Annotated in this window: 53 protein-coding genes and 1 pseudogene (1 of these 54 running past the window's edge); 25 read left to right on the top strand and 29 right to left on the bottom strand. The window is 72.8% G+C overall.

All coding sequences use genetic code 11. The features are described 5' to 3' along the window. Positions 1 to 555: 555 nt before the first annotated feature. The gene (locus tag ABT288_RS10940; RefSeq protein ID WP_351605036.1) at positions 556 to 1365 is read right to left on the bottom strand and encodes an NAD-dependent epimerase/dehydratase family protein; all 810 of its coding nucleotides are present in this window, start codon (positions 1363 to 1365) and stop codon (positions 556 to 558) included. A gap of 213 nt (positions 1366 to 1578) precedes the next feature. Here ABT288_RS10940 and ABT288_RS10945 point away from each other — a divergent pair, with 213 nt between their 5' ends. Both ABT288_RS10945 and ABT288_RS10950 read left to right on the top strand, forming a co-directional pair. After that, positions 1579 to 2520 (top strand): 5-dehydro-4-deoxyglucarate dehydratase, encoded by a 942-nt coding sequence (locus ABT288_RS10945; RefSeq protein WP_351605038.1) that lies wholly within the window; start codon positions 1579 to 1581, stop codon positions 2518 to 2520. Positions 2521 to 2587: 67 nt separating this feature from the next. Then, a complete protein-coding gene (locus ABT288_RS10950; RefSeq protein ID WP_351605041.1) occupies positions 2588 to 3751 on the top strand; it encodes a hypothetical protein in 1164 nt (387 codons plus the stop codon). Here ABT288_RS10950 and ABT288_RS10955 read toward each other — a convergent pair. Continuing rightward, positions 3688 to 4920 (bottom strand): MFS transporter, encoded by a 1233-nt coding sequence (locus tag ABT288_RS10955; RefSeq protein WP_351605044.1) that lies wholly within the window; start codon positions 4918 to 4920, stop codon positions 3688 to 3690. The genes ABT288_RS10950 and ABT288_RS10955 overlap by 64 nt on opposite strands. Before the next feature lie 750 nt (positions 4921 to 5670). On the opposite strand from ABT288_RS10955, the gene ABT288_RS10960 reads away from it, so the two are divergent. The 11 genes and pseudogenes from ABT288_RS10960 to ABT288_RS11010 form a co-directional block, all read left to right on the top strand. Continuing rightward, positions 5671 to 6117 (top strand): DUF6010 family protein, encoded by a 447-nt coding sequence (locus ABT288_RS10960; protein ID WP_351605046.1) that lies wholly within the window; start codon positions 5671 to 5673, stop codon positions 6115 to 6117. Positions 6118 to 6121: 4 nt separating this feature from the next. After that, on the top strand, positions 6122 to 6703 hold the full coding sequence (locus ABT288_RS10965) for a TIGR03086 family metal-binding protein (RefSeq protein ID WP_351605049.1): 582 nt from the start codon (positions 6122 to 6124) through the stop codon (positions 6701 to 6703). A 323-nt stretch (positions 6704 to 7026) separates the two neighbouring features. Beyond that, positions 7027 to 7191 (top strand): hypothetical protein, encoded by a 165-nt coding sequence (locus ABT288_RS10970; RefSeq protein ID WP_351605050.1) that lies wholly within the window; start codon positions 7027 to 7029, stop codon positions 7189 to 7191. A gap of 113 nt (positions 7192 to 7304) precedes the next feature. After that, a complete protein-coding gene (locus ABT288_RS10975; protein WP_351605053.1) occupies positions 7305 to 10499 on the top strand; it encodes a lantibiotic dehydratase in 3195 nt (1064 codons plus the stop codon). Further along, a complete protein-coding gene (locus ABT288_RS10980; RefSeq protein ID WP_351605056.1) occupies positions 10496 to 11839 on the top strand; it encodes a lanthionine synthetase C family protein in 1344 nt (447 codons plus the stop codon). The genes ABT288_RS10975 and ABT288_RS10980 overlap by 4 nt, the downstream gene beginning before the upstream one ends. A 74-nt stretch (positions 11840 to 11913) precedes the next feature. Further along, positions 11914 to 13818: an ATP-binding cassette domain-containing protein gene (locus ABT288_RS10985; RefSeq protein ID WP_351605059.1), complete on the top strand. Its 1905-nt coding sequence runs from the start codon at positions 11914 to 11916 to the stop codon at positions 13816 to 13818. A 62-nt stretch (positions 13819 to 13880) separates the two neighbouring features. Then, complete coding sequence (locus ABT288_RS10990) at positions 13881 to 14642, top strand: MBL fold metallo-hydrolase (RefSeq protein WP_351605061.1); 762 nt, start codon at positions 13881 to 13883, stop codon at positions 14640 to 14642. A 120-nt stretch (positions 14643 to 14762) separates the two neighbouring features. Further along, entirely contained in the window at positions 14763 to 15482 is a 720-nt protein-coding gene (locus ABT288_RS10995; RefSeq protein ID WP_351605063.1) for a GntR family transcriptional regulator, read from the top strand. Further along, the gene (locus tag ABT288_RS11000) at positions 15479 to 16390 is read left to right on the top strand and encodes a dihydrodipicolinate synthase family protein (protein ID WP_351605066.1); all 912 of its coding nucleotides are present in this window, start codon (positions 15479 to 15481) and stop codon (positions 16388 to 16390) included. The genes ABT288_RS10995 and ABT288_RS11000 overlap by 4 nt, the downstream gene beginning before the upstream one ends. Further along, positions 16378 to 18111 carry an L-arabinonate dehydratase gene (araD, locus tag ABT288_RS11005; protein ID WP_351605069.1) on the top strand — a complete coding sequence of 578 codons (1734 nt, stop codon included), beginning with the start codon at positions 16378 to 16380 and terminating at the stop codon, positions 18109 to 18111. The genes ABT288_RS11000 and araD overlap by 13 nt, the downstream gene beginning before the upstream one ends. Before the next feature lie 97 nt (positions 18112 to 18208). Further along, positions 18209 to 18583 (top strand): annotated as a pseudogene (locus ABT288_RS11010) (hypothetical protein); the annotation flags it as partial. 106 nt (positions 18584 to 18689) lie between these two features. On the opposite strand, the gene ABT288_RS11015 reads toward ABT288_RS11010, so the two are convergent. Together ABT288_RS11015 and ABT288_RS11020 are read right to left on the bottom strand one after the other, a co-directional pair. Then, a complete protein-coding gene (locus ABT288_RS11015) occupies positions 18690 to 19172 on the bottom strand; it encodes a hypothetical protein (RefSeq protein ID WP_351605071.1) in 483 nt (160 codons plus the stop codon). Between the two features lie 103 nt (positions 19173 to 19275). Beyond that, complete coding sequence (locus ABT288_RS11020; protein WP_351605074.1) at positions 19276 to 19767, bottom strand: hypothetical protein; 492 nt, start codon at positions 19765 to 19767, stop codon at positions 19276 to 19278. Positions 19768 to 19875: 108 nt separating this feature from the next. Between ABT288_RS11020 and ABT288_RS11025 the strand changes: the two genes are divergently transcribed. Further along, positions 19876 to 20673, top strand: coding sequence for an HAD family acid phosphatase (locus ABT288_RS11025; protein ID WP_351605077.1), 798 nt, complete (start codon positions 19876 to 19878; stop codon positions 20671 to 20673). Between the two features lie 114 nt (positions 20674 to 20787). On the opposite strand, the gene ABT288_RS11030 is transcribed toward ABT288_RS11025, so the two are convergent. Both ABT288_RS11030 and ABT288_RS11035 read right to left on the bottom strand, forming a co-directional pair. After that, positions 20788 to 21639, bottom strand: coding sequence for a hypothetical protein (locus ABT288_RS11030; protein ID WP_351605079.1), 852 nt, complete (start codon positions 21637 to 21639; stop codon positions 20788 to 20790). Then, positions 21636 to 22205 carry a SigE family RNA polymerase sigma factor gene (locus ABT288_RS11035; protein WP_351605081.1) on the bottom strand — a complete coding sequence of 190 codons (570 nt, stop codon included), beginning with the start codon at positions 22203 to 22205 and terminating at the stop codon, positions 21636 to 21638. Before ABT288_RS11035 ends, ABT288_RS11030 begins: the two co-directional genes overlap by 4 nt. A 168-nt stretch (positions 22206 to 22373) precedes the next feature. Between ABT288_RS11035 and ABT288_RS11040 the strand changes: the two genes are divergently transcribed. Then, positions 22374 to 23771 (top strand): NCS2 family permease, encoded by a 1398-nt coding sequence (locus tag ABT288_RS11040; RefSeq protein ID WP_351605083.1) that lies wholly within the window; start codon positions 22374 to 22376, stop codon positions 23769 to 23771. 13 nt (positions 23772 to 23784) lie between these two features. Here the strand turns inward: ABT288_RS11040 and ABT288_RS11045 are convergent, their stop codons facing one another. The 6 genes from ABT288_RS11045 to ABT288_RS11070 form a co-directional block, all read right to left on the bottom strand. Beyond that, positions 23785 to 25239: a peptidoglycan D,D-transpeptidase FtsI family protein gene (locus ABT288_RS11045; protein WP_351605084.1), complete on the bottom strand. Its 1455-nt coding sequence runs from the start codon at positions 25237 to 25239 to the stop codon at positions 23785 to 23787. A gap of 54 nt (positions 25240 to 25293) precedes the next feature. Then, the gene (locus ABT288_RS11050) at positions 25294 to 25953 is read right to left on the bottom strand and encodes a response regulator transcription factor (RefSeq protein WP_351605086.1); all 660 of its coding nucleotides are present in this window, start codon (positions 25951 to 25953) and stop codon (positions 25294 to 25296) included. Continuing rightward, the gene (locus ABT288_RS11055; protein ID WP_351605089.1) at positions 25950 to 27239 is read right to left on the bottom strand and encodes a sensor histidine kinase; all 1290 of its coding nucleotides are present in this window, start codon (positions 27237 to 27239) and stop codon (positions 25950 to 25952) included. The genes ABT288_RS11050 and ABT288_RS11055 overlap by 4 nt, the downstream gene beginning before the upstream one ends. Beyond that, positions 27236 to 28180: a hypothetical protein gene (locus ABT288_RS11060; RefSeq protein WP_351605092.1), complete on the bottom strand. Its 945-nt coding sequence runs from the start codon at positions 28178 to 28180 to the stop codon at positions 27236 to 27238. The genes ABT288_RS11055 and ABT288_RS11060 overlap by 4 nt, the downstream gene beginning before the upstream one ends. Before the next feature lie 78 nt (positions 28181 to 28258). Continuing rightward, on the bottom strand, positions 28259 to 28729 hold the full coding sequence (locus ABT288_RS11065; protein ID WP_351605095.1) for a GNAT family N-acetyltransferase: 471 nt from the start codon (positions 28727 to 28729) through the stop codon (positions 28259 to 28261). A 51-nt stretch (positions 28730 to 28780) separates the two neighbouring features. Beyond that, a complete protein-coding gene (locus tag ABT288_RS11070) occupies positions 28781 to 29551 on the bottom strand; it encodes an IclR family transcriptional regulator (protein WP_351605098.1) in 771 nt (256 codons plus the stop codon). A 131-nt stretch (positions 29552 to 29682) separates the two neighbouring features. Here ABT288_RS11070 and ABT288_RS11075 point away from each other — a divergent pair, with 131 nt between their 5' ends. The 4 genes from ABT288_RS11075 (at position 29683) to ABT288_RS11090 (ending at position 33938) form a co-directional block, all read left to right on the top strand. Beyond that, positions 29683 to 31212: an aldehyde dehydrogenase (NADP(+)) gene (locus tag ABT288_RS11075; protein ID WP_351605100.1), complete on the top strand. Its 1530-nt coding sequence runs from the start codon at positions 29683 to 29685 to the stop codon at positions 31210 to 31212. A 41-nt stretch (positions 31213 to 31253) separates the two neighbouring features. Next, positions 31254 to 31862 (top strand): DUF1349 domain-containing protein, encoded by a 609-nt coding sequence (locus ABT288_RS11080; RefSeq protein ID WP_351605103.1) that lies wholly within the window; start codon positions 31254 to 31256, stop codon positions 31860 to 31862. 181 nt (positions 31863 to 32043) lie between these two features. Continuing rightward, positions 32044 to 32772 (top strand): DsbA family oxidoreductase, encoded by a 729-nt coding sequence (locus tag ABT288_RS11085; protein ID WP_351605106.1) that lies wholly within the window; start codon positions 32044 to 32046, stop codon positions 32770 to 32772. 59 nt (positions 32773 to 32831) lie between these two features. Next, complete coding sequence (locus ABT288_RS11090; protein WP_351605109.1) at positions 32832 to 33938, top strand: aminotransferase class V-fold PLP-dependent enzyme; 1107 nt, start codon at positions 32832 to 32834, stop codon at positions 33936 to 33938. 159 nt (positions 33939 to 34097) lie between these two features. On the opposite strand, the gene thpD is transcribed toward ABT288_RS11090, so the two are convergent. From thpD to ABT288_RS11120, 6 genes are all read right to left on the bottom strand, one after another. Next, positions 34098 to 34991, bottom strand: coding sequence for an ectoine hydroxylase (thpD, locus tag ABT288_RS11095; RefSeq protein WP_351605112.1), 894 nt, complete (start codon positions 34989 to 34991; stop codon positions 34098 to 34100). 6 nt (positions 34992 to 34997) lie between these two features. Continuing rightward, the gene (locus tag ABT288_RS11100; protein WP_351605114.1) at positions 34998 to 35402 is read right to left on the bottom strand and encodes an ectoine synthase; all 405 of its coding nucleotides are present in this window, start codon (positions 35400 to 35402) and stop codon (positions 34998 to 35000) included. 31 nt (positions 35403 to 35433) lie between these two features. Further along, positions 35434 to 36705, bottom strand: a complete 1272-nt coding sequence (gene ectB / locus ABT288_RS11105; protein ID WP_351605117.1) for a diaminobutyrate--2-oxoglutarate transaminase — start codon at positions 36703 to 36705, stop codon at positions 35434 to 35436. 13 nt (positions 36706 to 36718) lie between these two features. Beyond that, the gene (gene ectA / locus ABT288_RS11110) at positions 36719 to 37237 is read right to left on the bottom strand and encodes a diaminobutyrate acetyltransferase (protein ID WP_351605119.1); all 519 of its coding nucleotides are present in this window, start codon (positions 37235 to 37237) and stop codon (positions 36719 to 36721) included. A 262-nt stretch (positions 37238 to 37499) separates the two neighbouring features. Further along, positions 37500 to 38036 carry a DinB family protein gene (locus tag ABT288_RS11115; RefSeq protein ID WP_351605121.1) on the bottom strand — a complete coding sequence of 179 codons (537 nt, stop codon included), beginning with the start codon at positions 38034 to 38036 and terminating at the stop codon, positions 37500 to 37502. Between the two features lie 96 nt (positions 38037 to 38132). After that, positions 38133 to 39176 (bottom strand): pyridoxal-phosphate-dependent aminotransferase family protein, encoded by a 1044-nt coding sequence (locus ABT288_RS11120; protein WP_351605124.1) that lies wholly within the window; start codon positions 39174 to 39176, stop codon positions 38133 to 38135. Positions 39177 to 39327: 151 nt separating this feature from the next. Between ABT288_RS11120 and ABT288_RS11125 the strand changes: the two genes are divergently transcribed. The 5 genes from ABT288_RS11125 (at position 39328) to ABT288_RS11145 (ending at position 43969) form a co-directional block, all read left to right on the top strand. Next, a complete protein-coding gene (locus tag ABT288_RS11125) occupies positions 39328 to 40176 on the top strand; it encodes a transporter substrate-binding domain-containing protein (RefSeq protein ID WP_351605127.1) in 849 nt (282 codons plus the stop codon). Further along, positions 40173 to 41006 carry an amino acid ABC transporter permease gene (locus tag ABT288_RS11130; RefSeq protein ID WP_351605129.1) on the top strand — a complete coding sequence of 278 codons (834 nt, stop codon included), beginning with the start codon at positions 40173 to 40175 and terminating at the stop codon, positions 41004 to 41006. The genes ABT288_RS11125 and ABT288_RS11130 overlap by 4 nt, the downstream gene beginning before the upstream one ends. Beyond that, a complete protein-coding gene (locus tag ABT288_RS11135; RefSeq protein WP_351605132.1) occupies positions 41003 to 41797 on the top strand; it encodes an amino acid ABC transporter ATP-binding protein in 795 nt (264 codons plus the stop codon). The genes ABT288_RS11130 and ABT288_RS11135 overlap by 4 nt, the downstream gene beginning before the upstream one ends. An 18-nt stretch (positions 41798 to 41815) precedes the next feature. Next, positions 41816 to 42907 (top strand): amidohydrolase family protein, encoded by a 1092-nt coding sequence (locus ABT288_RS11140; protein ID WP_351605135.1) that lies wholly within the window; start codon positions 41816 to 41818, stop codon positions 42905 to 42907. 159 nt (positions 42908 to 43066) lie between these two features. After that, positions 43067 to 43969, top strand: a complete 903-nt coding sequence (locus ABT288_RS11145; protein WP_351605138.1) for an SCO1860 family LAETG-anchored protein — start codon at positions 43067 to 43069, stop codon at positions 43967 to 43969. A 73-nt stretch (positions 43970 to 44042) separates the two neighbouring features. Here the strand turns inward: ABT288_RS11145 and cobC are convergent, their stop codons facing one another. The 6 genes from cobC to cobM are packed head-to-tail and all read right to left on the bottom strand — an operon-like array spanning position 44043 to position 50381. Continuing rightward, positions 44043 to 45098 carry an Rv2231c family histidinol phosphate aminotransferase CobC gene (cobC, locus tag ABT288_RS11150; protein ID WP_351605141.1) on the bottom strand — a complete coding sequence of 352 codons (1056 nt, stop codon included), beginning with the start codon at positions 45096 to 45098 and terminating at the stop codon, positions 44043 to 44045. Then, positions 45088 to 46014, bottom strand: coding sequence for a sirohydrochlorin chelatase (locus ABT288_RS11155; RefSeq protein ID WP_351605143.1), 927 nt, complete (start codon positions 46012 to 46014; stop codon positions 45088 to 45090). Before ABT288_RS11155 ends, cobC begins: the two co-directional genes overlap by 11 nt. Next, positions 46011 to 46598 (bottom strand): precorrin-8X methylmutase, encoded by a 588-nt coding sequence (locus ABT288_RS11160; protein ID WP_351605198.1) that lies wholly within the window; start codon positions 46596 to 46598, stop codon positions 46011 to 46013. The genes ABT288_RS11155 and ABT288_RS11160 overlap by 4 nt, the downstream gene beginning before the upstream one ends. 5 nt (positions 46599 to 46603) lie before the next feature. Beyond that, a complete protein-coding gene (gene cobJ, locus ABT288_RS11165; protein WP_351605146.1) occupies positions 46604 to 48307 on the bottom strand; it encodes a precorrin-3B C(17)-methyltransferase in 1704 nt (567 codons plus the stop codon). Next, complete coding sequence (gene cbiE / locus ABT288_RS11170; protein WP_351605150.1) at positions 48304 to 49566, bottom strand: precorrin-6y C5,15-methyltransferase (decarboxylating) subunit CbiE; 1263 nt, start codon at positions 49564 to 49566, stop codon at positions 48304 to 48306. Before cbiE ends, cobJ begins: the two co-directional genes overlap by 4 nt. Continuing rightward, positions 49563 to 50381, bottom strand: coding sequence for a precorrin-4 C(11)-methyltransferase (cobM, locus tag ABT288_RS11175; RefSeq protein ID WP_351605152.1), 819 nt, complete (start codon positions 50379 to 50381; stop codon positions 49563 to 49565). Before cobM ends, cbiE begins: the two co-directional genes overlap by 4 nt. 118 nt (positions 50382 to 50499) lie before the next feature. On the opposite strand from cobM, the gene ABT288_RS11180 reads away from it, so the two are divergent. Then, positions 50500 to 51234 (top strand): ZIP family metal transporter, encoded by a 735-nt coding sequence (locus ABT288_RS11180; RefSeq protein WP_351605155.1) that lies wholly within the window; start codon positions 50500 to 50502, stop codon positions 51232 to 51234. 71 nt (positions 51235 to 51305) lie between these two features. Here the strand turns inward: ABT288_RS11180 and cobI are convergent, their stop codons facing one another. The 5 genes in view from cobI to cobN are tightly spaced (each overlapping or abutting the next) and all read right to left on the bottom strand, a layout consistent with a single transcriptional unit that may run on beyond the window. Beyond that, on the bottom strand, positions 51306 to 52055 hold the full coding sequence (gene cobI, locus ABT288_RS11185; protein WP_351605158.1) for a precorrin-2 C(20)-methyltransferase: 750 nt from the start codon (positions 52053 to 52055) through the stop codon (positions 51306 to 51308). After that, a complete protein-coding gene (locus ABT288_RS11190; protein WP_351605161.1) occupies positions 52052 to 53404 on the bottom strand; it encodes a cobyrinic acid a,c-diamide synthase CobB in 1353 nt (450 codons plus the stop codon). Before ABT288_RS11190 ends, cobI begins: the two co-directional genes overlap by 4 nt. Then, on the bottom strand, positions 53398 to 54006 hold the full coding sequence (gene cobO, locus ABT288_RS11195) for a cob(I)yrinic acid a,c-diamide adenosyltransferase (protein ID WP_351605164.1): 609 nt from the start codon (positions 54004 to 54006) through the stop codon (positions 53398 to 53400). The genes ABT288_RS11190 and cobO overlap by 7 nt, the downstream gene beginning before the upstream one ends. Continuing rightward, the gene (locus tag ABT288_RS11200; RefSeq protein WP_351605167.1) at positions 54006 to 56000 is read right to left on the bottom strand and encodes a putative cobaltochelatase; all 1995 of its coding nucleotides are present in this window, start codon (positions 55998 to 56000) and stop codon (positions 54006 to 54008) included. Before ABT288_RS11200 ends, cobO begins: the two co-directional genes overlap by 1 nt. Next, on the bottom strand, positions 55997 to 56478 hold the 3' end of the coding sequence (cobN, locus tag ABT288_RS11205; protein ID WP_351605170.1) for a cobaltochelatase subunit CobN. Its footprint extends 3172 nt past the window's final position; the window shows 482 of its 3654 coding nt (coding positions 3173-3654); its start codon lies off the right edge, out of view; it ends in the stop codon at positions 55997 to 55999. The genes ABT288_RS11200 and cobN overlap by 4 nt, the downstream gene beginning before the upstream one ends.

A 56478-nucleotide genomic window follows, 5' to 3' on the forward strand; every position in this document is an offset into this window, starting at 1 on the left:
CCTCCGTCGGGTTTGCGGGCCGGTGGGGGTTTGCCGTGTGTCCGGGTTCGGTGGCCTTTGCCGGGCGGGGTCATGGCGGGTGTGGCCGGGAGGGGGCGCCGGGGCTGTGGGCCGTGTGGGTGCTGCTCGTGGGGTCCGGCCGATCGGTGTCGTTGCCGGGGGCCTGCCGGGCGTCGGGGTGTGGTGGGTGTGGCCGTCGCGTCGGCCGTCCTCCGTCGGGGTTTGCGGGCCGGTGGGGGTTTGCCGTGTGTCCGGGTTCGGTGGCCTTCGCCGGGCGGGGTCATGGCGGGTGTGGCCGGGAGGGGGGCGCCGGGGCTGGGCGCCGTGCGGGTGGTGCCCGTGGGGTCCGGCCGACGGTGTTCGCGCCGGGAGGCGACTGCTGGGCGGCCCGGCCCGGCTCGGCCCGGCCCGGCTCGGCGCAGGGGCGAGGGGAGGTTCGTGGTTGTCCCGGGTGCACCGGTGGCCGCCGTGGGGACAGGCCCCGGTGCGGCGGCGGGACAGGGCCGTCACCCCGGTGCCGGCCGGCCTGGCGGCACGGCGTCCCGTCCGGCAGGCTCAGTACGGCCAGATCGGAGGGTCGTTCACGAAGTGCCCGCCCAGGTGGCTGTGCGCCGGGTTGCCCGGGTCCAGCTCGCCCTGCTCGGCGATCAGCTTCTCGGCGTACGGCTCGGAGTCGTCCTGCGGCTCGTAGCCGAGCGCCCGCGCGGTGGTCAGGTCCCACCACAGCCGGGTGTTGGCGGAGGAGCCGTAGACGACGGTGTGGCCGACCTCCTCGGCGGTCAGGGCCGCGTGGAAGAGGCGGGCGCCGTCGGCCGGGCTCATCCACACCGAGAGCATGCGCACGCTGGTCGGCTCCGGGAAGCAGGAGCCGATGCGCACGGAGACGGTCTCCATGCCGTGCTTGTCCCAGTACAGCTGGGCGAGGTCCTCGCCGAAGGACTTGGACAGGCCGTAGAAGGTGTCCGGGCGGCGCGGGGTGCCGACCGGGATCAGCGGCTCACCCGGGCGCGGGGCCGGGGTGAAGCCGACGGCGTGGTTGGAGGAGGCGAAGACGATCCGGGGCACGCCCTCCTGGCGGGCTGCCTCGTAGAGGTTGTAGGTGCCCTCGATGTTGGACTTGAGGATCTTCCCGAAGGGGGCCTCCAGGGAGATGCCCGCGAGGTGCAGGACCGCGTCCACGCCCCGTACGGCCTCGCGCAGGGCCCCCGTGTCGGTGAGGTCGGCGGTGATCGCGTCCGGCGCGTCCTCGACGGGGCGCACGTCGAACAGGCGCAGCGTGTAGCCGTACGGCGGCAGCAGGGACCGCATCAGGGTGCCGAGCCCGCCGGCGGCGCCGGTGAGCAGAACGGTGCGGGGAGCGGGCATCGGCACTTCTCCTTGTGGCCGTTATTCACATACGTGGACACGCTAGAGAGCTTCGCCGCGCACCGTCAAGTGTGGCGTGAAGTCGGCGAATTCGCTCCGGGTGTTGCGAGTTTGCCTGCTTGACCTGCCATAAGGAGGCCCCGTAGCGTGGTCGCGTTCAGAAATATGGACGTGGATCAGAAACATGCACCGGTGTGTCCCAAGGGAGAGCCCGTGACGCCAGCCCCTCTCACCGAACGGCTCGACGAACCGAGCGGGCCCCTCTTCTTCCCCGTCACGGCCTACGGCCCCGACGGCTCGCTCGACCTCGACGTGTTCCGCACCCACGTCCGCCGCGGTGTCGCCGCCGGTGCCGCCGCCGTGTTCGCCTGCTGCGGCACCGGGGAGTTCCACGCGCTGCTGCCGGAGGAGTTCGAGGCCTGCGTCCGGGTGGCGGTGGAGGCGGCCGAGGGACGCGTCCCGGTGGTCGCGGGCGCCGGCTACGGCACCGCGCTCGCCGTCCGCTACGCCCGTCTCGCCGAGCAGGCCGGCGCCGACGGCCTCCTCGCCATGCCGCCGTACCTCGTGCTCGCCGGTCAGGAGGGCCTGCTGCGGCACTACCGGGAGGTCGCCGCGGCCACCGGCCTGCCGGTGATCGTCTACCAGCGCGACAACGCCGTCTTCGCCCCGCGGACGGTGGTCGAACTCGCCCGCACCGACGGGATCATCGGCCTCAAGGACGGCCTCGGCGACCTCGACCTGATGCAGCGGATCATCAGCGCCGTACGCACCGAAGTCCCCGGCGGCTTCCTGTACTTCAACGGCCTGCCCACCGCCGAGCAGACCCAGCTCGCCTATCACGCCCTCGGCGTCACCCTGTACTCCTCGGCCGTCTTCTGCTTCGCCCCCGAGATCGCCCTCGCCTACCACCGGGCCCTGACCGCGGGCGACACCGCGACCCTGCGGCGCCTCCTGGACGGCTTCTACCGCCCGTTCGTGGAACTGCGCGCCCAGGGCCGCGGTTACGCCGTCTCGCTCGTCAAGGCGGGCGTACGGCTGCGCGGCCTGGACGTCGGCGAGGTCCGGCCCCCGCTGCACGAGCCGGCGGAGGACCACGTCAAACAGCTCGCCCAGCTGATCGAGCGGGGCTACGCGCTGCTGGAGGAGGACGCGTGAGCGAGCGTCGGCACGGCTCGGACGGGGGACGCGTGAGCGAGCGTCCGTGCGGCTCGGAGGAGGGCGTGTGAAGGCGTCGGCGTTCGTCTACCCCTGGGATGTCAACGGGGATCCCGTGGCCCCCGCCCGCATCGCCGGGCTCGGCGTGGAGCAGGTGACCCTGGCCGCCGCCTACCATTCCACCCGCGCCCTGACCCCCCGCCACCCCCGCCACCGCATCGTCACCGCCGAGTACGCGGCCGTCCTCTATCCGCCGGGCGAGCGCTGGGCGGGCCGGGGTCTGAGGCCCTACCCCGCCGGCCGCTGGGCCCCCGGCGACGCCTACGGCGAGGCGGCAGCGGCCCTGACCGCGGCGGGCCTGGAGGTGCACACCTGGGCCGTCCTCGCGCACAACTCCCGCCTGGGCGCCGAACACCCGGACACCTCGGTCGTCAACGCCTACGGCGACCACTACCCGTGGGCGCCCTGCATCGCCCAGCCCGCCACGCGCGCCTACCTGGTCGACCTGGCCGCCGAGGCCGCCGTACGCCCCGGCGCGCGGGGCACCGAACTGGAGTCCGTCGGCTGGTACGGGCTCCAGCACCTGCACGCCCACGACAAGACCGGCGGTGTGGGTCTCGGCGAGGCCGGGCAGTACCTGATGTCCCTGTGCTTCTGCCCGTCCTGCCGCGCCGGGTACGCCGGACGGGGCCTGGACCCCGAGGAGTTGACGGCTTCCGTGCGGGCCGCGCTGGAGCCGCTGTGGCGGGGCGCGGCGGACGACGAGGGCTGGCCGACGGTCGCCCAGCTGCTCGGCGAGGAGAAGGCGGCCGGCACGCGCGCGTGGCGCGACGAGGTCGCCGGCACGCTCCAGGAGGAGGCCGTCGCCGCCGTACGCGCCGCCGCACCGGCCGGCTTCCAGGTCCTGCTGCACGCCGACCCGGTCTCGTACCACTGCGGTGCCAACGCGGGCGTCGACCCCGCCCGCGTCCTCGCCGTCGCCGACGGCGTGGTGGTGCCCTGCACCGGCGGTACGGCCCTGCTGGCGCCCTTCGCCGCAGCGGCCCGGGAGGGGACGGTGCTGGCCGCCAACCTCACCGTCGTCTCCGGGATGGGCGGCAGCCCCGGCACACTCGCGGTGGACGCGGCACGCGCGCGTGCGCAGGGCGCGACGGAACTGCGGCTCTATCACGCCGGGTTGGCGTCGGACTCGGACCTCGCCTCGGTGCGCGAGGCGCTGTCGGCGCGCTGAGCCAGGGAGGCCGCCGTCCCGAGCAGTGCGAGGCCGTACAGCGGCAACAGCAGCGCGGGGGAGGCCAGTTCGACCAGGGCCGCGCCGACGGCCAGTCCGACGGCGTTGGGTGTGAAGACCAGGGTGCCCGCGGTGGCCGTCGCCCGGCCGAGCAGCGGGCCGGGCGTCTCCCGCTGGACGGCGGTGAACGCGGCGACGAGCACGCAGGGCAGGCCGAGACCGGCCGCTGCCGAGGACGCGAGGGCCACTGGGTCGGTGGGCACGGCACGGGCGGCCACCGCGAGTGCCGTCAGCGCGATCCCCGCCGCCGCGAACCGGCGCGCGCCGAGCCGCCGTAGCGCGGCGCCCGAGACGAGCCCGGCCGCCACCGAACCGGCGCCCTGGACGGCGTACAGCACGCCCGTGTACGCGGGGGAGCGACCGAGACGGTCGACGACGGCGTACAGCGTCGTGCCGCACAGGGAGGTGAGGAGCATCGTCGCACCGCCCGCCCGGACCAGCGGGCGCAGCTCCGGGTGACCCCACAGGTGCCGGATGCCCTCCGCGGTCTCCTCGCGCCAGTTGCCGGCGGACCGGGCGGGCCGTTCCTCGCGCACCCGCAGCAGGGCGTACAGCCCGGCGGCGACCGCGAAGGTGCCCGCGTCCAGGCAGGCGACGGCCGGGCCGCCGAAGGCCGTGTACAGACCCGCCCCGGTCGCCGGGGCGACGAGCTTCATACCTTCGGTGACGGCCATGCGCAGCCCGTTGAAGTCGCCGAGGAGCTCTGGGCCGATCGCCGCGGTCACCAGGGCCGACTCGGCCGCGTCATGGACGACCTCGGCGGCGCCGTAGACCAGCAGCACGGTGAAGAGCAGCCACAGGCCGCCCGGGGAGTGCACGGTGCACAGGGTGAGCTGCAGGGCCGCCAGGCCCGCGTTCAGGGCCACCAGCAGGGGCTTGCGGCGGACGCGGTCGGCGATCGTGCCCAGCGGCGGGCCGGCCACGGTGGGGGCCCACATGGCGAGCATGCACAGCGCGGCCAGGCCGTCGGAGCCGGTGAGGTCCTTCACCCACACACCCGAGGCCAGAAACAGCGCGGAGTTGCCGAAACCCGACACCACCACGGCCGCCAGATACAGCCCCGCGTTGCGCTGCCGCAGCACGCGCAGCGGGGTCCAGGAAGTCGTCATGCCTGCTCATCGTGGGTCTAAGGCGGGGCGGCGGGGATCGGTAAGGTGCCCTGTCCCGGCACACCGGGCGCTCCACGAGGACGGGGCACCCCTCCCACTTCCGCGCTCGTCCCTCCCCGGCTCGGCTGCCGCCCGCTTCCCCACGCTCCTGCGCCTCCTGAGCTCGGGGCCCTGCCCTTCCCGGCTGGGGCTTGCGTGCCTCCTGGGCTCGGGCGGGATGTGTGCCTCGCGGGCAGGCTCTTGCGCGCTTCCCGCGCCCGGGGCATGTGCCTCCCAAGCCCGGGCGCCCCCTGCCGGTCCCCGGGCTCCCGCTTCTCCGGTCCCCGGGCTCCCGCCCTGCCGGGTCCGGGCGCCCGCTGCCGGGCCTGAGCTCCTGCTGCTCCCGGTCCCGGGCTCCTGCCTCTCCCGGTCTCCGGGCTCCTGCCTCTCCCGGTCCCGGGCTCTTGCCCCTGCCGGTCCCGGGCTCTTGCCCCCTGCCGGTCCCCGGGCTCCCGCCTCTCCCAGTCCCCGGGCTGCCGCCCCCTCGGGACCAGGTTCCCGACCTCTCGGGACCAGGTTCCCGCCCTCTCGGGACCAGGTTCCCGACCTCTCGGGACCAGGTTCCCGCCCTCTCGGGACCAGGCTCCCGACCCTCCCTCCCGGGCGCGGTCTCCTGCGTACCCGTCCGTCGGCTGCCGTCGGCGGCAATCCGTCGGGACCTGTCGGTAATGGGCCTGGGGCGGGAGCTCGCCCGGATCTACTGTCGGCGGCATGCGCTGCATCGCCCCGATCCTGATCGGTCTCGTCTACGTCCTGCTGATGTCGCTCGTCCCGGAGCGGCACCGGCGCCGCCTCAACGCGGTCATGGTCGCCGGCGCGGGTGCCGCCTATCTCAGCGGCGGCGGCCTCGGCGGCTGGGAGTTCGTGTTCACCGCGGTGGCCACCTGGGTGGCGTACAAGGGCCTGGACTCCTGGGCCTGGATCGGCGTGGGCTGGCTGCTGCACACGGCCTGGGACGTGGTGCACCACCTCAAGGGGCACCCGATCATCCCGTTCGCCCACGACTCCTCGTTCGGGTGCGCGCTGTGCGACCCGGTGATCGCGCTGTGGTGCCTGGGCGGCGGGCGGTCGCCGTGGGAGCGGCTGCGCGGCACCGATGAGTTCTCGCGGGCCGGCCGGTCAGCCCTCCGTACGAGGAGTGCAACCGTGAAGGAGTAACGGCATGACCATGATCGACCTCGGCCCGCAGGCCCGGATCGTGGCGCGGCTCGCCGAGTCCGTGACCGACGACCAGCTGGGCGCACCCACACCGTGCCCGAACCTGGCGGTGCGGAACCTGCTGGGCCACATCCAGATGCTCTCGCTGGCCTTCCGCGACGCGGCCCGCAAGGACCTCGGTACGACGACCGACACCAAGCCGACCGCCGCCGTGCCGGACATCGGCCCCGGCTGGCGGGCGGAGCTGCCCAAGGCCCTGGACGAACTGGCCGACGCCTGGCGCGATCCGGACGCCTGGACCGGGATGACCCGCGCGGGTGGGGTGGACCTGCCGGGCGAGCTCGCCGGTGCCGTCGTCGCCGACGAACTGGTCATCCACGGCTGGGACTTGGCCCGTGCCGTCGGCCGGCCCTATGCTCCCGACCCCGCGGCCCTGGACTCGGCCCACGGTTTCCTGCTCGCGGCCGCCGGGGACCCGAACCGCGGCGGCGGACTCTTCGGCCCGGTCGTCCCGGTGCCGCCGGAGGCACCCCTGCTGGACCGGGCGGCGGGGCTGAGCGGGCGGGATCCGGGATGGCGCCCGTAACAGGAACATCGGTCATCGCATTATCGCGAAAATAGATCAGGACATGTTCCAGCGGTGGTTCACCCCGGACGGGAAAATCCTTTTTCCGGCCCGGGGGGTGAGAGGGGAAAGGTAAGGAATCCGGCTGCGCCGAGGCATACCGGGGGCGGCTCCCGGGGTGCACGGGGGTTGCGCGGACCGGGCCGGCTTCGAGGTGGCAGGCGCAAAATCACCCACGGGCCGACGGTTCTCTTGCGGCCGGCTCGATTGCGCTGCGATCGTTTGAGTGGCCGATGAATCTTCGGCTTTTCGTGCCGTATTCCCTTTCGGAACAGGAGTTGGTCATGCCTGCTCAGAACACCACGACGGACGTTTTCGACCTCGACGTCCGCACCATCGTGGACCCGACCGAGGAAGCGACCACCAGCATCGGCAGCAGCAGCGGCATCCCGACGCTGTGCAGCAACGAGTGCACGGGTGACTGCTGCACCATCTTCAACTGCAACTGACGCCAGGATCAGCCTGACGTGACAAGTGGCTCCCCTTCCGGCCGCGACCGGAAGGGGGGCTGCGGTCACCGCCCAGGAAGACGCTCAGGACGCCCAGAAAGCAGAGAATCCTGGTGACCGACGAGCCTTTGTACTCCTGTACCGGCTTTGCGCTGTTGCGTATTCCCACGCTGCCCGAAAAATGTTCCGAGGCAACCTTCGCCGACATTACGGAAGGCGCTGCCGACGAAACTCAGAAAAGCCTCGCATACCTCCGCGCGCTCGCCGCCGACGGCCTGCTGCGTGAAGCGGTCGAGATCTCCAGCCCGCCGCTCGCCCATCGCTGGGACGAGATCCTGCGCGGGGAGAAGCGCGGTGCCGCCGAGATCCGGCGCGCCGTCCGCGCGGTCACCTCGTACCTCCTGCGCATGGCCACGCGGTGCACCCCGTTCGGGATCATGGCCGGGGTCGCGGTGGCACGGTTCGCCGGGAGCGCGGGGGACACTCATGTGCGCCTGGGACCGGCGCACCGCAAGTCCGTCCGGCTGGAGCGGAGTTGGGTCACCGCGCTGACGGCCTCCTGGGCCGGCCGGCCGGAGGTGCTGCGCTGCCTGCGGCTCACGGCCAACAACCTGTGCCGGGTGCGCGGCGACCGGCTGGTGCTCTCCTACCTCCCGGACCTGGGTGTCGAGGAGACCGAACCCGTGCGCGAGGTCAGCGTGCGCCACACACCGGCCGTCCGCGCCGCGCTGGACACCGTACGCACGCCACTGCCCTGCCCGGAGCTGGCCAAGCGCCTGGCCGAGCGGTTCCCCTCCGCCCCCGACGGGGCGATCGTCCGGATGCTCGCCGGTCTGGTCCGCAAACAGGTGCTGCTCACCGACCTGACCCCGCCGGCGGAGGCACCCGACGCCGCGGCGCACGTCCTGGACACGCTGGGCGCGCTGCCCGGGCGGTCCCTGCCCGAACTGGCGGAACTGCGGGAGATCACCCGGTGCCTTCAGGCGTACCGGGACCGGCCGCTGGGGAAGGGCCGGGCGCTCTGGTCCGAGGCCGGCACCCGGATGCGCCGGCTGCGGCCCGCCCAGCGGGGCATCCAGGTCGATCTCGCGATGGACGCGGAGGTACGGCTGCCCCCCGAGGTGGCGGCCGAGGCCGAGCGGGCGGCGGATCTGCTGTGGCGCCTGGCCCCGGAGGGCACCGGCTACCCCGCGCTGCGGACCTACCACACGGAGTTCGTCGAGCGGTACGGCGTGGGACGGGCCGTCCCGGTCACCGACGTACTGGACCCCGACGCCGGGTTGGGCGCCCCCGCCGGCTACGAACACCCGCCCGGCAACCGCCCCCTCCCGCCACGGACGCCGGAGGTGACCCGACGGGACCGGCTGATGACCCAGCTCGCCCAGGAGGCGCTGCTCCGCGGTGCCCAGGAGGTGGTCCTCGACGAGGCGCACCCCCTGGTGGGCCGGCTCGCCCGTCCGAAGACCGCACGCGCACCCTCGATCGAACTCGTCACCCGGCTGGTCGCGCCCTCGGTGCGGGCCCTGCGCGACGGCGAGTTCCGCCTGGTCGTGATGGGCGGCTCGGCGGGCCCCGCCGCCGCGACGTTCGGGCGGTTCGCCGCTCTGCTCCCCGACGGACTGCGCCCGTCCCTGACCCGCCTCGCCCGGGTCACCGACGGCGAGCGCGCGGACGCCCTGCACGCCCAGATCGTCTTCCAGGCCCGCCACGGCCGGGGCGACAACGTCACCCAGGTGCCCCAGTGGCTGGAACACCGGCTGCCCGTCGGGGTGTTCGCCGACCCCGCCGATCCGGGCACGCTGGCGCTCGGGGACCTCGCGGTCTGCGCCGACCCCCATCGACTGGTGATCGTGGACACGGCCGGCGGCCGGGAGGTCGTACCGAGCGTGCTGCACAAGCTCAACACCCGCACCCTGGCCCCCAACGCGGCGCGGCTGCTCGACGAGATCGGGCGCGGCCAGGTGCGCGGCGTCCACTCCTGGGAGTGGGGCCGCGCCGAGGAACTGCCGTACGTGCCCCGGGTCCGCTACGGCCGCACCGTCCTCAGCCTGGCCCGCTGGCGCCCCACCGAAGCCGTCCTCGACCAGGACACGCCGTACCCCGCATGGACCCGGGCCGTCGCGGAGTGGCGCGAGCGCTGGCAGGTCCCCGACCGGATCTGCCTCGTCTACGCCGACCAGCGCCTCGAACTCGACCTGACCAGCCCCCTCCATCTGAGCCTGCTGCGCCACGAGCTGAAGCGGCGCCCGGAGACCCTGGTGCTGGAGAGGTGGGACGCCGGCGGGGCCGGAGGCGGATGGCTGACCGGCCCCGAGGGCACCCACCGCAACGAGCTGATCATCCCGCTGGTGGCACGGCCCGCCGGGGCGGCGCGGGACGAGCCCGGCCCGCTCCGGACCACGCGGACCCGCCGGCCCGCCCCGCGCCGGACGCGCTCCGCGGAGCACCCGCCCGGCGGCGAGTGGCTGTACGCCACCGTGCACTGCACGCCCGCGCGGCAGAACGAGCTGCTCGTCCACCACCTGGACGACCTGCTCGACGGCCTTCCCGAGGACGTGGACCGCTGGTTCTTCATCCGCTACCGCAGCCCCGACGACCTGCTCCGGCTGCGCTTCCACGGCGCGCCGGACACCCTCACGGCAACCCTGCTGCCCAGGCTGCACCGCTGGGCCGCGACGCTCCGGTCCGCCGCGCTGATCCGGGGCATCGGCCTCTGCACGTACGACCCCGAGCTGGAGCGCTACGGCGGCCCCCGCGCCATGGCGGCGGCCGAACGGGTCTTCCACGCCGACAGCCTGGCCGCCGTCGAGGCACTGAGGCTGCGGGAGACCGGGCGGCTCACCCTGGATCCGGTCACGGTGGCGGCGCTGGGCCAGGCCCACATCGCCCGGACGTTCTGGACGGCGTACACCGCCCACGAGGCGAAGAGCGCCCAACCGGCCTGGCTGGGGCGCGTCCTCGACGCCGTCCCGCGCGGCGAGATGCACCACGCCTTCCAGAAACGCAGGCGCGAGGTGCTGCCGCTCGTGGACGTCCACGGCGACTGGCCGGGACTGCGCGGCCGGCCGGGAGGCGAGGAACTGCTCGCCTCATGGCAGGCCCGTACGGCGGCCGTCACCGCCTACGCGCGCACCCTGCGCACGCTGGGCGACGACGCCTGGTCGGCACCCGTGCCGGTCTTCCTCTCCCTGCTGCACATGCATCACAACCGGGTCATCGGCATCGGCCCGCAGGCCGAACAGGCCGCGACCGCCGTCATGCGCGGCGCCGTGCAAGCCCATCGAGACCGCATCAGGAGCTGCTCATGAGCGCCCCCGTACAGGACACGGCCACCGAGGCGACCGACGCACGGATCGGCGCCGTCGTGACCGAACTCGCCGAACGGCTCATCGACCCGGAAAGCGTGGCCACCGCCGCCCGCGCCCCCGGCAACGCCGACCTGCTGACCGGCATGCCCTCCGCACAGTCCCCCTGGGGCACCCTCGGGCTGGGCGAGGCCCATGCCGGTGTCGCGCTGCTGTTCGCCGAGCTGTCCCACACCGAGGAGCGCTTCCGCGGCGCCGCGCACGCCCACCTGGCCGCCGCCGTACGGGGGTTGAGCGGGCCGACCGAGCGCGGGCTGTTCGGCGGCGCCGCCTCGCTCGCGTTCGCCGCCCACACGGCCCGGCACGGCGCGGACGACTACGCCGGACTGCTCGACACCCTCGACGGCCGAGTGACGGCACAGCTGGACCGGCTGCTCACCGACGAGGAACGACGGCTGGCGTCCGGCCGGGCGGGCGTGCGGATGAGCACGTACGACGTCGTCGCCGGCGCCACCGGACTCGGCCGCTGCCTGATGCTGCGCGGCGACCGGCACCGCGAGCCGCTCACCGACGTGCTGAGCTATCTGGTGCGCCTGACCGAACCCGTCGAAGCGCACGGACACCGGGTACCGGGCTGGTGGGTGCCGCTCGAGCCCGGCCACGGCCCCCAGTTCCCCCGCGGACACTTCAACCTCGGCCTGGCGCACGGCGTCAGCGGGCCGCTCGCGCTGCTCTCGCTCGCCTGGCGCGAGGGCGTACGCGTCCCCGGCCAGCGCGATGCCATCAGCGCGATCGCCGGCCACCTCCTCGACCACCGGACCGAGCAGGGCACGTGGCCCGGGGTACTGAGCTTCGACGCCTTCGTGGGCGCGGCGGACCCGCACGCCGGCCACTCCCGCATGATCGCCTGGTGCTACGGGACGCCCGGCACCGCCCGGGCCCTTCAGCTCGCGGGCATCGCCCTGGACCGCCCGGACTGGCGGAAGGAGGCCGCCGACGCCCAGGCCACGGCGCTCGCGGGGCTGCTGGGCACCGTCACCGACAGCTCGCTGTGCCACGGCTGGGCGGGACTGCTCCACCTCACCGGCCTGATGGCCCGGGACAGCGGCGACCCCCGGCTGACCGGGCGGTTGCCCGCGCTGGCCTCCGCCCTGCTGGCCGCCCATCGCCCCGAACTCCCCTTCGGATACGAGTACGTCCGCCCGCAGCTGGGCGAAGGACTGCGGCAGGCACCCCATCGCGCGGGCTTCCTGGACGGGAGCGCGGGCATCGCACTCGCCCTGCGCGCCTACGCGGCCGGCGGCTGCGCCTCACCCTGGCAGACCGCCCTCCTGGTGGCCTGATGAGGCGCCCGAAGATCCCTGTGCGGCGCCCGCACCTCCGTAGGGGGCGCCAACGTCGCCGCGCCCGGCCGCAGTTGCCCGTCTCCGACAGCGAGCGGCTGCTCTTCGGCGGCGCTCTGCGCTACGAATCGGCGTACGCGGGACATGAGTTGCCCCTGCTGCGGATGGGCCTGTGGACCATGGCCCGGCAGTTCCCGCAGGTGATCGGCGCCGTGGCGAAGGCCGCCTGGCGCGAGGACCGGACGGCGCTGCTCGCCCTGCTGGCCGCCGAACTCGGGCAGGGGCTGATGCGGGCCTTCGCCCTCGTGGCCACCAACACGGTCCTGCTGGCGCTGTTCGCGGCCGGTCCCACCCCGGCACGGCTGCGCCAGGCACTGCCCGGCCTCGTGGCCATGGCCGCCGTCGCCGCCCTGCTCGCGCTGCTCGGGGCGGTGTCGACCGCGGCGTCGGGACGGCTGGAGCCCAAGGTGGAGCGCGTGTGCACCGCCCGGTTCTACGAGGGCGTGATCCGCGTGGAGCTGGCCGCGCTGGAGGACCAGGCGGTGAGGCGCACGCTGGACGCGGGGAAGTTCGGCACCGACTCGATCCGTGCGATGCTCGGTTCCTCCGTCCTCGTGCTCAACGCCCTGATCAGCCTGGCCGCGGCGGCCGGCGTCCTGTTCCTGCTGCATCCGCTGCTCGTCCTCACCCTCCTGCTGATCGCCGCCCCCCAGGGGTGGGGCGCCGTCCTCTCCGCCCGGCGCCGGTACGCCTCCCGCCACGCCTGGATCGAGCACCGCCGCGCCATCGCCGTCCTCACCGAGAAACTCACCGACCAGCGGTGCGCCGCCGAGATCCGGGTGCACGGCGCCGGGCGCCTGCTGGTCGACGCCTATGCGGACATGTCCGGGACGATGGAGCGCGAGCAGTGGCGGCTGGCCCGTGCGGAGGCGGTGACGCAGACGGCCGCCGCGGCCGGGTCGGGGCTGGCTGCCCTGGCCGCCTACGGACTGCTGTGGGCGCTGCTGACCAGCGGCGGAATGCCCCTGGCCGTGGCCGGCACCGCCGTGATCGCGGTACGGACCGCCGGCGCCGGGCTCCAGTCCCTGGTCATGCAGGTCAACCGCCTCTACCAGGAGGCCATGTACCTCAAGGACTGGGAACGTGCCTGTGCCACGGCACGGCAGCACGCCATCCCCGCCGGCGGCTCAGCCGTTCCCGGCCCGTTCAAGGCGGTCCGGCTGGAGGGAGTCTCGTTCACCTACCCCGGTGCCACCGCGCCCGCGCTGCACGCGGTGGACCTCACCATCCCGCGCGGGCAGGTCGTCGCCCTGGTGGGGGAGAACGGCTCGGGCAAGACGACCCTCGCCAGACTCGTCGCCGGGCTCTACCTGCCCAGCGGCGGACGCCTGTGGTGGAACGGGACGGAGATCCGGGACGCCGACCGGGCGGCCGTCTTCGACCAGGTCGCCGTCCTCACCCAGGACTTCCCGCAGTGGCCCATGACCGCACGCGCCAACGTCCACATCGGCCGCAGCGACCGGAACTGCGCACAGCACCGCGTCGAGAAGGCCGCGGCCGACGCGGACGTCGCCGGTACCGTCGCCGCCCTGCCGTACGGCTGGGACAGCCTGGTGATCAAGGGGTTCGAGCGCGGCACCGAGCTCTCCGGCGGCCAGTGGCAGCGACTGGGCAGCGCCCGGGCCCGCTACCGCTCGGCGCCGCTGCTCATCGTGGACGAGCCCACCTCGGCCCTCGACCCCAAGGCGGAGATCGAGGCGTTCCGCGCCCTGCGCGACCTGGCCGACCAGGGCACCACGGTGCTCCTGATCACCCACCGCCTCGCGGCCACCGCCACCGCCGACCTGATCTACGTCCTCGACCACGGCCACCTCATCGAACACGGCACCCACAGCCACCTCATGACCCTCCCGAACGGCCACTACCGCACCCTCTACGAGGCCCAGGCCGCCCAGTACGCCCCCGTACCGGGCGCCTGACGCCCCGGTTCCGCTTGCCCGGGTGGACCGAGGCGGACCCCCGGCCGTCGTACTCTCCCCCCATGCCACTCACCCTCACCGTCCTCGGCACCGCCTCCCCGCACCCCGGCCCCGACCGGCCCTGCTCCGGATACCTGCTGTCCGGCGGGGGTGCCGAGGTGTGGGTGGACGCGGGGCCCGGCACGTTCGCCGCGTTGCAGCGGCACACGGACCCCGCACGGCTCACCGCGATCTGGATCTCCCATCTGCACGCCGACCACAGCGCCGACCTGCTGCCCGCCGCCTACGCCTTCGCCTACGGCGGGATGACCCCGGCCGTACCGATCCCGGTGTACGCCCCGCAGGACTGCGCCCGCCGGCTGGCGGGCTTCCTCGGGCGGGCGGACGTCGACTTCCTCAAGGGCGTCTTCGACTTCCGGCCCCTGTACGACGGCCATGACGTCCGGCACTGGAACCTCCGCCTCACCGCACGCGCCGTCGCCCACGACACCGAGGCCTACGGGCTGCGCGCCGAATGCCAGGGGAGCGTGCTCGCCTACTCCGGGGACAGCGGGCCGTGTGCCGCGCTCGGTGAACTCGCCTCCCGTGCCGACCTGTTGCTGTGCGAGGCGGACATCGACACGCATCGCGATGGCGAACACCAGGAGCAGGTCCATCTGACCCCCGAGGACGCGGGCCGGATCGCCCATGCGGCGCGCGTCCGCGAGCTGCTGGTGACCCACGTCGGACCCACGCTCACCCGCGAGGCGGCCACCGCCCGCGCCGCCGCGGTCTCCGGCCGGCCCACCCGCGCCGCCGTCGAGGGTGCCGTCCACACCGTCTGACGCAGCCCGGCTTTCCTTTGTCACAGGCATTGACGAAACACGGACCCCCTCCTACCTTCAACCGCGTCGCACTTCGTACGTCATATATGAGACGCGATATGTGAGATCCGAGAGGGCCGCATGACCTCTGTGCCCACACCGATCCCGTCCCGCACGCAGTTCGTGCTGGACGCGATCAGACACCGCATCCTGACCGGACGGCTGACACCCGGTCAGGCCCTGGTCGAGACGGAGCTGGCCGCGCAGTTCGGGGTGTCCAAGACCCCGGTGCGGGAGGCGCTGAAGACCCTTGCGGGGACCGGACTCGTCGTGATGAACCAGTACAAGGGCGTCACGGTGCGCATGGTGGACGCGGACATGGCACGCGAGGTCTACGACGTGCGGCTGCTGCTGGAACCCGAGGCACTGAGGAGAACCGTCGGGCGGGGCGCCTCCCTCGACGCCGCGCGCGACGCGCTGAACCGGGCCGATGCCGCCCACGACACCGCCGAACGGTCGCTCGCCAACCGGGAGTTCCACCGCGCCCTGTACCTGCCGTGCGGCAACCCGCTGCTCGGCCGGATGCTGGACGAGGTCCGCGACCAGGCCGCGCTGGTCTCCGCCGTCGCCTGGGCCGCCGAGCCCTCCTGGGAGCGGGAGGCCGTCGAACACCGGGAGATCCTCCGGCTCGCGCTCCACGGTGACGCCGACGGCGCGGCGAGCGCCCTGCACGCCCACATCGCCTCCTTCGTCCGGCGCGCATTCCCCTCGGACACCGGGGACACCGAGGACGCCGGGGACGCCGAGGACACCGGGGGAACCGAGGCCGCCGGCCCCCACCCCCAGGAAGGTCATTCATGAGCAGCGTGACGTTCGAGACCGGGCGGGCGGCCCTGGCCGACGTGGTGGCCATCCCGGTGACCCCCTTCGCCGCGGACGGCTCCGTCGACACCGGCACCCACCGGGCCCTGCTGCGTCGCCTGCTCGACGGCGGGATCCGCACCCTCACCCCCAACGGCAACACCGGCGAGTTCTACGCCCTCACCCCCGAAGAGCGCCGCCTGGTCACCGAGTTGACGGTCGAGGAGGCCGGCGACCGTGCCGCGGTCCTCGTCGGCGTCGGCCACGACCTGCCCACCGCCATCGCCTCCGCCCGGCACGCCCGCGACCTCGGCGCCCCGATGGTGATGGTCCACCAGCCCGTCCACCCGTACGTCTCGGCGGCCGGCTGGGTCGACTACCACCGCGCCGTCGCCGAGGCCGTGCCCGGGCTGGGCGTGGTGCCGTACATCCGCAACGCGCAGCTGCCCGGCGCCCGCCTCGCCGAACTCGCCGACCACTGCCCGAACGTCATCGGCGTGAAGTACGCCGTACCGGACGCCGCACGGTTCGCGGCCTTCGCCCGGGACGCGGGCCTCGACCGCTTCGTGTGGGTCGCCGGCCTCGCCGAGCCGTACGCTCCCTCCTACTTCTCGGCGGGCGCCACCGGCTTCACCTCCGGACTCGTGAACGTCGCCCCGGCCGTTTCGCTGCACATGGTTGAAGCGCTTCGATCCGGCGACTATGCGGCCGCCATGAAGGTCTGGGAGCAGATCCGCCGCTTCGAGGAGCTCCGCGCCGCCCACGGCTCCGCGAACAACGTCACCGTCGTCAAGGAAGCCCTCGCCGCGCTCGGTCTGTGCCGCCGCGACGTCCGCCCGCCGAGCAGGCCGCTGCCCGAGGACGAGCGCGCCGAGGTCGCCGCCATCACCGCCGGATGGTCCATATGAACCACCCCGCCGGGAAGCTGAGAAGCCATCAGTGGTACGGCACCGACGGGCTGCGGTCGTTCAGTCACCGGGCGCGGACCCGGCAGCTCGGGTATCTGCCCGAGGAGCACCTGGGCAAGCCCGTGATCGCCGTGCTCAACACGTGGTCCGACATCAACCCGTGCCATGTGCACCTGCGGGAGCGCGCCCAGGCGGTGAAACGGGGCGTGTGGCAGGCCGGCGGCTTCCCGCTGGAGTTCCCGGTCTCGACGCTGAGCGAGACCTTCCAGAAGCCGACGCCCATGCTCTACCGGAACCTGCTGGCGATGGAGACCGAGGAGCTGCTGCGCTCCTATCCGGTCGACGGCGCCGTGCTGATGGGCGGGTGCGACAAGTCCACGCCCGCGCTGCTGATGGGTGCGGCCAGCGCCGGTCTGCCCGCCGTCTTCGTCCCCGCCGGGCCCATGCTGCCGGGGCACTGGCGGGGCGAGGTGCTCGGGTCCGGTACCGACATGTGGAAGTACTGGGACGACAGGCGGGCCGGTCTCATCGGCGACTGCGAGATGACCGAGCTGGAGAGCGGGCTCGCGCGCTCCCCGGGGCACTGCATGACCATGGGTACGGCGTCCACGCTGACCGCCGCCGCCGAGGCCCTCGGCGTGACCGTGCCGGGCGCGTCGAGCATCCCCGCCGTCGACTCCGGACACGACCGGATGGCCGCCAGGGCCGGGATGACGGCCGTGGAGCTGGTGCGCGGCGACCGGAGGCTGTCGCAGATCCTCACGCGTGAGGCCTTCGAGGACGCGGTCACGACGGTGCTCGGCCTCGGCGGCTCCACCAACGCCGTGATCCACCTGATCGCCATGGCCGGCCGGGCCGGCGTGAAGCTCACCCTGGACGACTTCGACCGCATCGCCCGGACCGTGCCCGTCCTCGCCAACGTCCGCCCGGGCGGCCGGAAGTACCTCATGGAGGACTTCCACTTCGCGGGCGGCCTGCCCGGATTCCTGTCCCGGATCACCGACCTGCTCCATCTCGACCGGCCGACGGTGTCGTACGACACCCTGCGCGAGCAGCTGGAAGGCGCGCGGGTGCACCACGACGACGTCATCCGCCCCCGCGACAACCCGGTGGCGAGCGAGGGCGGGGTCGCGGTCCTGCGCGGCAACCTCTGCCCGGACGGCGCGGTCATCAAGCACATCGCGGCCGAGCCCCGCCTGCTGAGGCACACCGGCCCCGCGGTCGTCTTCGACGACTACAGGACCATGCAGCGCACCATCGACGACCCCGCGCTCGGCATCACCGCCGACAGCGTGCTGGTCCTGCGGGGCGCCGGTCCCAAGGGCGGCCCCGGCATGCCCGAGTACGGCATGCTCCCCATCCCCGACCACCTGCTCAAGCAGGGCGTGCGGGACATGGTCCGGATCTCCGACGCCCGGATGAGCGGCACGAGTTACGGCGCCTGTGTGCTGCACGTCGCCCCGGAGTCGTACGTCGGCGGGCCCCTGGCCCTCGTGCGGACCGGGGACCTCATCACCCTGGACGTCGCGGCCCGCGGCCTCCATCTCCACGTGGACGACGCGGAGTTGGGGCGCCGGCGCGCCGCGTGGACCCCGCCGCCCGCCCGTCACGAGCGCGGCTACGGCGTCCTCTACAACGGCCAGATCACGCAGGCCGACACCGGCTGCGACTTCGAGTTCCTGGCCCGGCCGGGCCTGGTGCCGGACCCGTACGCCGGCTGACCCACGCATCGGGAGAGGTGAAGCGCTTCACCCATGTGTACGTAGCAAGCGCTACCTGTCCCCGCTGTACATGTCCCACTGCGAACGGAGAACAGTCATGGCCCAAGCTGCAGCCGTGGCGAAACCGCCCGCGCCACCCCGGCGGCGCCGTGCCTCCGCGACCCCGCGCGGGCTGCCGTACCTGCTGATCACCCCGGCGGCCCTGCTGATGCTGGGCTTCATGTCGGGCGGGCGCCGGGCCGTGCCCTGGTCTTCTCCCCGTGGGCCGTCTCCGGAGTGCTGACCTCCGCGATCCGGGTGCTGCTCTACAACTCCCGGACGGGCACCACCCGTTACCTCGCCGACGCGGGAATCGGGTCGTACGGCACCAGTCGGCTCTCGGACACCTCGACCGTCTTTCCGGCGGCGGTCGTCGCGGATCTCTGGCGCGGGGGTGCCCTTCTTCGCGATCCTCATCCTCGCCGACCTGCAGTGCGACGGTGTACAACGCCCGCAAGCCGGACGGCTTCCTGCCGGACACGACGTTCCTGACGACGGGGAGCACGACCATCGGCGCGACGATGAACTGACGCCCGGCTTCAGCTCGGGCTGCCCCACTCGGCCCGGAGGTCCTGGCACCGGACGGTGATCGATGCGTCGGTGAGCGCGATCTCGTGCACACAGCCGGCGCCCTCGGCACCGTCCTCGCCGGTTTCCTCCTCCGGGAGGATCTCGTCGAGCAGCACGGTGTCGACCCGCATCCAGTCGATCGCATGGTGGTGGTCGATGGAGAAGTGCCGCACGCCCGAGTAGCTGATGCGCAGCCCCGAGTCGTGCTTGAACCGGTTCGGCGCGAACTCCAGCACCAGTCGCCCGCTCTTGTCGGTCGCCGGATGGATTCCGGCCAGCTCCAGATCCTTGACGCACCGGTCGGCGCCCGGGATGTCGTAGTGTCCCGGATCGGAGGCGAACGCCCAGGCACCCGGCGGAAGGAGGCCGCGCAGGCGGGGCAGTTCGGCGAGGTAGGCGGTGGGGTCGACGTAGAAACCGTGGCCGTGCCAGTGCGTCTTGACGAATCTCATGACAGTGGTCCTGTGAACTCGAGCGCGGACAGCCGTCCGCCGCTCACCCGGACGAGCAGCTCGCCGAGGACGCGGCGGGTCGGCGGAGGAAGGGGGCCGGCCGTCATGACACCGGGGGCTGCCACCGGAGCAGCGCGGGGATGGTGGCGTGGTCGGTGGTCTCCATGGTCAGGATGACTTCCCGGCCGGTGGATGTTCCCAGCCATGCCATGAAGTCGCGAACGGGCTCGAAGGTCTCCCGGTCCGTCACGTCGCGGGGGTCGAAGGTGAACCCGATCTCCTCGGGCTCGAAGAAGTAGCAGGTGAACCACGTGCCCGCGATGTCGACGGCCAGGCTCACCGATTCCTGCGGGTCCTGTGCGAGCCGGGACCAGACGGCAGCGGCGTCCGGAACGCCGGTGTCCGTGGTGCCGGCGAGTGTCCAGGTGAGGACGTGCCGTCCCGGCAGGACGCGCAGCCCCTCGGCCATGCGCCGCCAGTCGTCGAGCGTGGTGCCGAGGACGCGGACGTCGCGCAGAGCGCCGTCCGCGACGAAGTCCTCCGGCCGGTACCCGGGTTCGCTCTCCCGGTGCTCTTGTCCCTGCACGGTGATCACGCGGAACAGTGTATCGATCGGATAACAGGGCTCGCAGCGCAGGTAGTTATGCGCGTAGATGGTCTCTGACCTGGTACATCACTCTCATTCACCAGATCCGGAGAATCCATGCGGAAGTCCCACAGAGCCGTCGCCGCCGGTGCAGCCTGTGCTCTCGCCGGTGTCGCGCTGTACGGCGCGGGCGCGGCCACCGCCGGGCAGTCGACGGCGAACTCCACCCACGAGCCCTACAACATCGGGCAGTTGGTGAAGGACATCGACACCTACTACGGCACGACCGCCGACAGCAACGGCGTCTACCAGGCGTCCCCGGACAGCCCGTACGCCAAGGACCTGGCGCAGATCGACGCCGACGCCAGGCGCTATATCGACAAGGCGGCCCGCAAGGCGCGCCGTCACGGCGAGAAGCCTGCCGTCATGTTCGACATCGACGACACGCTGCTGCTCAGCCTCGACTACGAGAAGCGCTACAACTACACGTTCAACCCCACCACGTGGAACGACTACGTGAACAAGGCCGACCGCCCGGAGGTCTTCGGCAGCCCCGAGCTGGTCCGGTACGCCGAGTCCAAGGGCGTCGAGGTCTTCTACAACTCCGGTCTGAGCGAGGCCCAGCGCGCCGCCGCGGTCGCGAACCTGAAGAAGGTCGGCGCCGATGTGAACCTCGACGCCGACCACATGTTCCTCAAGGACAAGGCCAACCCGCCGGCCTACCTGAGCGACTGTGCCACCCCGAACGCCTGGAACTGCACGACCGTGCAGTACAAGTCCGGGACGCGCAAGCACATCGAGGACGACCTGGGTTACGAGATCATCGCCAACTTCGGCGACCAGTACTCGGACCTCGACGGCGGCCACGCCGACCGTACCTACAAGCTGCCGAACCCGACGTACTTCGTCGGCTGAGGCCCTGGCCGTTCGTCCTGAGCGGCCGCTCGTGCTCGGCCCCCGTCACCGGCAGCACCGTGCCGTGGCGGGGGCTTCGGCCGCGGGCCGGTCCGAGAGCCCGGCGACCGCGGCTCACGCGCCACCGCCCGAGCCGCCCTGTGCGGCGAAGTCACCGGTCACCGCGTACACACGACCCCCGGCGGTACCGCTGATCCTGTAGCTGTCGTCCTTCGCGTCGCGCCCGCCCCGCGCATGGTCGTACTGCCCCGCGAACACCCACTGCCCGGCCGGGACCGTACGTCCCTGCTTCAGCGTCCAGGTGTAGACGACGAACCCGCCTCTCTCCACGACGCTCAGACCGAAGTCCCCCTCCGGCAGCGAACGCCACGCGCCCGTCGAGGACACCCCGCCGGTCTGCGCCACCCGCAACTCGACCGTGAGGGAGGTCAGTTGGCCGGCCGTCTTCAGGGTCAGGTCGCTCTGCGCCCAGAAGTCGTTGCCGTGCGGGTCCACCGAGCCGTCCGACCACAGGGGACCGTCCTGCTCGCCGTGTGCCGCGGGCGGGCGCCGGGAGGCCGTCGGTGTCCGGGAAGCTGTGGCACCCGGGGTGCGGGGCGGGCGCGGGGTGCCGGGGCCGGGCGCCGGGGCTCCGGAATGCGCCGGAGGGCGCGCGGTCCTCTCCGGCGAGGAACTCGGCGTCGGCGAGACCGCCACCGTCTGCCCGGCGGGCGGACGGTCGCCGCGGACCACGGAGGCCACCGCGTATCCGCCGACGGCGAGCACCCCGGCGACGGCCGCCGTCGCGCCGGCCACCCGCAGCCAGCCGAACACCGGCGGACGCGTGGACCCGTGGCCGGAAGGGCCGGTCCGCGCGGCCATGCCCCGCTCCACCCGGGCCCGGATGCGCGCGCGGTCGGGTTCGTGGGCCTCGGCCGCCTCCTGCAGCCGGGCGCGCAGCTCGTCGTGCACGTCCTGCCGCCTCATCGGTTCCGCCCTCCGCTCGCGGCGCCCCGGGCCGCCATCGCCGCGTGCGCCCGCCGCGGATCGCCCTGGGGGCCGAGCAGGCGCTGGAGTTCTGCCATGCCCTTGGACGTCTGGCTCTTCACCGTACCCACCGAGACGCCGAGCGCCAGCGCGGTGTCCTTCTCCGACAGGTCGAACGCATGCCGGAGCACCACACACGCCCGTTTGCGGAACGGCAGTCTGCGCAGCGCATCCTGTACGTCCACCACCCCGGCCACGTCCGGGTTCTCGGTCCTCTCCTCGCGGTGCGGCCAGAACAGCGCGATCCTGCGGCGTTCGCGCACCGCGCTGCGGATCCGGGTGCGGGCCAGGTTGGCGACCACACCCCGCGCGTACGCCACCGGATGGCCGGCCGCGCGCACCCGGTCCCAGCGGTGCCACAGCGCCAGCAGCGCGTCCGCCGCCAGGTCGTCGGCGGCGTCGGCCTCACCGGTCAACAGGGCGGCCAGCCGGGCGAGTTCGGCGTAGTGCCGTTCGAAGAAGGCATGGAACTCCGCGGAGGCGGCGTCGTCGACGACTGTGCCCACGGGTGACCTCGTCTCGGTGCGGCTCTCGAATGACTGTACGGGGTATCGGACAACGTATGGTCCACCGAACCAGATTCCGTAACACGGGGAAAACCTGAAACAGGTTGAACAGGGGAACAATCCAGCCAGCATCCGCAAGCCGATCACCAGGTCACGAGGAGTGGCACCATGTCAGTGGACCGGTACTTCCGGATCTCCGAGCGGGGATCCACGTTCGCCCGGGAGATACGCGGCGGTTTCGCCACGTTCTTCACCATGGCCTACATCCTTGTCCTGAACCCGATCATCCTGGGCAGCGCCAAGGACAGGTTCGGGCACACGCTCGACACCGGCCAACTCGTCACCGCCACCGCGCTGGTGGCGTGCGTGATGACCATCGTCATGGGCGTCGGCGGCAACCTCCCGCTCGCCATCGCCGCCGGCCTCGGCCTCAACGCCGTCGTCGCCTTCCAGCTGGCCCCGCTGATGAGCTGGCCCGACGCGATGGGCCTGGTGGTCCTGGAGGGCCTGCTCATCTGCCTGCTGGTCCTCACCGGACTGCGGGAGGCCATCATGAACGCGATCCCGCAGCAGCTGAAGCAGGCGATCGGCGTCGGCATCGGCCTGTTCATCGCCTTCATCGGCTTCGTCGACGCCGGGTTCGTCAGCCGCATCCCGGACGCCGCGCACACCACCGTGCCCGTGCAACTGGGCGCCGTCGGCCGCCTGACCGGCTGGCCCGTGCTCGTGTTCTGCCTCGGCGTGCTGCTGACCGTCGCGCTGCTCGCCCGGAAGGTGAAGGGCGCGATCCTCATCAGCATCGTGACGATGACCGTCGTCGCGATCATCGTCAACGCCGTCGCCGACATCAAGAGCTGGGGCCTGACCACGCCCAAGGTGCCCGGCAAGCTCGTGGCCGCCCCGGACTTCGGGCTCATCGGTCACTTCAGCCTGTTCGGCGGCTTCGCCAAGGCCGGCGTCCTCACCGCCGTCCTGCTGGTCTTCACCCTCATCCTGTCCGACTTCTTCGACGCCATGGGCACGATCGTCGGCATCAGCGCGGAGGCCGGACTGCTGGACGAGAAGGGGCAGGTGCCCGGCATCGGCCGCGTGCTGTTCATCGACGGCGCCGCGGCCGCCGTCGGCGGTCTCGGCTCCGCCTCCTCCAACACCGCCTACATCGAGTCCGCGGCCGGCGTCGGCGAGGGCGCCCGCACCGGCCTCGCCAACCTCGTCACCGGCGGCCTGTTCGGCCTCGCCCTCTTCCTCACCCCGCTGCTCACCATCGTCCCGCTCCAGGCGGCGGCGCCCGCGCTGATCGCCGTGGGCTTCCTGATGATGACCCACGTCAAGCACATCGACTGGGACCGGTACGACATCGCCATTCCGGCGTTCCTCACCATCGCGGCGATGCCGTTCACCTACTCCATCACCGACGGGATCGGGGCCGGTTTCCTGTCCTACGTCGTCATCAAGTCGGTGCTGGGCAAGGCGCGGGAGGTCAACTGGCTGCTGTGGGCCGTGTCGGCGCTGTTCCTCGTCTACTTCGCGATCGACCCGGTCGAGCAGATGCTCGGGGTGAAGTGAGGGGCGCCGACGCTCACTTCAGCGCCGCTTGCATCATCGCCTTCGCCACCGGCGCCGCCAGACCGTTGCCGCTCACTTCCGACCTCGCCGCGTCCGACTGCTCCACCATCACGGCGACGGCCACCTCCTTGCCGCTGCTGTCGGACTTGGCGAAGGACGTGAACCAGGCGTAAGGCGTCTTGCTGTTGTTCTCGCCGTGCTGGGCGGTGCCGGTCTTGCCGCCGACGGTGGCACCGTCGACCAGGGCGTTCGTGCCGGTGCCGTCCTTGACCACCGTCTCCATCGCCGACTGGAGCTGTTCGGCGGTGGAGGCGGAGACGATCTCCTTGCTGTCCGCGCTGTCGTCGTAGTTCTGCAACACATCACCGCCGCTGTCGGTGATCTGCGACACCATATGCGGCGAGACCAGCTTGCCGCCGTTGGCTATGGCCGCGGACACCATGGCCATCTGCAGCGGGGTCGCGGTGACATCGAACTGTCCGATACCGGACAGCGCGGTCTGTGCCTGGTCCATGCCGGAGGGGTACACGCTGGCGTAGGCCCGCACCGGCACGTCCTGCTTGTCGTTGTTGAAGCCGAACTTCCCGGCCATGGCCCTCACCTTGTCCTGCCCGAGCTGGACGGCCATGTGGCCGAAGACGTTGTTGCAGGAGTACTGCAGGGCGACGCGGATGGGGGCGTTCCTGCACGGCGCCGACTTGTTCTCGTTCTCCAGCACGTGCGTCGTGCCGGGCGGGGTGTACGGGTCGGGGCTGTCGGTCGGAACGTCCACGTTCTTGTACAGCCCGTCCTCCAGCGCGGCCGCCGCCACGACCAGCTTGAACGTCGAGCCCGGTGGCAGCGGCTGGCGCAGCGCGCGGTTGGTGAGCGGCTTGTCCTTGTCCGCGTTGAGCTGCTTCCAGGCGCCCCCGGCCGTGTTGGCGTCGGTGAGCGAGGAGGGGTCGTACGACGGCGTGGACACCGCCGCGAGGATCTTGCCGGTCTTCGGGTCGATCGCGACGGCGCCGCCCTTCTTGCCGCCGAGCGCGCGGTAGGCCGCCTTCTGCACGTCCGGGTCGATCGTGGTGAGCACGTTTCCCGGGTCGGCGCGCTTGCCGGTGACCGAGTCCAGCACGGTCTTCAGCCGGTTGTCCGTGCCGTCGAGCAGGTCCTTGTAGATGCCCTCCAGCTGCGTGGGGGCGTAGGCCTGCGAGGCGTAGCCCGTCACCGCCGCGTAGAGCCTGCCGTCCGTGTACGTCCGCTTGTACGCGAGGTCGCTCCCCCTGGTCCGCGTGGAGCCGGTGATCGCGTTCCCGGCCACGATGATGTTCCCGAGCGGCCGCGAGTACGTCTGGATCGCGTTGCGCCGGTTGTCGTTGTCGTCCGCGAGGGCCTTGCCGTCGTAGAACTGCACCCATGTCGCCCTGACCAGCAGAGCGAGCACGAGCAGCAGCGAGAAGACGGACGCCCGCCTGATCGTCTTGTTCATCCCGCTCCGAAGACGATCGGGAAGGGGTTGATCGTTCCCGTACGTCCCGTTTTCTCATCCCGCGTTCAGGAAACCGGCCTCGTAGGCGGCGATCACCGCCTGTGTGCGGTCCCGGGTGCCCGTCTTGGCCAGCACCGCCGCGACGTGCGACTTCACGGTGGCGGGGCCCACCTCCAGCCGCCGGGCGATCTCGGCGTTGGTCAGTCCGTCGGCCATGTGCCGCAGCACGTCGCGTTCGCGTGCGGTGAGCTTGCTCACCCAGGGCGCGGGCGGGGCGGTCCTGCGTCCGTGTTCGGCCGCGAGCGCCCGGACGGCCGACGGGAACAGCAGGCTGTCGGTGCGCGCGACCAGCCGTACCGCCTGCACCAGGGCGTCGGCATCGGACCGCTTCAGCAGGAAGCCGGCGGCTCCGGCGCGCAGGGCGTCGTAGACGTAGGAGTCGTTCTCGAAGGTGGTCACGACCAGGATCCGCGGCGGCTCCGGCATGGTGGCGACGAGCTGCTCGGTGGCCCGGATGCCGTCGATCTCCGGCATGCGGACGTCCATGAGCACGACGTCGGGCCGCAGTTCCCGGACCACGGAGACGGCCTCGGCACCGGTCGTGGCCTCGCCGGCCACCTCCAGGTCCGGTTCGGCGGAGAGGATGGCGCGCAGGGCGGTGCGGACCATGCGCTCGTCGTCGGCGAGGACGAGCCGGATGGCGGGCCGGGTCATGCGGTTCCCTTCGGGAGCTGTCGGGTCGGCGGGCCGGGTGGCGTCATGGGCGTGGTCAGGGGCAGTCGTACGGACAGGCGCCAGGTGTCCGCCGACGGTCCCGCCTCAGCCGTGCCGCCGAGCAGCCGCACCCGGTCGGCGATGCCCCGTAGGCCGTGGCCGCCGCCGGGGCGGGGAGCCCGGGCGGCGCCCAGGGGGTTCTCGACGGTGATCTCCAGCTGCCCGGCGGCGGCGGTGATGCGGACGGCGACGGGCGCACCGGCGTGTTTCAGCGCGTTGCTCAGGCCCTCCTGCACGATCCGGTACGCCTCCCGGGAGACCAGCGGCGCCAGCGCGGCGAGGTCGGTGCCGACGGTGGCCGTCACCGGCTGCCCGGCGGCCCGGGTCCGGCGCAGCAGCCCGTCCAGGTCGCTCTCCAGGGTCGGCGCGGGCGCGGTGCCCGGCGCGTCCCCGTCCCGCAGCACGCCGAGTACGGCGTCGAGTTCGCCGACCGTGCGCCGGGTGGTCTCCTCGATGGCGGCGAGGGCCTCGCGGACGAACCCCGGGTCGCTGTCGAGGAGCCGGCGGGCGGCGCTCGCCTGGAGGGTGACGGCGCTCAGGGCGTGACCGACGCTGTCGTGCAGCTCGCGGGCGAGCCGGTTGCGCACGGCGAGGTCGGCGGCGCGGGCCTCGGCGGCTGCCAGCCGGTCCTGAGGGGTGGGCCCGAGCAGCACGGGCGCCCAGCGGGCCAGCAGGGCCCCGCAGCCGGCGGCGCAGGCGGCGAGGGCGAGCAGCGTGGCCAGGCCCGCGACCGGGGCGAGCGCCAACGCCCAGGTGTGGTCGAACACTTCGGGCGGAGCCGGCGGGGAGTGGCGGAGCCCTGCGAACAGGGGCAGGACCATCAGCAGCACCGCGAACGGCGGCACGGCCAGCGACATGCCGGCGATGATGCCGCCGAAGCCGAGGTGCAGCGTGAACCAGGCCGCCGTACGGGCCCGTTCGGACCGCGTCCTGGCCGGGCCGTGGGCGAGCGAGTCCGCGTCGATCCCGCACAGGGCTCTCACCGCCGCCGACTCCAGCGGCCGGGTCAGCGGGAACAGCGCCGTGACGGTGGCGATCGGCAACCCGACGGCGAACGAGCCGAGTTGGAGCGGCAGGGACCGGAAGACGTCGTCCACGCCGGTGAGCGGCCCGACGATCACCGAGCCGACGAGGACGTACGGCATGGCGAGCGCACCGCCGAGGATCAGATGGATCCAGCGGCGCCGCGCCCGCCCGCCGAGGAGCAGGACCAACGCCCTTGTCACTGCGGCGCCTTGACGGGCCGGACCGTGAGGAAGCGGGCCATGACGCCCGCCACGAGGAAGCCGGTGATCATCTGCCCAGCGTAGGCGAGGCCGGTCAGCGGCGCCGGGCTGTCGCCCGTCACCAGCACCGCCAGCGACATCCATCCGCCCCAGCAGGCCACCGCCCCCGAGCCGATCCAGGCCGACGCGAGCGGTACGGCGACCGGCAGCGCACCGCCCCGGCCAAAGGCCAGCTGCCAGGCTCCGGTGACGGCCGCGGCGAGGAAGAGGACGTAGACGCACTGCATGGGCCGGTCGCCGCTGCCGTCCGGTGCGGCCGCCCCGCAGGCCCGCAGCAGCCGCACCGCGGCCGGGACCAGCGCGATCAGCGCCGCCGCGAGGGCCGTCCGCCGCTGCGGACGTCCCGCGCCCCCGGCCGGCAGCTCCCGCATCCGCCCCCGCCACAGATGCCCCCAGCGCTCGCGGGCGTACCCGGTGAACAGCGCCCCCAGCGCCAGCCCCTGCACGATGAACCCGCCGTACACCACCCCGAAGACCCAGTCGTCGAGGAACGGCTTGCCGGCCGGGCCGCCGCCCCCGCCGCCGGTGCCGTGGAGGACGAGTTGCAGCGGGAAGCCCACCATGATGGGCGCGAGGAGTCCCACGGCGAGCCACATCGGCACCGCGAGCAGCCAGGCCGGCACCCGCCGCCCCCACGGGCGGGTCAGCAGCAGCGCCAGCACCACCACGGCCGCGTCCATCAGGACGGTGAGACCGTTGGCGAGGATCATGGTGAGCCGGTGCTTCAGCAACGGGCTGCCGTCCGGGATGCCGAGGTGGCTCCCGGCGATCCAGGCGAGCTTGAGGGACAGGTAGGGCAGGCAGGCGGCGACGGCGACGAGCCGGAGCGAGCGCCGCCCGGCGGAGACACCGGCGGGGACAGGAGCGGTTGAGATCGTCATGGCTCAACGCTCCCGCGTGAACAGGGGTGTTCACCTCCTGCCGCCCGACGATCCGTCTCCGCCGCACGGGGGAGGAACTCAGTCGTCCAGGACGAGCACGACCTCCTCGATCTCCCGGCCCCGCCCGTTCGCGTACCCGCGGGCCCGGGCCGTCTCGCGGAAGCCGCACTTGTGCAGCACCCGCAGCGACGCGGCGTTGTCGGCCGCCGCCCGCGCGTACAGCGGCCGTTCGGGCACCTCGGTCAGCAGGCCCCGCAGCGCCGCCGTGGCGACACCGCGGCCCCAGTAGGCACGGTCGATCCAGTACGTCACCTCGCGCTCGCCGGCCACCCCGTAGACCGCCGCGCTGCCGGCCACCTCGCCGTCGGCCAGGACCGTGCGCAGCACGTGGGCGGAGTCGCGCACACGCCGCCAGTAGGCCGCGAAGGCCTCCTGGTCGTAGGGGTTCTCCGGGCCGAACGCGGCCATCCGGACGGCCTCCGGGTCGGTCATCTGCCGGTAGAACACCGGCAGGTCACCGTCCTCCACGGCCCTGAGCGCGATCTCCATGGGACCCGACCCTACGACGGCACGGCCGCCGGGCCCGCGACCTCCCCGCGCTCAGAGCCTGCGCGTCGCCAGGGCCAGCCGGTCGCGGGCGTCGAACAGCGCGTCCTTGATCATCTGCTCGTGGGCGGGGGTCAGCCGGGCCACCGGCACCGAGCAGCTGATCGCGTCCCGGGCCGGGGTGCGGTAGGGGATCGCCACGCCGAAGCAGCGCAGGCCCAGCGTGTTCTCCTCGCGGTCGACCGCGAAGCCCTGCTCCCGCACCTGGTGCAGCTCCTCGATGAGCTTCTCCCGGTCGGTGAGGGTGTTCTCGGTCAGCGCCGGCAGGGTCTCCGGCAGCAGCTTGCGCACCTGCTCGTCGGTGTAGGTGGCGAGGATCGCCTTGCCGAGGGAGGTGGAGTGGGCCGGCAGCCGGCGCCCGACCCGGGTGAAGGGGCGCAGATAGTGCTGGGACTGGCGGGTGGCCAGATAGACGACGTTGGTGCCGTCGAGCCGGGCCAGGTGGATGGTCTCCGTGGTGTCGTCGGAGAGCCGGTCCAGGGTCGGGCGGGCGGCGGCCACGACCTCGTCGCCGTCGATGTAGGAGGTGCCCACCAGCAGCGCCCGCACCCCGATGCCGTACCGCGTGCCCGTCGCGTCGGTCTCCACCCAGCCCAGCTCCACGAGCGTGCGCAGCAGCATGTACAGGCTGGACTTGGGATACCCGACGGCCTCCTGGACGGCCGCGAGGGAGTGCATGCCGGGCTTGCCGGCGAAGTACTCGAGCAATTCAACGGTTCGTACCGCGGACTTGACCTGCGCCCCGCCCGTCTCGCCTGCCGACATCGCCCTTGACCCCTTCAATCGCCGGGAAATAGTCTCCGAGCAGCGTATTCATCATCAGAGACAGTGTTCAGTATATCGAACGCGGCTGATCGGTGACCCTACTTCTTGCGGCCTTACTGGAGGGACCCGCGGTGGCAGCAGCACCAGTCTGGAGTGTCGACCCGCGTACCGGGAAGCAGCGTGAACAGGTTGCGGTGGAGGCTACAGCCCAGGAGGTGGACGCGGCGGTCCGGGCGGCCCACGCCGCACGCGGCGCCCTCGCCGACCGCGCGGTGCGCTCCGCCTTCCTGCGCTCGGCCGCCGCGGGCCTGGAGGCGGCCAGGGACGGTCTGGTCGAGACCGCCGACGCCGAGACCGCTCTCGGCCCGGTCCGGCTGACCGGCGAACTCGCCCGCACCGGCTACCAGCTGCGGGCCTTCGCCGGCATCGTCGACGAGGGCGCCTTCCTCGACGTCGTCATCGACCACCCCGACGACACGGCGACCCCGCCCGTCCCGGACCTGCGCCGCTACAAGGTGCCGCTCGGCGTCGTCGCCGTCTACTCCGCCTCCAACTTCCCCTTCGCCTTCTCCGTCGCCGGCGGCGACACCGCGAGCGCGCTCGCCGCGGGCTGCCCGGTCGTGGTCAAGGCCCACCCCGACCACCCGGCCCTGTCCGAGCTGGTCGCCAAGGTGCTGCGCCGGGCCGCGGCCGAGCACGGCATCCCCGAAGGCGTCGTCGGTCTCGTGCACGGCTTCGAGGCGGGCGTCGAGCTGATCCGGCACCCGCTGGTCGCCGCGGCGGGCTTCACCGGTTCGGTACGGGGCGGACGTGCCCTCTTCGACGCGGCCGCCGCCCGTCCCGTCCCGATCCCGTTCCACGGCGAGCTGGGCTCGCTGAACCCGGTCCTGGTGACCGAGGCCGCCGCCGCCGAGCGCGCCGAGGAGATCGGCACCGGGCTCGCCGGGTCGATGACGCTGGGTGTCGGACAGTTCTGCGTGAAGCCCGGTCTGGTGCTGGTGCCGTCCGGCGCGGCGGGCGACGGCCTGGTGAAGGCCCTGACGGCCGCGGTGAGCGACACCGAGGCGGGCGTGCTGCTGGACCACCGGATGCGGGACAACTTCATCGCGGGGGTGGCCGAGCGCGCGCAGCTCCCCGGGGTCGACTCCCCGGTCACCCCGGGCGCGGGCGGCGAGCACACGGTCAGCGCCGGGTTCCTGACGGTGCCGGCGGCCAGGCTGGCCGAGGAGGGGGCGTACGACCTGCTCCTGGAGGAGTGCTTCGGCCCGGTCACCGTGGTGGTGCGGTACGAGGACGAGGGCGAGGCCGCGGCCGTGCTGTCCCGCCTCCCGGGCAACCTGACGGCCACGGTCCAGCTGTCCTCGCAGGAGGCCGCCGGCGGGGGCCGGGGCGCGGAGCTCCTGGCCGAGCTGACCCCGCTGGCCGGGCGTGTCCTGGTGAACGGCTGGCCGACGGGCGTGGCGGTGGCGCCGGCCCAGCACCACGGGGGGCCGTACCCCGCGACCACCTCCACGTCCACCTCGGTGGGCGGTACGGCCATCGAGCGGTGGCTGCGGCCGGTGGTGTACCAGAACGCGCCCGCGGCCCTGCTGCCGGACGAGCTGAAGGACGACAACCCCCTCGGCCTTCCCCGGCGGTTCGACGGGCGCCTGGAACGCTGAACACGGGCACGAGAGAAACGAGAACCTGGGAGACTCGCCCCATGGACCTGAAAATCCCCGAACTGCCCTTCCCTCTCCGGACGTACGGGCCCGACGGACACTGGGTTCATGAGGACGGCGTGCTCACCGGATGGGCGGGACCCCGGCAGGACCGCTTCGTCACGCCCACCGGGGAAGCCCTGGACCCCGCCTCCGACGCGCCCCGGCTGCTGGGGGCGCCGGAAGGGGACTTCCAGCTGATCGCCCGGGTCACCGTCGGGTTCAACGCCTCCTTCGACGCCGGCGTGCTGTACGTCCATGTCGGCGACCGGGCCTGGGCCAAGCTCTGTCTGGAGTACTCCCCGGACGTGCCCACCGTCTGCACGGTGGTCACCCGGGGACACTCCGACGACGCCAACTCCTTCACGGTGGAGGGGAGTTCGGTGTGGCTGCGGGTCAGCCGGACCGGGCGGGCCCTCGCCTTCCACGCCTCCCGGGACGGCGAGCGCTGGACCTTCGTCCGGCTGTTCACCCTCGGCGACGAGGAGCAGACCGGTGACGCGCTGGTCGGCTTCATGACCCAGTCGCCGCTGGGGGAGGGGTGCGTGGTCACCTACGACCACATCGAGTTCAGGACGTCCTGGCCGAGCGACCTGCGAGACGGAAGCTGAGGGCGAAGGCCGGGACGAGCAGGGCTTCGCAAGGCCCAGCCGTGTGACCACCGGCGGGCCCCCGCCTTCCACGGCTGCCAGGGCCGGGTTCCGGCCCGGGAATGAAACGGGGCTGTTTGAACGTTCACGTACCGGGCGGAGAGAGCCTCCGCGCCCGTACGACCTGGAGAGAGCCGAAGACATGCGCGTCGAGATCTGGAGCGACATCGCCTGCCCCTGGTGCTACGTGGGCAAGGCCCGCTTCGAGAAGGCGCTCGCTGCCTTCCCGCACCGCGAGGACGTCGAGGTCGTGCACCGCTCCTTCGAGCTGGACCCGGGCCGCGCCAAGGGGGACGTCCAGCCGGTGATCACCATGCTGACCAGGAAGTACGGCATGAGCGAGGCGCAGGCCGAGGCCGGCGAGGACAACCTCGGTGCCCAGGCCGCCGCCGAGGGCCTGGACTACCGCACCCGGGGCCGCGACCACGGCAACACCTTCGACATGCACCGCCTGCTGCACTTCGCCAAGGAGCGGGGCCGGCAGGACGAGCTGATCCAGATCCTGTACCGGGCGAACTTCGCCGAGGAGCGGTCCGTGTTCACCGAGGGAGACGAGCGGCTCGTCGAGCTGGCCGTGGCGGCCGGTCTCGACGCCGAGGCCGTCCGCGCCGTGCTCGCCGACCCGTCCCGCTACGCCGACGACGTCCGCGCCGACGAGCGCGAGGCCGCAGAGCTCGGCGCGACCGGCGTGCCCTTCTTCGTCCTCGACCGCACGTACGGCGTCTCCGGCGCCCAGCCGGCCGAGGTCTTCACCCGGGCGCTGACCCAGGCCTGGGGCGAGCGCTCCCCGCTGAAGCCGGTCGAGCAGGGGGACCAGGGGGAGGGGGCAGCCTGCGGGCCCGACGGGTGCGCGGTGCCGCAGCAGGGCTGAAACCGCAGGTCGGGGCGGACGTATAAGGAGTCCCTTGGCGATCCGCGGAAAAATTCGCAATGGACGGGGACTTCCCGGGGCCGCAGAGTGGACCCATGAGGAACACGGAGACCACGGAGACGTTCGACCACCTCGTCCGCGCCGAGTTCGCCCCGAAGAACACCTACCTGAACACCGCGAGCAGCGGCCTGCTCCCGGCCCGTACGGTCGCCGCGCTGCGCGAGGCGGTGGCCATCCGGGCCGAGGGCCGGCCACTGGACCCGCTGTTCGACGACGTGGAGGTCGCCCGGGCCGCGTTCGCCCGGCTGGCCGGAGTGCCGGTCACCCGGGTCGCGGCGGGCCCGTCGGTCTCCGCCCAGACCGGGCTGATCGCCGCCTCGCTGCCCGCGGGCGCCGAAGTCCTCACCGCCGAGGACGACTTCACGTCCGTACTCAACCCGTTCCACGCGCGCGGCGACCTCAAGGTGCGCGCGGTGCCGCTGGAACGGCTCGCCGAGTCGGTCCGCCCGGGCACCGCCCTGGTCGCGGTCAGCGCCGCCCAGTCCGCCGACGGGCGGATCGCCGGCCTGCCCGCCCTGCGCGAGGCGGCCCGCGCGCACGGTGCGCGCACCTACGTCGACTTCTCCCAGGCCGCCGGCTGGCTGCCGATGGAGGCCGACGCCCACGACTTCACCGTCTCCACCACCTTCAAGTGGCTGCTCGGCCCGCACGGGGCGGCCTTCCTCGTCGTCCCCGAGGACTTCGGCGGGCTGTCCCCGCTGCTGGCGGGCTGGGTCGCGGCCGAGGAACCCTGGAACAGCTGCTACGGCCCGGTGACCGAACTCGCCCACTCCGCACGGCGGTTCGACGTCAGCCCCGCTCTGTTCACCTACACCGGGGTGGCGCGGTCGCTCGCCCTGATCGAGGAGCTGGGCGTGGCCGCCGTACAGGCGCACGACCTGGCGCTGGCCGACCGGTTCCGCACCGGACTCGCCTCGCTCGGCCACGAACCGCTGCCCGCCCCCGGCTCGGCCATCGTCTCCGTGCCCGGACTGGGCGCGCGCCAGCCGGAGTTGAGCCGCGCGGGCATCGAGGTCTCCGACCGCGCCGGTAACCTGCGCGCCTCCTTCCACCTCTACAACACGGAAGCGGACGTGGACCGCCTGCTGGACGTGCTGTCCGGCTGACGACATGACCGGGCCGGAGCCCCCCGTCCCACACGAGGAGGCCCCGGCCCGGAGCCGTACGTCCGGCGACTACTTCACCTTCACCGGCGTGAAGTCCCGCGCCCCGATGCTGCATTCTCCGGGGGACAAGACAACCCCCGGACCCCGGCCGGTCTCCGCTCACCGGACGGGAGTGAAGTCCCTTGCTCCAATGAACGTGGGCCGTCGCACCGGAGCCGCGAACGGCTCGACCGCCTTGTTCTCCACGCTGTTGAACACGATGAAGACGTTGCTGCGCGGGAACGGCGTGATGTTGTCGCCCGAGCCGTGCATGCAGTTGCAGTCGAACCAGGTCGCCGAGCCGGCCTTACCGGTGAACAGGCGGATGCCGTGCTCGCCGGCCAGCGCGGTCAGCGCCTCGTCCGAGGGCGTGCCCGCGTCCTGCATCTGCAGCGACTTCTTGTAGTTGTCCTTGGGCGTGGCGCCGGCGCAGCCCAGGAACGTCCGGTGCGAGCCCGGCATGATCATCAGGCCGCCGTTGGTGTCGAAGTTCTCGGTCAGCGCGATCGAGACGGACACCGTGCGCATGTTCGGCAGCCCGTCCTCGGCGTGCCAGGTCTCGAAGTCCGAGTGCCAGTAGAAGCCGCTCGCGCCGAAACCGGGCTTGACGTTGATCCGGGACTGGTGGACGTACACGTCCGAGCCGAGGATCTGCCGGGCGCGCCCGACCACCCGCGGATCGCGCACGAGGTTCGCGAACGCCTCGCTGATCCTGTGCACCTCGAAGACCGAGCGGATCTCCTTCGACTTCGGCTCCACGATGGAGCGCTCGTCGGCGCGGATCGCCGGGTCGCCGACCAGCCGGTCCAGCTCGCGCTTGTAGACCTCGACCTCGTCCGGGGTGATCAGCTGGTCGACGGCGAGGAAGCCGTCACGCTCGAACCCCTGCAGGCCGGCCGCGGAGATCGGGCCCGGGGTGTCCGGGGAGCCCCAGACGACCGGGTCCTGGCGCGGGACGGACACCTCGGTGGTGCCGCGGGTCGGGTAGAGATCCTTCACGGGTGCGGTGGTCATGGGTTCTCACACCTCCTCGGGCTCGGTGAGCAGCGGGTAGACGCCGTCCTCGTCGTGGTCCTCCCGTCCGGTCACCGGCGGGTTGAACACGCAGATGCAGTGGAAGTCCTCCTTGACGCGCAGCGTGTGCCGCTCGTGCCCGTCGAGGAGGTACATGGTGCCGGGCGTGATGGTGTACGTCGTCCCGGCCTCGTGGTCGGTGAGTTCGGCCTCGCCCTTGGTGCAGACGACGGCCTCGATGTGGTTGGCGTACCACATCGACGTCTCGGTGCCGGCGTACAGGATGGTCTCGTGCAGGGAGAAGCCGACCCGCTCCTTGGCGAGGACGATCCGCTTGCTCTCCCAGGTACCGGACTTCGCCTTGACGTGCCGGTCGGTGCCTTCGATGTCCTTGAACGATCGGACGATCACGGTGGTGCTTTCCTCCTGGTCGGCTTGCGGTTCAGACGGTTTCGCGGACGGCACGGGCGAGGACGCTCAGGCCCTCGTCCAGCTCGTCGGGCGTGATGGTGAGGGCGGGCAGCAGCTTGACGACCTCCCCCTCCGGGCCGGACGTCTCGATGAGCAGCCCGAGTTCGAAGGCCCGCCGCGCGATCCGCGCCGCCCGGCCCTTGTCGCGGAACTCCATGCCCCACACCAGGCCGCGCCCGCGGTACTCCTTCACGTCGGCGAGGTTCTCCTCGGTGATGGCGATCAGCGCCTGCTCGACCTGCTCGCCGCGGGCGCAGGTCTGCTTCTCCATGGCCGAGCCGTCGGTCCAGTACGCCTCCAGGGCCGCGGTGGCGGTGACGAACGCGGGGTTGTTGCCCCGGAAGGTGCCGTTGTGCTCGCCCGGCTCCCAGACGTCCAGCTCCGGCTTGAACAGGCACAGCGACATCGGCAGCCCGTAGCCGCTGATCGACTTGGAGACGGTGACGATGTCGGGCGTGATCCCGGCCTCCTCGAACGAGAAGAAGGCACCCGTCCGCCCGCACCCCATCTGGATGTCGTCGACGATCAGCAGCATGTCCTGCCGCTCGCACAGCTCCTTCAGCGCCCGCAGCCACTCGGGCCGGGCCACGTTGATGCCGCCCTCGCCCTGCACGGTCTCCACGATCACCGCGGCGGGCTTGTTGAGCCCGGAGCCCTGGTCCTCCAGCAGCCGCTCGAACCACAGGAAGTCCGGCACCGTGCCGTCGAAGTAGTTGTCGAACGGCATCGGCGTGCCGTGCACCAGCGGGATCCCGGCGCCGGCCCGCTTGAAGGCGTTGCCGGTGACGGCGAGGGAGCCCAGGGACATCCCGTGGAAGGCGTTGGTGAACGACACGATCGCCTCGCGCCCCTTCACCTTCCGGGCCAGCTTCAGCGCCGACTCCACGGCGTTGGTGCCGGTCGGCCCCGGGAACATGACCTTGTACGGCAGGTCGCGCGGGCGCAGCACCAGATCCTGGAAGGTCTGCAGGAAGGACCGCTTGGCCGTGGTCGACATGTCCAGGCCGTGGGTCACCCCGTCCCGGGACAGATAGTCGATCAACGCCCGTTTGAGCACCGGGTTGTTGTGGCCGTAGTTGAGTGAGCCGGCGCCGGCGAAGAAGTCGAGGTAGGCATGACCGTCCTCGTCGAACATCCGGCTGCCCTGCGCGCGGTCGAAGACCGTGGGCCAGCCGCGGCAGTAGCTGCGCACCTCGGACTCGAGGGTCTCGAAGACGCTGAGGTCGGGCTGGGTGATGGTCACGGTGAATCGCTCCTCAGTGGGCGGTGGTGTCGGTCAACGGGCCGATGCGGTAGAGGACTTCGGGATCGTGCGGGCCGTCCGGGAACAGCTCGGCGGGGAACAGCACCTCGCGCTCCAGACGCGCCCCGTGCCGGGCGGCGAACGAGGTGAACAGCCGCTCGGAGGCGGTGTTGCCCGGGGTGATGGTGGTCTCCACGTCGGTGATGCCGCGCTCGGCGGCGAGCCGGGCGGTCAGCCCGTCCAGCAGCGCGGCCGCGATGCCGAGACCCCGGTGGGCGGAGTCGACGGCCACCTGCCAGACGAGCAGCGTGCGGGGGCGCTCCGGCCGCACATAGCCGGTGACGAAACCGACCGGCTCCCCGTCCGCACCGCGCGCCACCGCCGAGGTGCCGGCGAAATCCCGGCACCACAGCAGATAGCTGTACGAAGAGTTCAGGTCGAGGGTTTTCGAGTCCTTGGCGAGACGCCAGAGCGTGGCTCCGTCCGTCACCGCCGGCTGGTCGACGATCAGGTCTGCGGGTGCGGCAGTCATGCGGCACGAATTTAGCGAGGCGAATTAGGAAATGCACGGCCGCTGTCGCTGTGCCGCACAGAGGGCGCGGTGAAATGCCCTAATTGACCCGCATCAAATCGGGACAAATGTGCCGCACTGTGGAGTGTGTCACACCCTTGAAACCGTCAAAAAACCGCTAGGAAACTTCCCCGTTTAGGCTTGCAAAAAGCGGGCAGAAGAAGACGGGAAGCTACCACCGGGAGAATTGGCAGAAATTGTGAAACCAAACTGAATAATGAATTCAGGCTCCGGTGACCCCGTCGATTCGTTCACGCAGAATGTCGGCGTGCCCGTTGTGCCGGGCGTACTCCTCGATGAGGTGGACCAGCACCCAGCGCACACTGACCTCGACGCCGGTCATCGGCTCGTCCACGATCCGCCCGGTGTCCTCCAGGTCCCGCCCGGCGAGCAGCTCCCGGCCGCGCGCGACCTCCCGGCGCCACGCGCCCAGCGCCTCTTCCAGCCCCCGCCGGGGATCGAGGGCGTACCCCGTCGCCTCCTCGAACACCGGCGGCACGTCCAGACCGGCCAACACCCGCTGGAACCAGTTCCGTTCGACTTCGGCGAGATGCTGCACAAGCCCGAGCAGCGTCAGCGACGAAGGCTCGGCCGAGGCCTTCCGCACCTGCGTGTCGTCCAGCCCCCGGCACTTCAGCTCCAGCGTGGCCCGGTGAAAGTCCAGCCAGCTCTCCAGCATGGGGTGCTCGGGGCCGGTCAGGAGGGGGATGGGGCGGCCGTCGGGGAGCGTGTGGGGAGCCTGGGGTGTGTTGTGGGTCATGCGGTGAGGATGGCACGGGCCACTGACACCGGCCCCGGCACCGGCCCCGGCACCGGCACCGGCACCGGCAAAGAGGGTGCGACGGCCTCGGTCGTGTCAGCGCCCGAGCGCCGCCCCGAGCGCCGCCAGGCACCTCTGCACGGTTTCCGGCGAAGCATCCGCCCCGTAATGGTTCACCCGGATCATCTCCCCGGCCAGCGCGCCCCCACCCGCGGCCAGCGGCAGCGAGGGGTCACTCGCCAGCGCCCGGGCCACCACCTCCGACGCCACCACCCCCGACGGCACCCGGAGGGTCGTGGCCACCGGCGCCGCTTCCGCGGCCTCGTACACATAGGGCTCAAGGCCCGCGCCCAGGGCAACCGCACCGGCCCGCGCGGTGAGCGCGGCGCTGCGGTGACGGTCCATCACCGCGTCCAGCCCCACCGACTCGATCCGCTCCAGACACGCCTGAAGCGCCAGCATCTCCAGCTGCGCCGGAGCGTGCGGCAGCGCCGTGCGGCCGGCGTCGAGCCAGTGCTCCTTCCAGTCGAGCAGGGACAGGTAGGAGCGGCGCGGCGCGTAGGGGTTGGCCGCCATCCGGGCCCACGCGCGCTCGCTCACCGAGATCGCCGACACACCCGCCGGGCCGCCCATCGCCTTCTGCGCGCCGATCACGCACAGGTCCACACCCCACGCGTCCGGCAGCACCGGCTCCGCGCCCACGGAGGCGACCGCGTCCAGGTAGAACAGCGCACCCTGCTCCCGGACCGCCTCGCCGATCGCCGCGACCGGGTTGGTGTTGCCGGTCGCCGCCTCCGCGTGCACCAGCGACACGAAGTCGATCTCCGGGTGCTCGGCGAACGCCTCCCGGACCTGGTCGGCGGTCACCGCCGTGTGGAAGGGCACGGAGAGGTCGTACACCGTCGCACCCGCGTCCCGGAGCCAGTTGCCGAAGGTCTGCCCGTAGGGGCCCGTGATCACGTTCAGGGCCACCGTGCCCGGACCGGCCGCCGCGCGGATCGCGCCCTCCAGCGGCAGCAGTGCCTCGCCCTGCGTGACCAGCACGTCCTGCCGGGTGCCCAGCAGCCGCGCGACCCCGTCCTCGATGGCGGCGAAGCGCTCGGCGCTCAGCGGGGGCAGGTCCAGGAACGGGTGGGTCACGGCCGCGCTCTCTTCGTTCTCGGGGTCAAGGTCCGGGGGTAACTCCACCGATCTTAGGTCCAACGCCGTCGTAACCATCGGTTTGATTTGAGAGACTCAAACTCTTCCTTATAATCAGAACCCACGGTTCCCCCACAGAGAAGATCCCCCCATGAAAACGCTCCTCGGACGCCGGACCCGCCTCCTGGCTGCCACCACCGCGACCGCCGGGCTGGTCCTCGTCGTGGCCGGCTGCTCCTCGAACGGCGGGGGGAGCGGCGGTGCCACCGTCAAGGGGGTCCACCTCGTCAAGGCCGGTCAGCTGACCACCTGCACCCACCTGCCCTACCCGCCGTTCCAGTCGGAGATCAACGGCAAGGTGCAGGGTTTCGACGTCTCCCTCATCGACCTCGTCGCCAAGAACCTCGGCGTCAAGCAGCAGATCGTCGACACGCCGTTCGAGAACTTCAAGACCGGCGCCTTCCTGAACTCCGGCCAGTGCGACCTGGCCGCCGCCGGCATGACGATCACGCCCGAGCGCAAGAAGAACGTCGACTTCTCCGACCCGTACTTCGAGGCCACCCAGGCCGTCCTCGTCGGCAGGAACAGCGGCATCAACTCCCTCGCCGACGTCAAGGCCAAGGGTGAGAAGCTCGGCGCCCAGGCGCAGACCACCGGCGAGGACTACGTCAAGGGCAAGGGCTACGACCCGATCTCCTTCGACTCCTCCGACGCGGTCCTCAACGGCCTGCGCACCGGCCAGGTCCAGGCCGTCGTCATCGACTACCCGGTCGTCCAGGGCTGGCTGAAGGACAAGGCCAACGCGGACAAGTTCAAGGTCGTCGACAACCTCAAGACCGGCGAGCAGTACGGCTTCACGGTCAAGAAGGGCAACACGGCGCTGCGCGAGGCCATCGACAAGGCCCTGAAGGAGGCAAAGGCCGACGGCACCTACAAGAAGATCTACGAGCAGTGGATCGGCCCGTACAACGCCTCCGTGGCCTCTCCCGCCGCCTCATGACCGATACGGACGTACGACTCCAGCCGAAGAAGAAGGGGCTGACGCGACGTCAGAAGCGTCGGCTGTCGCGCGGCACCCAGTACGCCGTCTTCGTCGCCGCCGTGATCGCCATCGCGGTCTCGGCGGACTGGGGCCGGCTGCAGAACCAGTTCGCCCAGGGCGGCATCGCGAAGCAGATGTGGCCGGACGTCATCACGCTGGCGCTGAAGAACACCGTTCTGTTCACGGTGTCCGGCTTCGTCCTCGGTCTGGTGCTGGGCCTGGTCATCGCGCTGATGCGGCTGTCCTCCGTGGGGCCGTACCGCTGGGTGGCCGGCATCTACATCGAGATCTTCCGCGGCCTGCCCGCCCTGCTGATCTTCGTCTTCATCGCGGTGGCCGTCCCGCTGGCCTTCCCGGGTACGGAGATCCCCGGCGGCACCTACGGCAAGGGCGCCCTCGGCCTCGGACTCATCGGTGCCGCCTACATGGCGGAGACGTTCCGCGCCGGCATCCAGGCGGTGCCCAAGGGGCAGCTGGAGGCGGCGCGTTCGCTGGGCTTCTCGCCCGCGAAGGCCATGATCTCCATCATCATCCCGCAGGCGTTCCGGATCATCCTCCCGCCGCTCACCAACGAGCTGATCATGCTCTTCAAGGACTCCTCCCTGGTGCTGCTGCTCGGTGTGACCCTGGAGGAGCGCGAGCTGTCCAAGTTCGGCCGGGACCTGGCCAGTACGACCGCCAACTCCACGCCGATCCTGGTCGCGGGCCTGTGTTACCTGCTGGTCACCATCCCGCTCGGCTTCGTCGCCCGGCGTCTGGAGGCCAGGGCCCAGAAGGAGATCAAGTGACCCGCCCCGAGATCCGCGTCCAGGACCTGCACAAGTCCTTCGGCGACAACCAGGTGCTCAAGGGCATCGACCTGGAGATCGGCCGGGGCGAGGTCGTCTGCGTCATCGGCCCCTCCGGCTCCGGCAAGTCGACCCTCCTGCGCTGCGTGAACCTGCTGGAGGAACCCACCGAGGGCCAGGTCTTCGTCGGCGGCACCGAGCTGACGGACCCCGACGTCGACATCGACGCCGTACGCCGCCGGATCGGCATGGTCTTCCAGCAGTTCAACCTGTTCCCGCACCTCAGCGTCACCGAGAACCTCACCCTCCCGCAGCGCCGGGTGCTCGGGCGGGACAGGGCGACGGCCGCGCGGATCGCCGCCGAGAACCTGGCCCGGGTCGGCCTGGCCGAGAAGGCGGAGGCCTACCCCTCCTCCCTCTCCGGCGGCCAGCAGCAGCGCGTGGCGATCGCCCGGGCGCTGGCGATGGGCCCGGAGGTCATGCTCTTCGACGAGCCGACGTCCGCCCTCGACCCGGAACTGGTCGGCGACGTCCTCGCCGTCATGCGCATGCTCGCCCGCGAGGGCATGACCATGATGGTCGTCACCCACGAGATGACCTTCGCCCGCGAGGTCGCCGACCGGGTCGTCTTCATGGACGGCGGCGTGATCGTCGAGGACGGCAGCCCCGAGCAGGTCATCGGAGACCCGCGGCACGAGCGCACCCGCCACTTCCTCTCCCGCCTGCTCGACCCGGCGATGGCCGAGGTCGAGGAGGAGACCTCGGACCAGGTGGGCAGGCCCGGGCAGTAGCTCATTAAGGTGCAGTACATGAGCGATGGCGCCGTGCTGCACGTGAAGGGGAGGGTCCTCGTCGGACCCGAGGACGTCCGCGACGAGCTGTGGGTGGTCGGGGGCCGGGTGTCGTACGACCGCCCCGCCGGGGCCCGGGACGTCCGGACCGTCGAGGGCTGGGCGCTGCCCGGCCTGGTCGACGCGCACTGCCATGTGGGCCTCGGTGCGGAGGGCCCGGTCGACGCCGCCACCGCCGAGAAGCAGGCACTCACCGACCGGGAGGCCGGCACCCTGCTGATCCGGGACGCCGGCTCGCCCTCCGACACCCGCTGGGTCGACGACCGCGAGGACCTGCCGAAGATCATCCGGGCCGGCCGGCACATCGCCCGCACCCGCCGCTACATCCGCAACTTCGCCTGGGAGGTCGAGCCGGACGACCTGGTCGCGTACGTCGCCCAGGAGGCCCGGCGCGGCGACGGCTGGGTCAAGCTGGTCGGCGACTGGATCGACCGCGACCTCGGCGACCTCGCCCCCTGCTGGCCGCGCGGGGCGGTGGAGGCGGCCATCGCCGAGGCCCACCGGCTCGGCGCCCGCGTCACCGCGCACTGCTTCGCCGGGAGCTCCCTGCGCGACCTGGTCGAGTCGGGCATCGACTGCATCGAGCACGCGACCGGCCTGACCGACGACCTGATCCCGCTGTTCGCCGAGCGCGGGGTCGCGATCGTCCCCACCCTCGTCAACATCGCCACCTTCCCGCGGCTCGCGGCCGGCGGCGACACCAGGTTCCCGCGCTGGTCCGCGCACATGCGCCGACTGCACGAGCGCCGCTACGACACCGTGCGCGGCGCCTACGACGCCGGCATCCCGGTGTTCGTCGGCACGGACGCCGGCGGCTCGCTGGCCCACGGCCTGGTCGCGGAGGAGGTCGCCGAGCTGGTCACCGCGGGCATCCCGCCGGTCCAGGCCCTGTCCGCGACCAGCTGGGGCGCCCGCGCCTGGCTCGGCCGCCCCGGCCTGGAGGAGGGCGCGCCGGCCGACCTGGTGGTCTACGAGAGCGACCCGCGCGCGGACGTACGGGTGCTGGCGGCGCCGCGCCGGGTGGTGCTGAACGGGATCGTGCTCGAGTAGCCGCACCGGGGCGTACGGGAACGACTGTGCCCGGTGATTCGAATCGGCGTGCGTCATATCCACGTTTGAGTGAAGTGACCCGGGATCGCTGACCGTTCACCCGCAGTGTGTACAAGGTTGACGGGTCCCAAGCATGTTCCCACTGGGGGTCCCACCACCTTGAACAGCAACGACTTCCGTATGCCCGCACGCCGTCTCGCCACCGTGGCGACGGTCACCGCCCTGGCCGCCGGTCCCGCGGTCCTGGGCGCGGGCGCCGCGCACGCGACCACCGACCACGGTCGCGCCTCCGCCGTCGTCCTGCGCACCGGGCTCGACGTGTCCCTGCTCGACAAGACCGTCGACGTCCCGCTCGCGGTCTCCCTCAACGAGGTCCGGGCGCCGCAGAGCGCCGACAGGACCGCGCTGTCCGCCCGGCTCGACGGTGTGGCCGGCGGCAAGCCGTTCACGGTGCTCGGCGCGGACGTCGCCTCGGCGAGGGCCACCGTGACCGCCGAGCGCGCCGAGGGCTCGGTCCGGCTCGTCCACGCCAGGCTGCACGTCCCCGGCCTGCCCCTGCTGTCCCTGATCGAGGTCGGCGCGGTCACCGCCAGGGCGACCTGCGAGGTCGGCAAGGCACCGGCCGCCGACGCGAACGTCCTCGGCGCCGTCACCGTCCTCGGCAAGCGCGTCACCCTCACCGCCGGCGGCCCGACCGAGGTCAGGGTGCCCGGCGTCGGCGAGGTCCGCCTCGACCTCGCCCGGCGCAGCACCACGACCCGCACGGCCGCCGCCACCGCCCTCGAACTCAGGGTCTCCGTCAACCCGTTGAAGCTCAACGTCGCCGACGTCGAGGGCACCGTCAGCCTGGCCAAAGCGACCTGCGAGTCCCCGACGGCCCCGCCCACCGGGCACCCGGTCCCGAGCCACGACCCGGCCGCCGACGTGAAGCCCCAGGGAGCCAGACAGGACCTCGCGGAGACCGGCGGCGGCTCCGCGACCCCGTACATCGCGGGCGGCGCGCTGGCACTGGTGCTGGTCGGCGCGGGAGCGGTGACGGTGGCCCGGCGCCGCAGGAGCTGACGCGACGTCCCTGTGCCGCTCCCCGCTCGGCCGTCACGCCGGGCAGGGAGCGGAGCCCCCTGGCGGGGTCCGGCTACGGAAGCGCCGCCGACAGTGCCTTCAGGAAGCCGTTCACGGTCACCCGGTCCCGCACGGCCACCCGCAGCCACTCCTCCCCGAGCCCCGGAAACGTGTCCCCCCGCCGCACCGCATGGCCAAGCTCACGCAGCCGGTGCCGTACCACCGCAGCGCCCGGCACACGGACCAGCAGGAACGGCCCTTCCGCAGGCTGCACCACCCGCACACCCCGGTCGGCGAACGCCGTCAGCCCCGCCACCAGGTGCGCCCGGTCCGCCGCGATGCGATGCGCCGCGTGCCCCGCCTCCGCCAGTGCCCGCGGCGCGACACACGCCTCGGCCGCGGCCAGCGCCGGCGTCGACACCGGCCACAACGGCTGAGCCCGCTCCAGCTCGGCGACGATCTCCGCGGGAGCCAGCACATACCCGATGCGCAGCCCGGCCAGCCCCCACGTCTTGGTGAGGCTGCGCAGCACGACCAGCCCCGGCACATCGGTCCGCCCGGCCAGCGTCTCCCGCTCGCCCGGCACCGCGTCCATGAACGCCTCGTCCACCACCAGCACCCGCCCCGGCCGGGCGAGTCGGGCGATCGCCTCCGCCGGATGCAGCACGGACGTCGGATTGGTCGGATTCCCGATCACCACGAGATCGGCATCCTCCGGCACCGCCGCCGGATCCAGCCGGAACCCGTCCTCCTCCCGCAGCAGCACCCGCTCCACGGTGTGCCCCGCGTCCCTGAGCGCCGCCTCCGGCTCGGTGAACTGCGGGTGCACGACGACCGGTTGCCGTACCTTCAGCGCGCGGGCGAGCAGCACGAACGCCTCCGCCGCGCCCGCCGTCAGCAGCACCCGTTCCACCGGCAGCCCGTGCCGCGCCGCCACCGCCGCGCGCGCGGCCCGCCCGTCCGGGTAGGCCGCGAGGGACGCCAGCGAGCCCGCGATCTCCTCCCGCAGCCACGCAGGGGGCGTGTCCGCGCGGACGTTGACGGCGAGGTCGACCAGCGCGGCCCCGTCGTCCCGCACCTCGGCGTCCCCGTGATGACGCAGATCCGGTCCCGTGCCCTCAGTGCGCATGGCTGTGCGAGTGCCCCCCGTGATGGTGATGCCCGTGCCCGTCGTGGCCGTCGTCGTCCGGGTGGTAGTGCGGCTGCTGCGGCAGCCCCACCTTGTCCTCGAAGCCCGGCAGCGCGATCCGGTACACGCACGAGTCGCAGTTCATGCGCAGGTCGCCCTTGACGGCCTCCTCGTACCGCTCCGTCACCAGGTCCAGCAGCTCCGGCTCGGGCCCGATGACATCGGCCGACCGCACCTCGATCTCCGGGTGCGCGGCCGCCCATCCCTCGGTCTGCTGCCGCACCCGGTCCGGCAGGATCCCGGTGAACAGGAAGTAGGGGAGTACGACGATCCGCCGCGCCCCCAGCGCCGCGCACCGGTCCAGCCCGCTCGGCACGTCCGGCGCCGCCAGCGACACGAACGCCGTCTCCACCCCGGCGTACCCGCGGCCCTCCCACAGCAGCCGCGCCGCCTTGTGCACCTCGGCGTTGGCGTCGGGGTCGGTGGAGCCGCGGCCCACCAGCAGCACGGTCACATCGGCCCGGTCCCCGGTGCTCCGCCCGGAGGAACCCAGCGCCTCGTCCAGCCGCCGCTCCAGCACGCTCAGCAGCGCCGGGTGCGGGCCCAGCGGACGGCCGTAGGTGTACGAGATGCCCGGGTGCCGTTCCTTCTCGCGGGCCAGTGCGGCCGGGATGTCACCCTTGGCGTGCCCGGCGGACACCAGCATCAGCGGCACGGTGGCGAACCGCCGTACCCCCCGCGCCACCAGTGCGGCGACGGCCTCGCCCAGCGGCGGCGCGGACAGCTCGATGAAGCCGCCCGCGACCGGCATGTCGGAGCGGAGCTGCAGCTGCCGCACGAAGTCGCGGAACGCCTCGGCGCCGGCGTCGTCACGGGTGCCGTGTCCGGCGATGAGCAGGGCGGGCGGGGTGGTCACGAGGTCTCCTCAGACGAAACGGGGTGGTACAGCAGGGCGTTGAGCGCGGCGGCGGCGACCGCCGAGCCGCCCTTCTCGGACACGTTGCTCACGGCGGGCAGCCCGCTCTCCCGCAGCGCGGCCTTGGACTCGGCGGCGCCGACGAAACCCACGGGCAGGCCGATGACGAGCGCGGGGGAGGCGTCCAGGGCGAGCAGCTCCTCCAGGGCGGTCGGCGCACAGCCGATCACCCACAGGGCGCCGGGCCCGACCTGCTCGTAGGCGAGCCGGATCGCATGGGCCGAACGGGTCAGTCCCGGGCCGGACTCGGCGTCCTTGAGCCGGCAGACCGTCTCCCGGCGGGTGATGCCGGCCGCGACCATCTCCACGTCCACGACGACCGGCGCCCCGGCGTGCAGCGTGGCATGCGCCGTCACCAGGTCGCCTTCGTCCATGACGAGATCGGTCGCGTACTCCGGGTCGGCGGCGGAGTGGACGACCCGCTCCACCACCGCCCGGGTCAGCGGCGGGAAGTGCGAGGTGTCCAGGCGGGCGCGCAGCCGCCGGAAGGACTCCTGCTCGATCGGATGGACCACACGGGCCATGGGGTTCACCGGGCGCCCTCCTGGGTGCGTTCCTGCCAGCGGTAGCCGCGCGGGGTCACCATGCGCCCGGCGATGATCCGGGTCGCGGTGTTGCCCACCGTCACGACCGTCATCATGTCGACCGTCGCCGGGTCCAGTTCGGCGAGGGTCGTGACCCGGCTGGACTCGTCCGGCCGGGACGCGTTGCGGACGACCCCCACCGGCGTCGCCGGCTCCCGGTGCCCGGCGAGGATCGCGAGCGCCTTCGGCAGCTGCCAGTCGCGGCCCCGGGAGCGCGGGTTGTAGAAGGTCACCACGATGTCCGCCTCGGCCGCCGCCCGCACCCGCCGCTCGATGACCTCCCACGGCGTGTGCAGGTCGGACAGGCTGATGGACACGTGGTCGTGGCCCAGCGGCGCGCCCAGGACCGCCCCGGCGGCCAGCGCGGCCGTCACCCCGGGCACCCCGACCACGTCGATGTCGTCGGAGGCCTCCGCGAGCGCCGGGGACGCCATGGCGTACACCCCCGCGTCCCCGCTGCCGATCAGCGCCACCGCATGTCCGCGCCGGGCCTCTTCGACCGCCGTGCGCGCCCGCTCCTCCTCGGCGCCGAGCCCCGACTCCAGCACCCGGGTGCCGGGCCGCAGCAGATCGCGGATCTGGTCCACGTACTGGTCCAGTCCGACCACGACCGAGGCCCGGCGCAGCTCCGCCGCCGCGCGCGGGGTCAGCAGGTCCCGGGCGCCGGGTCCGAGCCCGACCACCGCGAGCCGCCCGCGCCCCGGACGCCGTACGACGGCACAGGTCGCCATCGCGGGCTGCCCGTCGGCCCGCACGGACTTCCGCTTGGGCACGAGGAGTTCACCACCGCGCACCAGAGCCGCCGCCTCGGCGACCGACGGGGTGCCGACGGCGGCGAGGGGCGCGTCCGAGGGATGGGGCACCTCGACGGCGGCCAGCTCCTCGGCGGAGTACGTCACCAGCGGCACCCCCAGCCGCTCGGCGGCGGTAACGATGCCCGGCTCCTCCGACTTGGCGTCCATGGTGGCGAGTTCGGCGACGGACCTCGGGGACAGCCCCGCCTCCCGCAGCGCCCCCTCGACCAGCCCGAGGACCTCCTCCACCGGCACGCCCCTGGACGCGCCGACCCCGACCACCAGCGACGGCGGCCTCAGCAGCACCTCGCGCTCGCCGGGTGCGACGTCCCGGTCGGTCAGCCGGATCGTGTACGTGCCCCGCGGCGAGGTCGGCAGCGGCGGCAGCGGCCACGCCGACTCGGCCTCCAGCGCGACCGGTTCACCGTCCAGCAGGGCGCGCGACACGGTCGCGACCGAGCCCTCGTACGGCAGCCCCAGCGTGTCGAGGCCGGCCAGCCCGACCGAGTCCGTCGCGGTCGTCACCACCGGCTCGGCGCCCAGCAACTCACCGGCCTCCCGGGCGAGTTCGTTGGCGCCGCCGCCGTGCCCGCCGAGCAGCGACACCGCGAACCGGCCGCCCTCGTCCACGCACACCACACCGGGGTCGGCCGTCTTGTCGCCGAGCAGCGGGGCGAGCAGCCGTACCACCGCGCCCGTCGCCAGGAAGCACACCAGCTGCTCGCACTCGGCGAACGCGGCTCGGACCGCCTCCCCGACGGGCCCCTCGTACACCCGCGTACGGCCCGGCCAGGCCGCGGCCAGCCGGTCGCGCGCCGCCGCCCCCGCCGCGGTGGCGGAAATCAGGCCGATCACTCGAGAACTCCTTCACTAGGCACCGGGGTTCCGGTATTTCTTCCGCCCCAGAGCAGGAACACAGGATTGGTCGCCGCGAGCCGGGTCACGTCCCCGGGCAGCGGCGCCAGGCGCGAGGACTGCAGCAGCACCCCGTCGCAGGTGAACCCGGCGGCCGTGAGCGCCTCGCGCGCCGCCGGCACCCGGTCGAGGGCGGCCATGGCGACGACGACCGTACGCCGGGCCCGCCGGGCGCACGCGGTGACGACGGCGGGCAGTTCGCGCCCCCCGCCGCCGACGAACACGGCGTCGGGATCGTCGGCGAGCCCGGCCAGCACGTCCGGTGCCGAGCCGTGCACCACGTCCACGTCGACGCCGTGGGCGTGCGCGTTGGCGCGGATCCGCTCCACCCCGTCCGCCGCCTTCTCCACGGCGACCACGGCTGCGCCGAGCCGCGCGCACTCCACCGCCACCGAGCCCGAGCCGGCGCCCACGTCCCACACCAGGTCGCCCAGGCGCGGCCCCAGCCGGGCCAGCGCCAGCGCCCGCACCTCGAACTTGGTGATCATCGAGTCGCGGTGGGCGAACCCGTCCTCGGCCAGGGCCCACCGCGCAGGCCGCGCGGGAACCCCGGCGACCGTACGCACCGGTCCCAGCGCCCGCGTCTCGTCCAGACACAGCACCACGCTCACCGCCGTGCCCCAGTCCCGGGCGGCGGCCTCGGCGGGCGTGACCCGCTCGACCCGCTCGTCCGCGGAGCCGAGGGCGGAGGCGACGACCAGGACACGCCCCGGCTTCCGCGGCTCGTGCAGCAGCGCGGCCCCCAGTTCCGCCGGACCCGCGCCCGGCCCCGTCAGCACCGCCACCTTCGGCCGCGCCCGGCACACGTTGACCGCCGTGCGCAGCTCCCGGCCGTGCGCGCTGACGACCACGGCGTCGTCCCACGGCAGCCCCACCCGCGCGAACGCGGCCGCGACGGAGGAGACCCCGGGCCGCACATCCAGCAGCCGTGACCCGAACCGCTCGGCCAGCACCCGCACGATCCCGAAGAACCCGGGGTCGCCGGAGGCCAGCACCACCACCGGGAGCTCTTTGCCGACATACCCGGCGATCGTGTCCAGGGCGGGCGCCAGCGGTCCGAGCACGACCCGCTCGGCGCCCTCGGGCAGCCGTACCGCGTCCAGGTGCCGGCGCCCGCCGACCACCAGCGCGGCGCCGGCGACGACGTCCTCGGCGACCGGCGCGCCCGCGCCCGTCCCCGTGCCGACGACCGTGATCAACTCTTCGCCCTCTGCTCGCGCAGGGCTCGCCGGGCCTCCGGGTCGGCCTTGCGGTAGCCGTGGAAGTGCCCCGGGTGGTACAGGTGCGAGCGGGTGCCGTGCGCGTCCAGCGCCGGGCCGACCAGGAAGAGCGTGTGCTTCCAGAGTCTGTGCTCCTTGACCGTCTCCTCCAGCGTGCCGACCGTGCACTTCACGACCAGCTCCTCGGGCCAGGTCGCCTGGTGGGCGACGATCACCGGGGTGTCCGTCGGGTAGCCGCCCTCCAGCAGCTCGCGCACCAGCTGCCCGCTGCGGGCGGCGGAGAGGAAGATCGCCATCGTCGTACCGTGGCGGGCGAACTCCCGTACCTCTTCCCCGGGCGGCATCGGCGTCTTGCCGCCGCCCAGCCGGGTGAGGACGACGGACTGCGCCACCTCGGGAATGGTCAGCTCGCGCTGCGCCAGAGCGGCGACGGCGGAGAAGGACGACACGCCCGGTACGACCTCCGTGGCGATCCCGATCTGCGCGCACCGGTCCAGCTGCTCCTGCGTGCCGCCCCACAGGGCCGGGTCGCCGGAGTGGATCCGCGCGACCTTCAGCCCCTCGGCGTGGGCGCGCCGGTAGACGGCGACGACCTCCTCCAGGGGCATGGTCGCCGAGTCCAGGATCTCCGCGTCCTCGCGCGCGTGCTCGAGGACCTCCGCCTGGACCAGGCTCGCCGCCCAGATCACCACGTCCGCCTCCGCGATGGCGCGCGCGGCGCGCAACGTCAGCAGATCGGCGGCGCCGGGGCCGGCACCGACGAACGTCACCTTGCCGGTGGGGGCATCGGCCATGGGAAGGGTCCTCTCGTACGGGAAACACACATCAAAAGCGGGTGAAATGTCAGGGTCCGGCGGGGTGTGATCGGCGCCGGATGTGCGCGAAGGCGCCTCCATCGGATAGCAAGGCCCTATGGCGGTCTTCGTCGCGCTCGGCGCGTTCCTGATGACGCTGGCCGGCGGCTGGACGGCACAGCGCGTGACCGACCGGCGTCATCTCGTCCTGGGACTCGCCGGCGGCCTGATGCTGGGCGTGGTCGGCCTGGACCTGCTGCCGGAGGCGCTGCACGCCGCCGGCCGCGAGATCTTCGGCGTACCCGCCGCCCTGCTGCTGTTCGTGGCCGGCTTTCTCCTGGCCCATCTGGTGGAGCGCACCCTGGCCGCCCGCCAGGCCGCGCACGGCGGCGCCGAGGGACACAACCACCGGGCGCCCGAGGTGGGCCTCGTGGCGGCCGCCGCGATGGTGGGCCACAGCGCGATGGACGGCGTGGCGATCGGCGCGGCCTTCCAGGTCGGCGGCGGCATGGGCGCGGCCGTCGCGCTCGCCGTGATCGCGCACGACTTCGCCGACGGCTTCAACACCTTCACCATCACGAGCCTGTACGGCAACGCCCGCCGCCGGGCGATCGCCATGCTGGTGGCCGACGCCTGCGCACCCGTGCTGGGCGCGCTGTCGACCGCTTTCCTCCACATCCCCGAGACGGTGCTCGGCGGCTACCTGGGCCTCTTCGGCGGCGTCCTGCTCTATCTCGCCGCCGCCGAGATCCTGCCCGAGGCCCACCACGAGCACCCCGCGCGCTCCACCCTGCTGTGCACGGTGGCGGGCGCGGCGTTCGTCTGGCTGGTGGTGGGTCTGTCCGGCGGCTGAACGGACCGGTGGCCGGCGGCCGGTGTCACCGGCGGCCGCCCCGGCCGGCCGCCCCGGCCACCCCGGTCGCCTCACAGCTTCCCGCCCCGTCCGCCGTCCCGCCGCGGGGGCGCGATCAGCGTGGACAGGTACGGCAACGGCGTCCCGTCCAGCTCGGCGGCCGGCCGTACGGACTCCTCCGGCAGCCCCAGCGCCGATCCCCACACCGCGTCCGCCAGCCGCCCGTTCTCCTGCAGCGCCTCGGCGACCTCGGCGGCCTGCCGCCCGAACTTGTACGCGACGACGGTCCCGGGCCCGGCCAGCGCCTCCTTGAGCACGGCGGACCCGGCCGTCACCGGCACCAGCGTCAGCGGCTCGGTCCCCTCGGTCAGCACGGCACCGGACCGGGCCGCCAGATCCTGCATGGCGGTGATCCCGGGCACGGTCTCCACGACGACACCCGGCACGAGCCCGGCGATCGTCTGCGCGAGATAGGTGAACGTCGAGTACACGTTGGGATCGCCGATGGTGGCGAAGGCGACGGACGCGTGCCGCCTCAGCAGCTCGGCGACCCGCTCGCCCGCCGCGTCCCAGGCAGCCTCCCGGCGCGCCCGGTCGGTCCGCTCGTTCAGCGCGAACACCACCCGGACGACCTTGTCCTCGGGCACGTAGTGCAACACGGTCGCCTCGGCCCGCCCCCGCTCACCGCCATCTGTTCCATCGGATGAAGCCATCACGGGTACGACGACCACCTCGGCGGCCCGCAGCGCGTTGACCCCCTTGACGGTCACCAGCTCCGGATCACCGGGACCGACCCCGACCCCGACCAGCCTGCTGCTCATGACGTCCGGCACCTCTCCACGAACCGACGGGCGACACCGGGCCGGGACGCCCAGTGCGTGTGCAGATAACTCGCGTGCACGCCGTGCTGCACGAAACCTTCGACCCGCCGGACGGGCGTCCGCACGCCCCACGCGGGGGCGGCCCCGGCGCCGGGCTCGACGACGGTCCGGTGGAACTCGTGCCCCCGCATCCGCGTCCCCGCGGCGGCCAGCACACTGTCCCCGACGGCCACGGCGTCCCGGTAGCCCAGGGTGAGCCGTTCCGTCATCCGCGCGGTGGCGTCCAGCACCCCGCACATCGGCTGCCCGTCCAGCTCCCGGCACAGGTACAGCAGTCCGGCACATTCGGCGGCCACCGGGGCACCGCTCAGCGCCAGCCCGGCGACGGCCTTGCGCAGCGGCTCGTTGGCGGACAGTTCGGCGGCGTACACCTCGGGGAAGCCGCCGCCGATGACCAACCCTGCGGTGCTGTCCGGGAGTTGCTCGTCCCGGAGCGGATCGAAGGTGACGACCTCGGCACCGGCGGCGGTGAGCAGCTCGGTGTGCTCGGCGTAGGAGAAGGTGAAGGCGGACCCACCGGCCACGGCAACCACCGCACGCCTCTTCGTCGTGGTGGCGGGCGGTTCCCAAGGAGCACAGGACAACGCTCCCGCACTCCGAGCCAGTCCGAGCAGAGCTTCGAGATCACACCCCTGTTCGACCTGCGCGGCCATCGCCGCCACCGCGGTCACGGCATCGGTCCGTCGTTCGGCAACCGGCACCAACCCGAGATGCCGCGACGGCGTGTCCACCTGAGGAACCCGCCGCAGCACACCCAGCACAGGCACCCCTGCCTGATCCAGCGCCTCCCGCAGCAGCTCCTCATGCCGGTCGGAGCCCACCTTGTTCAGGATCACGCCCCCGACCCGCACCTCCGGATCCCAGGAGGCGAAGCCGTGCACCAGCGCCGCCACCGACCGCGACTGCGACGACGCGTCGACGACCAGCACCACCGGCGCCCTGAGCAGCTTGGCGACGTGCGCGGTGGACGCGAGTTCACCCTCGCCCGCCGCCCCGTCGTACAGCCCCATCACCCCCTCGACCACGGCGAGGTCACACCCCCGCGCCCCGTGCAGGAACAGCGGAGCGACCAGCTCCGGCCCGCACAGGTACGCGTCCAGGTTGCGCCCCACCCGCCCGGTGGCGAGCGTGTGGTACCCGGGGTCGATGTAGTCCGGCCCGGCCTTGTGCGGGGACACGGCGAGCCCCCGCGCGGCGAACGCGGCCATCAGCCCCGTGGCGACGGTGGTCTTGCCGCTGCCCGAGGAGGGCGCGGCGATGACCAGCCGAGGCACCGACGACGTCACCACTCGATGCCCTTCTGGCCCTTCTGGCCGACGTCCATCGGGTGCTTGACCTTGGACATGTCGGTGACGAGGTCGGCGAAGTCCACCAGCTTCTCCGGCGCGTTCCGCCCGGTGATCACCACATGCTGCGTACCGGGCCGGTCGCGCAGCACGTCCACGACCTCGTCGGTGTCCACCCACCCCCAGTGCATGGGGTAGGCGAACTCGTCCAGCACGTACAGCCGGTAGGTCTCGGCGGCCAGGTCCCGCTTGACCTGCTCCCAGCCCTCCCGGGCCTTCTCCTCGTTGGTCGCGTTGTCACCCTGGATGTCCCGCTGGACCCACGACCAGCCCTCGCCCATCTTGTGCCAGTCGACGGTGCCGCCCTCGCCGGAGGCGCCGAGCACCCGCAGGGCGTTCTCCTCGCCGACCTTCCACTTCGCCGACTTGACGAACTGGAACACCCCGATCGGCCACCCCTGGTTCCAGGCGCGCAGCGCGAGCCCGAACGCGGCGGTGGACTTGCCCTTGCCGACGCCCGTGTGCACGACGACCAGCGGCCGGTTGCGGCGCTGACGGGTCGTCAGGCCGTCGTCCGGTACGACACTCGGCTGTCCCTGCGGCATCAAGCGGCCCTCCTCTGTACGTCCTTCACCAGCCCGGCGATCGAGTCCGCCCGCAACTCGTCGAGCGTCACCGCCGTACCGCCGAGCTCACCCGCGAGCTGCCCGGCGAGCCCGAGCCGCACCGGCCCCGACTCGCAGTCCACGACCACCGAGGCGACCGACTCGGCCGCGAACAACCGGGCCGCACGCCCCGCCAGCGCGACCGGCTCGGGGCCACCCGTGGCCCGCCCATCCGTCACGACGACCATCAGCGCCCGGCGCGCCGGATCCCGCAGCCGCTCCACGCGCAGCACCTCGTGCGCCCTGAGCAGCCCGGCCGCGAGCGGCGTACGGCCACCGGTCGGCAGCGACTCCAGCCGGACCGCCGCCGCGTCCACGGAGGAGGTCGGCGGCAGCGCGACCTCCGCGGCCGCCCCCCGGAAGGTCACCAGGCCCACCTTGTCCCGGCGCTGGTAGGCGTCCAGCAGCAGCGACAGCACGGCACCCTTCACCGCGCCCATCCGCTGCCGCGCCGCCATGGACCCGGAGGCGTCCACGACGAACAGCACGAGGTTGCCCTCGCGTCCCTCCCGGGTCGCCTGGCGCAGATCGTCCCGGCGGATCACCAGTCCCGGCCCGGACCGGCCGCGCGCCCGCTGGTGCGGGGCCGCGGCCTGCACGGTGGCGGCCAGGTGCAGCTTGGTCAGCGCGCCCCGGGGCCGGCGGGCCCCGGTCGTCCGCCCGTGCTCGGTGCGCGCCCGCGACCGGCGGCCTGCGGCGCCCTCCCCGATCCCGGGCACGCTCAGCACCTTGGTCCGGAACGGCTCGGCGGCCCGTACGGCCGACTGCTCCCGTGCGCCGGACGCCTGCGGTTCCCCGCCCTCACCGGCCTCGGGTCGCGTGGCGGTGTCCCCGTCGCCCTGCGGGCCGCTGTCGGGAGCGGGCTGCCCACCGCCGCCACCGGGACCGTCGGGATCGGGATCCTCGTCGCCCTCGGAGTCGTCCCCCGAGAACTGCTCCAACGTCTCGTCCAGCTTGTCCTCGTCCAGACCAGGCGCGTCGAAGGGGTTACGGCGCCTGCGGTGCGGCAGCGCCAGCAGCGCCGCCTGCCGCACGTCCTCGGCGAGGACGTCGGTCCGCCCGGCCCACGCGGCCAGCGCGGTCGCCGTACGCGCCATCACGATGTCGGCGCGCATGCCGTCCACCTCGAAGGCCGCGCAGGTCGCCGCGATCTGCCGCAGCGCGCCGTCGCCGAGCCGCACCCGCGGCAGCAACTCGCGTGCGGCCACGATCCGTTGCCGTACGGCGGACTCCTCCTCGGCCCACCGCGTGGCGAAGCCCGAGGGATCGTCGTCGTACGCCAGCCGGCGCCGCACCACCTCGACCCGCTGCTCGGGCTCGCGCGAGGCCGCGACCTCCACGGTCAGCCCGAACCGGTCCAGCAGCTGGGGCCGCAGCTCGCCCTCCTCGGGGTTCATCGTGCCGACGAGCAGGAACCGCGCCGCGTGCCGCACGGAGACGCCCTCGCGCTCCACGTACGAGGCACCCATCGCCGCCGCGTCCAGCAGCAGGTCGACCAGGTGGTCGTGGAGCAGGTTGACCTCGTCGACGTACAGGATCCCGCGGTGGGCGTCGGCCAGCAGGCCCGGCTCGAACGCCTTCACGCCCTCGGCAAGCGCCCGCTCGATGTCCAGGGCGCCGACCAGCCGGTCCTCGGAGGCGCCGACCGGCAGCTCGACCATCCGCGCGGGCCGCCGCGCGCCCGGCCCCGGCTCGTGGGGGCCGTCGGGGCAGGACGGGTCCGGTGCCGCCGGGTCGCACGAGAAACGGCAGCCGGGCACGACGGCGACCTCCGGCAGCAGTGCCGACAGGGCGCGCACCGCCGTCGACTTGGCCGTGCCCTTCTCGCCGCGCACCAGCACACCGCCGACCGCCGGGGACACGGCGTTCAGCAGCAGCGCCAGCCGCAGGTCGTCCTGGCCCACGACGGCCGTGAAAGGGAAGGGGGTTGTCACTGGTCGTCGCCCTCCAAGTCGCCTTCCAGCTCCAGGTAGGTGGCGCGCAGCCGCTCCAGCGTCTCCGCGTCCGGCTCCGCCCACAGGCCACGGTCCGCCGCCTCCAGCAGCCGCTCGGTGATGCCGCGCAGCGCCCACGGGTTGGACTTCTTCATGAAGTCCCGGTTCTCCGGGTCGAAGACGTACTCCGCGCTGAGCTTCTCGTACATCCAGTCGTCGACCACGCCCGCGGTGGCGTCGTAGCCGAACAGGTAGTCCACGGTCGCCGCCATCTCGAAGGCGCCCTTGTAGCCGTGCCGTCGCATGGCCGCCATCCAGCGCGGGTTGACCACGCGGGCCCGGAAGACGCGGTGCGTCTCCTCACCGAGCGTGCGGGTCCGCACCTGGTCCGGTACGGCCGAATCGCCCACGTACGCCTCGGGGTTGGCGCCGGTCAGATGCCGGACCATGGCGACCATGCCGCCGTGGTACTGGAAGT

Source organism: Streptomyces sp. NPDC001093, assembly GCF_040298985.1.
Lineage (GTDB): Bacteria > Actinomycetota > Actinomycetes > Streptomycetales > Streptomycetaceae > Streptomyces.

What these genes read in the sequence shown, in the direction of transcription:
- ABT288_RS10940 (WP_351605036.1), bottom strand. Translation starts at nt 1,365, where the DNA reads ATGCCCGCTCCCCGCACCGTTCTGCTCACCGGCGCCGCCGGCGGGCTC.
- ABT288_RS10955 (WP_351605044.1), bottom strand. Translation starts at nt 4,920, where the DNA reads ATGACGACTTCCTGGACCCCGCTGCGCGTGCTGCGGCAGCGCAACGCG.
- ABT288_RS10960 (WP_351605046.1), top strand. Translation starts at nt 5,671, where the DNA reads ATGCGCTGCATCGCCCCGATCCTGATCGGTCTCGTCTACGTCCTGCTG.
- ABT288_RS10965 (WP_351605049.1), top strand. Translation starts at nt 6,122, where the DNA reads ATGACCATGATCGACCTCGGCCCGCAGGCCCGGATCGTGGCGCGGCTC.
- ABT288_RS10970 (WP_351605050.1), top strand. Translation starts at nt 7,027, where the DNA reads ATGCCTGCTCAGAACACCACGACGGACGTTTTCGACCTCGACGTCCGC.
- ABT288_RS10980 (WP_351605056.1), top strand. Translation starts at nt 10,496, where the DNA reads ATGAGCGCCCCCGTACAGGACACGGCCACCGAGGCGACCGACGCACGG.
- ABT288_RS10990 (WP_351605061.1), top strand. Translation starts at nt 13,881, where the DNA reads ATGCCACTCACCCTCACCGTCCTCGGCACCGCCTCCCCGCACCCCGGC.
- ABT288_RS10995 (WP_351605063.1), top strand. Translation starts at nt 14,763, where the DNA reads ATGACCTCTGTGCCCACACCGATCCCGTCCCGCACGCAGTTCGTGCTG.
- ABT288_RS11000 (WP_351605066.1), top strand. Translation starts at nt 15,479, where the DNA reads ATGAGCAGCGTGACGTTCGAGACCGGGCGGGCGGCCCTGGCCGACGTG.
- araD (WP_351605069.1), top strand. Translation starts at nt 16,378, where the DNA reads ATGGTCCATATGAACCACCCCGCCGGGAAGCTGAGAAGCCATCAGTGG.
- ABT288_RS11015 (WP_351605071.1), bottom strand. Translation starts at nt 19,172, where the DNA reads ATGAGATTCGTCAAGACGCACTGGCACGGCCACGGTTTCTACGTCGAC.
- ABT288_RS11025 (WP_351605077.1), top strand. Translation starts at nt 19,876, where the DNA reads ATGCGGAAGTCCCACAGAGCCGTCGCCGCCGGTGCAGCCTGTGCTCTC.
- ABT288_RS11030 (WP_351605079.1), bottom strand. Translation starts at nt 21,639, where the DNA reads ATGAGGCGGCAGGACGTGCACGACGAGCTGCGCGCCCGGCTGCAGGAG.
- ABT288_RS11040 (WP_351605083.1), top strand. Translation starts at nt 22,374, where the DNA reads ATGTCAGTGGACCGGTACTTCCGGATCTCCGAGCGGGGATCCACGTTC.
- ABT288_RS11045 (WP_351605084.1), bottom strand. Translation starts at nt 25,239, where the DNA reads ATGAACAAGACGATCAGGCGGGCGTCCGTCTTCTCGCTGCTGCTCGTG.
- ABT288_RS11050 (WP_351605086.1), bottom strand. Translation starts at nt 25,953, where the DNA reads ATGACCCGGCCCGCCATCCGGCTCGTCCTCGCCGACGACGAGCGCATG.
- ABT288_RS11060 (WP_351605092.1), bottom strand. Translation starts at nt 28,180, where the DNA reads ATGACGATCTCAACCGCTCCTGTCCCCGCCGGTGTCTCCGCCGGGCGG.
- ABT288_RS11065 (WP_351605095.1), bottom strand. Translation starts at nt 28,729, where the DNA reads ATGGAGATCGCGCTCAGGGCCGTGGAGGACGGTGACCTGCCGGTGTTC.
- ABT288_RS11070 (WP_351605098.1), bottom strand. Translation starts at nt 29,551, where the DNA reads ATGTCGGCAGGCGAGACGGGCGGGGCGCAGGTCAAGTCCGCGGTACGA.
- ABT288_RS11080 (WP_351605103.1), top strand. Translation starts at nt 31,254, where the DNA reads ATGGACCTGAAAATCCCCGAACTGCCCTTCCCTCTCCGGACGTACGGG.
- ABT288_RS11085 (WP_351605106.1), top strand. Translation starts at nt 32,044, where the DNA reads ATGCGCGTCGAGATCTGGAGCGACATCGCCTGCCCCTGGTGCTACGTG.
- ABT288_RS11090 (WP_351605109.1), top strand. Translation starts at nt 32,832, where the DNA reads ATGGACGGGGACTTCCCGGGGCCGCAGAGTGGACCCATGAGGAACACG.
- thpD (WP_351605112.1), bottom strand. Translation starts at nt 34,991, where the DNA reads ATGACCACCGCACCCGTGAAGGATCTCTACCCGACCCGCGGCACCACC.
- ectA (WP_351605119.1), bottom strand. Translation starts at nt 37,237, where the DNA reads ATGACTGCCGCACCCGCAGACCTGATCGTCGACCAGCCGGCGGTGACG.
- ABT288_RS11115 (WP_351605121.1), bottom strand. Translation starts at nt 38,036, where the DNA reads ATGACCCACAACACACCCCAGGCTCCCCACACGCTCCCCGACGGCCGC.
- ABT288_RS11125 (WP_351605127.1), top strand. Translation starts at nt 39,328, where the DNA reads ATGAAAACGCTCCTCGGACGCCGGACCCGCCTCCTGGCTGCCACCACC.
- ABT288_RS11130 (WP_351605129.1), top strand. Translation starts at nt 40,173, where the DNA reads ATGACCGATACGGACGTACGACTCCAGCCGAAGAAGAAGGGGCTGACG.
- ABT288_RS11140 (WP_351605135.1), top strand. Translation starts at nt 41,816, where the DNA reads ATGAGCGATGGCGCCGTGCTGCACGTGAAGGGGAGGGTCCTCGTCGGA.
- cobC (WP_351605141.1), bottom strand. Translation starts at nt 45,098, where the DNA reads ATGCGCACTGAGGGCACGGGACCGGATCTGCGTCATCACGGGGACGCC.
- ABT288_RS11160 (WP_351605198.1), bottom strand. Translation starts at nt 46,598, where the DNA reads ATGGCCCGTGTGGTCCATCCGATCGAGCAGGAGTCCTTCCGGCGGCTG.
- cobM (WP_351605152.1), bottom strand. Translation starts at nt 50,381, where the DNA reads ATGGCCGATGCCCCCACCGGCAAGGTGACGTTCGTCGGTGCCGGCCCC.
- ABT288_RS11180 (WP_351605155.1), top strand. Translation starts at nt 50,500, where the DNA reads ATGGCGGTCTTCGTCGCGCTCGGCGCGTTCCTGATGACGCTGGCCGGC.
- cobI (WP_351605158.1), bottom strand. Translation starts at nt 52,055, where the DNA reads ATGAGCAGCAGGCTGGTCGGGGTCGGGGTCGGTCCCGGTGATCCGGAG.
- cobO (WP_351605164.1), bottom strand. Translation starts at nt 54,006, where the DNA reads ATGCCGCAGGGACAGCCGAGTGTCGTACCGGACGACGGCCTGACGACC.